The 54,156-nt window shown below is 51.3% G+C and carries 41 protein-coding genes, 1 pseudogene and 1 riboswitch (1 of these 43 cut by a window edge); of the genes and pseudogenes, 28 read left to right on the top strand and 14 right to left on the bottom strand.

Annotated features, from left to right (window positions below; translation table 11 throughout):
• The 5 genes from ACKPVM_RS07430 to ACKPVM_RS07410 all read left to right on the top strand — a co-directional run.
• Window positions 1-7,865, top strand: a 7,865-nt coding sequence (locus tag ACKPVM_RS07430) for a BapA/Bap/LapF family large adhesin (protein ID WP_409308227.1), incomplete at its 5' end; no start/stop codon positions are given.
• A gap of 169 nt (window positions 7,866-8,034) precedes the next feature.
• Complete coding sequence (locus ACKPVM_RS07425) at window positions 8,035-9,456, top strand: TolC family outer membrane protein (protein WP_409308250.1); 1,422 nt, start codon at window positions 8,035-8,037, stop codon at window positions 9,454-9,456.
• The gene (locus ACKPVM_RS07420) at window positions 9,453-11,624 is read left to right on the top strand and encodes a type I secretion system permease/ATPase (protein WP_409308226.1); all 2,172 of its coding nucleotides are present in this window, start codon (window positions 9,453-9,455) and stop codon (window positions 11,622-11,624) included. Before ACKPVM_RS07425 ends, ACKPVM_RS07420 begins: the two co-directional genes overlap by 4 nt.
• Window positions 11,614-12,810: an HlyD family type I secretion periplasmic adaptor subunit gene (locus tag ACKPVM_RS07415; RefSeq protein WP_409308224.1), complete on the top strand. Its 1,197-nt coding sequence runs from the start codon at window positions 11,614-11,616 to the stop codon at window positions 12,808-12,810. The genes ACKPVM_RS07420 and ACKPVM_RS07415 overlap by 11 nt, the downstream gene beginning before the upstream one ends.
• A gap of 81 nt (window positions 12,811-12,891) precedes the next feature.
• Window positions 12,892-13,662, top strand: coding sequence for a DedA family protein (locus tag ACKPVM_RS07410; RefSeq protein WP_409308222.1), 771 nt, complete (start codon window positions 12,892-12,894; stop codon window positions 13,660-13,662).
• Window positions 13,663-13,731: 69 nt separating this feature from the next.
• On the opposite strand, the gene ilvN (ACKPVM_RS07405) is transcribed toward ACKPVM_RS07410, so the two are convergent.
• The 6 genes from ilvN (ACKPVM_RS07405) to sgrR form a co-directional block, all read right to left on the bottom strand.
• Window positions 13,732-14,025 carry an acetolactate synthase small subunit gene (gene ilvN, locus ACKPVM_RS07405; protein ID WP_409308220.1) on the bottom strand — a complete coding sequence of 98 codons (294 nt, stop codon included), beginning with the start codon at window positions 14,023-14,025 and terminating at the stop codon, window positions 13,732-13,734.
• A gap of 4 nt (window positions 14,026-14,029) precedes the next feature.
• A complete protein-coding gene (gene ilvB, locus ACKPVM_RS07400; RefSeq protein ID WP_409308218.1) occupies window positions 14,030-15,694 on the bottom strand; it encodes an acetolactate synthase large subunit in 1,665 nt (554 codons plus the stop codon).
• Between the two features lie 336 nt (window positions 15,695-16,030).
• Window positions 16,031-16,732: a thiamine ABC transporter ATP-binding protein ThiQ gene (gene thiQ, locus ACKPVM_RS07395; protein ID WP_409308217.1), complete on the bottom strand. Its 702-nt coding sequence runs from the start codon at window positions 16,730-16,732 to the stop codon at window positions 16,031-16,033.
• Window positions 16,719-18,326: a thiamine/thiamine pyrophosphate ABC transporter permease ThiP gene (thiP, locus tag ACKPVM_RS07390; RefSeq protein ID WP_409308216.1), complete on the bottom strand. Its 1,608-nt coding sequence runs from the start codon at window positions 18,324-18,326 to the stop codon at window positions 16,719-16,721. Before thiP ends, thiQ begins: the two co-directional genes overlap by 14 nt.
• A complete protein-coding gene (gene thiB, locus ACKPVM_RS07385; protein ID WP_409308214.1) occupies window positions 18,302-19,315 on the bottom strand; it encodes a thiamine ABC transporter substrate binding subunit in 1,014 nt (337 codons plus the stop codon). The genes thiP and thiB overlap by 25 nt, the downstream gene beginning before the upstream one ends.
• A gap of 50 nt (window positions 19,316-19,365) precedes the next feature.
• A riboswitch (TPP riboswitch) is annotated at window positions 19,366-19,495 on the bottom strand.
• A 37-nt stretch (window positions 19,496-19,532) separates the two neighbouring features.
• Window positions 19,533-21,191 carry an HTH-type transcriptional regulator SgrR gene (gene sgrR / locus ACKPVM_RS07380; RefSeq protein WP_409308212.1) on the bottom strand — a complete coding sequence of 553 codons (1,659 nt, stop codon included), beginning with the start codon at window positions 21,189-21,191 and terminating at the stop codon, window positions 19,533-19,535.
• A 90-nt stretch (window positions 21,192-21,281) separates the two neighbouring features.
• Here sgrR and sgrT point away from each other — a divergent pair, with 90 nt between their 5' ends.
• Complete coding sequence (gene sgrT / locus ACKPVM_RS07375) at window positions 21,282-21,446, top strand: glucose uptake inhibitor SgrT (protein ID WP_409308211.1); 165 nt, start codon at window positions 21,282-21,284, stop codon at window positions 21,444-21,446.
• A gap of 127 nt (window positions 21,447-21,573) precedes the next feature.
• On the opposite strand, the gene ACKPVM_RS07370 is transcribed toward sgrT, so the two are convergent.
• From ACKPVM_RS07370 to leuA, 6 genes and pseudogenes are all read right to left on the bottom strand, one after another.
• Complete coding sequence (locus ACKPVM_RS07370) at window positions 21,574-22,140, bottom strand: helix-turn-helix transcriptional regulator (RefSeq protein ID WP_409308209.1); 567 nt, start codon at window positions 22,138-22,140, stop codon at window positions 21,574-21,576.
• 24 nt (window positions 22,141-22,164) lie between these two features.
• Window positions 22,165-22,384: pseudogene (locus ACKPVM_RS07365) on the bottom strand (hypothetical protein).
• A 250-nt stretch (window positions 22,385-22,634) separates the two neighbouring features.
• Entirely contained in the window at window positions 22,635-23,237 is a 603-nt protein-coding gene (leuD, locus tag ACKPVM_RS07360; protein ID WP_409308208.1) for a 3-isopropylmalate dehydratase small subunit, read from the bottom strand.
• Window positions 23,238-23,250: 13 nt separating this feature from the next.
• The gene (gene leuC / locus ACKPVM_RS07355) at window positions 23,251-24,651 is read right to left on the bottom strand and encodes a 3-isopropylmalate dehydratase large subunit (RefSeq protein WP_409308207.1); all 1,401 of its coding nucleotides are present in this window, start codon (window positions 24,649-24,651) and stop codon (window positions 23,251-23,253) included.
• Between the two features lie 3 nt (window positions 24,652-24,654).
• On the bottom strand, window positions 24,655-25,746 hold the full coding sequence (gene leuB, locus ACKPVM_RS07350; protein ID WP_409308206.1) for a 3-isopropylmalate dehydrogenase: 1,092 nt from the start codon (window positions 25,744-25,746) through the stop codon (window positions 24,655-24,657).
• The gene (gene leuA, locus ACKPVM_RS07345; RefSeq protein ID WP_409308204.1) at window positions 25,746-27,338 is read right to left on the bottom strand and encodes a 2-isopropylmalate synthase; all 1,593 of its coding nucleotides are present in this window, start codon (window positions 27,336-27,338) and stop codon (window positions 25,746-25,748) included. The genes leuB and leuA overlap by 1 nt, the downstream gene beginning before the upstream one ends.
• Before the next feature lie 429 nt (window positions 27,339-27,767).
• On the opposite strand from leuA, the gene ACKPVM_RS07340 reads away from it, so the two are divergent.
• The 4 genes from ACKPVM_RS07340 (at window position 27,768) to cra (ending at window position 33,349) form a co-directional block, all read left to right on the top strand.
• Window positions 27,768-29,573: an AMP-dependent synthetase/ligase gene (locus tag ACKPVM_RS07340; RefSeq protein ID WP_409308202.1), complete on the top strand. Its 1,806-nt coding sequence runs from the start codon at window positions 27,768-27,770 to the stop codon at window positions 29,571-29,573.
• A gap of 365 nt (window positions 29,574-29,938) precedes the next feature.
• Window positions 29,939-31,657, top strand: coding sequence for an acetolactate synthase 3 large subunit (gene ilvI / locus ACKPVM_RS07335; RefSeq protein ID WP_409308200.1), 1,719 nt, complete (start codon window positions 29,939-29,941; stop codon window positions 31,655-31,657).
• A gap of 2 nt (window positions 31,658-31,659) precedes the next feature.
• Window positions 31,660-32,151, top strand: coding sequence for an acetolactate synthase small subunit (ilvN, locus tag ACKPVM_RS07330; RefSeq protein WP_409308198.1), 492 nt, complete (start codon window positions 31,660-31,662; stop codon window positions 32,149-32,151).
• Between the two features lie 193 nt (window positions 32,152-32,344).
• On the top strand, window positions 32,345-33,349 hold the full coding sequence (gene cra, locus ACKPVM_RS07325; protein WP_409308197.1) for a catabolite repressor/activator: 1,005 nt from the start codon (window positions 32,345-32,347) through the stop codon (window positions 33,347-33,349).
• Between the two features lie 45 nt (window positions 33,350-33,394).
• Here the strand turns inward: cra and ACKPVM_RS07320 are convergent, their stop codons facing one another.
• Window positions 33,395-33,835, bottom strand: a complete 441-nt coding sequence (locus ACKPVM_RS07320) for an L-alanine exporter AlaE (protein WP_409308196.1) — start codon at window positions 33,833-33,835, stop codon at window positions 33,395-33,397.
• A gap of 923 nt (window positions 33,836-34,758) precedes the next feature.
• On the opposite strand from ACKPVM_RS07320, the gene mraZ reads away from it, so the two are divergent.
• The 16 genes from mraZ to lpxC all read left to right on the top strand — a co-directional run bounded on the left by mraZ (window position 34,759) and on the right by lpxC (window position 52,602).
• The gene (gene mraZ, locus ACKPVM_RS07315) at window positions 34,759-35,217 is read left to right on the top strand and encodes a division/cell wall cluster transcriptional repressor MraZ (RefSeq protein ID WP_409308194.1); all 459 of its coding nucleotides are present in this window, start codon (window positions 34,759-34,761) and stop codon (window positions 35,215-35,217) included.
• A 2-nt stretch (window positions 35,218-35,219) separates the two neighbouring features.
• A complete protein-coding gene (rsmH, locus tag ACKPVM_RS07310) occupies window positions 35,220-36,161 on the top strand; it encodes a 16S rRNA (cytosine(1402)-N(4))-methyltransferase RsmH (protein ID WP_409308192.1) in 942 nt (313 codons plus the stop codon).
• Entirely contained in the window at window positions 36,158-36,478 is a 321-nt protein-coding gene (gene ftsL / locus ACKPVM_RS07305) for a cell division protein FtsL (RefSeq protein ID WP_409308190.1), read from the top strand. The genes rsmH and ftsL overlap by 4 nt, the downstream gene beginning before the upstream one ends.
• Before the next feature lie 22 nt (window positions 36,479-36,500).
• Window positions 36,501-38,264 (top strand): peptidoglycan glycosyltransferase FtsI, encoded by a 1,764-nt coding sequence (locus tag ACKPVM_RS07300; protein ID WP_409308188.1) that lies wholly within the window; start codon window positions 36,501-36,503, stop codon window positions 38,262-38,264.
• Window positions 38,251-39,738 carry a UDP-N-acetylmuramoyl-L-alanyl-D-glutamate--2,6-diaminopimelate ligase gene (gene murE / locus ACKPVM_RS07295; RefSeq protein WP_409308187.1) on the top strand — a complete coding sequence of 496 codons (1,488 nt, stop codon included), beginning with the start codon at window positions 38,251-38,253 and terminating at the stop codon, window positions 39,736-39,738. Before ACKPVM_RS07300 ends, murE begins: the two co-directional genes overlap by 14 nt.
• Window positions 39,735-41,096, top strand: a complete 1,362-nt coding sequence (gene murF / locus ACKPVM_RS07290; RefSeq protein WP_409308185.1) for a UDP-N-acetylmuramoyl-tripeptide--D-alanyl-D-alanine ligase — start codon at window positions 39,735-39,737, stop codon at window positions 41,094-41,096. Before murE ends, murF begins: the two co-directional genes overlap by 4 nt.
• The gene (mraY, locus tag ACKPVM_RS07285) at window positions 41,090-42,172 is read left to right on the top strand and encodes a phospho-N-acetylmuramoyl-pentapeptide-transferase (protein ID WP_409308183.1); all 1,083 of its coding nucleotides are present in this window, start codon (window positions 41,090-41,092) and stop codon (window positions 42,170-42,172) included. The genes murF and mraY overlap by 7 nt, the downstream gene beginning before the upstream one ends.
• 3 nt (window positions 42,173-42,175) lie before the next feature.
• A complete protein-coding gene (murD, locus tag ACKPVM_RS07280; RefSeq protein ID WP_409308181.1) occupies window positions 42,176-43,492 on the top strand; it encodes a UDP-N-acetylmuramoyl-L-alanine--D-glutamate ligase in 1,317 nt (438 codons plus the stop codon).
• Complete coding sequence (gene ftsW / locus ACKPVM_RS07275; RefSeq protein ID WP_409308180.1) at window positions 43,492-44,694, top strand: cell division protein FtsW; 1,203 nt, start codon at window positions 43,492-43,494, stop codon at window positions 44,692-44,694. Before murD ends, ftsW begins: the two co-directional genes overlap by 1 nt.
• On the top strand, window positions 44,691-45,782 hold the full coding sequence (gene murG / locus ACKPVM_RS07270; RefSeq protein ID WP_409308178.1) for an undecaprenyldiphospho-muramoylpentapeptide beta-N-acetylglucosaminyltransferase: 1,092 nt from the start codon (window positions 44,691-44,693) through the stop codon (window positions 45,780-45,782). Before ftsW ends, murG begins: the two co-directional genes overlap by 4 nt.
• Window positions 45,783-45,851: 69 nt before the next feature.
• Window positions 45,852-47,312, top strand: coding sequence for a UDP-N-acetylmuramate--L-alanine ligase (murC, locus tag ACKPVM_RS07265; protein ID WP_409308177.1), 1,461 nt, complete (start codon window positions 45,852-45,854; stop codon window positions 47,310-47,312).
• A gap of 8 nt (window positions 47,313-47,320) precedes the next feature.
• A complete protein-coding gene (locus ACKPVM_RS07260; protein ID WP_409308175.1) occupies window positions 47,321-48,241 on the top strand; it encodes a D-alanine--D-alanine ligase in 921 nt (306 codons plus the stop codon).
• Between the two features lies 1 nt (window position 48,242).
• Window positions 48,243-49,109 carry a cell division protein FtsQ gene (ftsQ, locus tag ACKPVM_RS07255; RefSeq protein ID WP_409308174.1) on the top strand — a complete coding sequence of 289 codons (867 nt, stop codon included), beginning with the start codon at window positions 48,243-48,245 and terminating at the stop codon, window positions 49,107-49,109.
• The gene (ftsA, locus tag ACKPVM_RS07250) at window positions 49,106-50,362 is read left to right on the top strand and encodes a cell division protein FtsA (RefSeq protein ID WP_409308172.1); all 1,257 of its coding nucleotides are present in this window, start codon (window positions 49,106-49,108) and stop codon (window positions 50,360-50,362) included. The genes ftsQ and ftsA overlap by 4 nt, the downstream gene beginning before the upstream one ends.
• A 68-nt stretch (window positions 50,363-50,430) precedes the next feature.
• On the top strand, window positions 50,431-51,582 hold the full coding sequence (ftsZ, locus tag ACKPVM_RS07245) for a cell division protein FtsZ (RefSeq protein ID WP_409308170.1): 1,152 nt from the start codon (window positions 50,431-50,433) through the stop codon (window positions 51,580-51,582).
• Between the two features lie 102 nt (window positions 51,583-51,684).
• Window positions 51,685-52,602 (top strand): UDP-3-O-acyl-N-acetylglucosamine deacetylase, encoded by a 918-nt coding sequence (gene lpxC, locus ACKPVM_RS07240; protein ID WP_409308248.1) that lies wholly within the window; start codon window positions 51,685-51,687, stop codon window positions 52,600-52,602.
• Window positions 52,603-52,614: 12 nt separating this feature from the next.
• Here the strand turns inward: lpxC and ACKPVM_RS07235 are convergent, their stop codons facing one another.
• Complete coding sequence (locus ACKPVM_RS07235) at window positions 52,615-53,142, bottom strand: DUF721 domain-containing protein (protein ID WP_409308168.1); 528 nt, start codon at window positions 53,140-53,142, stop codon at window positions 52,615-52,617.
• A gap of 28 nt (window positions 53,143-53,170) precedes the next feature.
• Between ACKPVM_RS07235 and secM the strand changes: the two genes are divergently transcribed.
• Window positions 53,171-53,677, top strand: a complete 507-nt coding sequence (gene secM / locus ACKPVM_RS07230) for a secA translation cis-regulator SecM (RefSeq protein WP_409308166.1) — start codon at window positions 53,171-53,173, stop codon at window positions 53,675-53,677.
• Window positions 53,678-53,781: 104 nt separating this feature from the next.
• Window positions 53,782-54,156: the 5' portion of a preprotein translocase subunit SecA gene (gene secA / locus ACKPVM_RS07225; protein WP_409308164.1), read on the top strand. 2,325 nt of this gene lie beyond the right edge of the window; 375 of the gene's 2,700 nt are visible here — the first part of the coding sequence; its start codon is at window positions 53,782-53,784; its stop codon lies beyond the right edge, outside the window.

Here is a 54,156-nt window from a genome sequence, read left to right as displayed (position 1 = left end):
TTACTGCAGAGGCCCCGGATACGACCGCGCCAGCCGTACCGACCGATGTCGAGGTGGCGGAAGATGGCACTTCCGTCAGCGGTAACGCCGAACCGGGCAGCACGGTGACCCTCACTGATGCGAACGGTAATGTACTGGGCGAGGCCACGGCAGGTGAAGACGGAAGCTTTACCGTGCCGTTAAATCCAGCGTTGACCAACGGTGAAACGGTGAATGTGATCGCCACCGATCCTGCTGGCAATAGCAGCGATCCGGTCATCGCAGAGGCCCCGGATATGACCGCGCCAGCCGTACCGACCGATGTCGAGGTAGCGGAAGATGGCACCTCCGTCAGCGGTAACGCTGAGCCGGGCAGCACGGTAACGCTCACCGATGCTGATGGAAATACTCTGGGCGAAACCACGGTAGGTGAAGACGGCAGCTTTACCGTGCCGTTAAATCCGCCATTGACCAACGGGGAAACGGTGAACGTGGTGGTCACCGATCCTGCTGGAAACAGTAGCGGTCCGGTCATCGCAGAGGCACCAGATACGACAGCGCCAGCCGTACCAACGGATGTCGAGGTGGCGGAAGATGGCACCTCCGTCAGCGGTAACGCCGAGCCGGGCAGCACTGTGACCCTCACTGATGCGAACGGTAATGTACTGGGCGAGGCCACGGCAGGTGAAGACGGAAGCTTTACCGTGCCGTTAAATCCAGCGTTGACCAACGGTGAAACGGTGAATGTGATCGCCACCGATCCTGCTGGCAATAGCAGCGATCCGGTCATCGCAGAGGCCCCGGATATGACCGCGCCAGCCGTACCGACCGATGTCGAGGTAGCGGAAGATGGCACCTCCGTCAGCGGTAACGCTGAGCCGGGCAGCACGGTAACGCTCACCGATGCTGATGGAAATACTCTGGGCGAAACCACGGTAGGTGAAGACGGCAGCTTTACCGTGCCGTTAAATCCGCCGTTAACCAACGGTGAAACGGTGAACGTGGTGGTCACCGATCCGGCTGGCAATAGCAGCGATCCGGTCACCGCAGAGGCACCGGATACGACCGCACCAGCCGTACCGACCGATGTCGAGGTGGCAGAAGATGGGACGTCCGTCAGCGGTAACGCCGAACCGGGCAGCACGGTGACCCTCACCGATGCTGATGGGAATACTCTGGGTGAAACCACGGTAGGTGAGGATGGCAGCTTTACCGTGCCGTTAGATCCGCCGTTGACCAACGGTGAAACGGTGAATGTGGTGGTCACCGATCCTGCTGGCAACAGCAGCGATCCGATCACCGCGGAGGCACCCGATACAACGCCACCGGACATGCCGCATGCTTACCTGAATGAAGCGGGCACGGCGCTGAATGGGACGGCCGAACCAGGCAGTACGGTGACGGTGACGTTGCCGGACGACACCATAATTACGGCCACAGCGACAGACAACGGTACCTGGAGCATCAGTCTGCCGGACGGATTGGAAGCGGGTACACAGCTCGATGTAACGGCGACGGATGCAGCAGGAAATACTTCGCCGTCATATACGGTGACGGTACCGGATACATCAATACCCGATACCACTCCGCCGGAGGCACCGGAAGCGGTGGTCAGCGCGGATGGCCTGACGGTCAGCGGGAATGCGGAGCCGGGCAGTACGGTGAGCGTGACGCTGCCGAATGGCACGGTACTGGTCACGACACCTGATGAGTATGGGGTGTACAGCGTGACGTTACCGACAGCATTGCTGAATGGTGAAACAGTCACGGTCACGGCGACGGATGCAGCCGGTAATACGTCAGAAGTGACGAGTGCAATCGCACCGGATACGACCGCACCAGCTGTACCAACCGATGTTGAGGTAGCGGAAGATGGCACCTCCGTCAGCGGTAACGCCGAGCCGGGCAGCACGGTGACGCTTACTGATGCAGACGGTAATGCACTGGGCGAGGTCACGGTGGGTGAAGACGGCAGCTTTACCGTGCCGTTAAATCCGCCGTTGACCAACGGTGAAACGGTGAATGTGGTGGTCACCGATCCTGCTGGCAATAGCAGCGATCCGATCACCGCGGAGGCACCGGATACGACCGCGCCAGCCGTACCGACCGATGTCGAGGTGGCAGACGATGGGACGTCCGTCAGCGGTAACGCTGAACCAGGCAGCACGGTGACGCTCACCGATTCCGATGGGAATGCACTGGGCGAGGCCACGGCAGGTGAAGACGGCAGCTTTACCGTGCCGTTAGATCCGCCGTTGACCAACGGTGAAACGGTGAATGTGGTGGTCACCGATCCTGCTGGCAACAGCAGCGATCCGATCACCGCGGAGGCACCCGATACAACGCCACCGGACATGCCGCATGCTTACCTGAACGAGGCGGGTACGGCACTGAACGGAACCGCCGAGCCGGGCAGTACAATCACGGTGACGCTGCCGGACGACACCACACTCACGACTACGGCGGCAGAAAACGGTACCTGGAGCGTCACGTTGCCAGCAGTGCAGGAAGCTGGAACGCAGCTCGATGTAACGGCGACGGATGCGACAGGAAATATCTCACCGTCGTATACGGTGACGGTACCGGATACATCAATACCGGATACCACACCGCCGGAGGCACCGGAAGCGGTGGTGAGTGCAGATGGTCTGACGGTCAGCGGGGATGCGGAGCCGGGCAGTACGGTGAGCGTGACGCTGCCAAATGGTACGGTACTGATCACGACACCTGATGAGTTTGGGGTGTACAGCGTGACGTTACCGACAGCATTGCTGAATGGTGAAACAGTCACGGTCACGGCGACGGATGCAGCCGGTAATACGTCAGAAGTGACGAGTGCAATCGCACCGGATACCACGGCACCAGCCGTACCGATCGATGTCGAGGTGGCAGAAGATGGTGCTTCCGTCAGCGGTAACGCCGAACCGGGTAGCACGGTGACCCTCACCGATGCGAATGGCAATGTACTGGGTGATGCCACGGCAGGTGAGGATGGCAGCTTTAGCATATCTCTGAGCCCGGCACTCACTAACGGCGAGAACGTGACGGCGGTAGCCACCGATGCGGCAGGCAACAGCAGTACGCCAGCCACGGCGACAGCGCCTGATACGACCGCGCCAGCCGTACCGACCGATGTCGAGGTGGCGGAAGATGGCACCTCCGTCAGCGGTAACGCCGAGCCGGGTAGCACGGTGACGCTCACCGATGCAAATGGTAATGAACTGGGCGAGGCTATCGCGGGTGAAGACGGTAGCTTTACCGTGCCGTTAGATCCGCCGTTGACCAACGGGGAAACGGTGAATGCGGTTGCCACCGATGGGGCTAATAACAGCAGCGCACCAGCCACCACCAACGCCCCCGATACGACAGCACCGTTGCCTCCAACTAATCTGTCAGTTGCAGAAGGTGGGGTGTCCGTCAGCGGTAACGCCGAGCCGGGCAGTACGGTGACGCTCACCGATGCAGATGGTAATGCACTGGGCGAAGCGACTGCTGGTGAAGACGGCAGCTTTACCGTGCTGTTAGATCCGCCGTTGACCAACGGTGAAGCAGTGAATGCGGTTGCCACCGATGGGGCTAATAACAGCAGCACGCCTGCCACCACCAACGCCCCCGATACGACCGCACCAGCCGTGCCGACCGATGTCGAGGTGGCGGAAGATGGCACCTCCGTCAGCGGTAGCGCCGAACCGGGTAGCACGGTGACGCTCACCGATGCAAATGGTAATGAACTGGGCGAGGCTATCGCGGGTGAAGACGGCAGCTTTACCGTGCCGTTAGATCCGCCGTTGACCAACGGGGAAACGGTGAATGTGGTGGTCACCGATCCTGCTGGCAACAGCAGCGATCCGGTCACCGCAGAGGCCCCGGATACCACCGCACCAGCCGTACCGACCGATGTCGAGGTGACTGAAGATGGCACCTCCGTCACTGGTGACGCCGAGCCGGGCAGCACGGTAACGCTCACCGATGCTGATGGAAATACTCTGGGCGAAACCACGGTAGGTGAAGACGGCAGCTTTACCGTGCCGTTAAATCCGCCGTTAACCAACGGGGAAACGGTGAATGTGGTGGTCACCGATCCTGCTGGCAATAGCAGCGATCCGGTCACCGCAGAGGCACCCGATACAACGCCACCGGACATGCCGCATGCTTATCTGAACGAGACGGGCACGGCACTGAACGGGACCGCCGAGCCAGGCAGTACGGTGACGGTGACGTTGCCGGGTAACCCTCCCCTTATGGACACTGTGGCAGACAACGGTACCTGGAGCATCAGTCTGCCGGAAGGATTGGAAGCAGGTACACAGCTCGATGTGACGGCGACGGATGCAGCAGGAAATACTTCTCCGTCGTATACGGTAACGGTACCGGATACATCAATACCCGATACCACGGCACCGGAGGCACCGGAAGCGGTGGTCAGCGCGGATGGTCTGACGGTCAGTGGGGATGCGGAGCCGGGCAGTACGGTGAGCGTGACGCTGCCAAATGGTACGGTACTGATCACGACACCTGATGAGTTTGGGGTGTACAGCGTGACGTTACCGACAGCATTGCTGAATGGTGAAACAGTCACGGTCACGGCGACGGATGCAGCCGGTAATACGTCAGAAGTGACGAGTGCAATCGCACCGGATACCACGGCACCAGCCGTACCGATCGATGTCGAGGTGGCAGAAGATGGTGCTTCCGTCAGCGGTAACGCCGAACCGGGTAGCACGGTGACCCTCACCGATGCGAATGGCAATGTACTGGGTGATGCCACGGCAGGTGAGGATGGCAGCTTTAGCATATCTCTGAGCCCGGCACTCACTAACGGCGAGAACGTGACGGCGGTAGCCACCGATGCGGCAGGCAACAGCAGTACGCCAGCCACGGCGACGGCGCCTGATACGACCGCGCCAGCCGTACCAACCGATGTCGAGGTAGCAGACGACGGTGCTTCCGTTAGCGGTAATGCTGAGCCGGGTAGCACGGTGACGCTCACCGATGCAAATGGTAATGAATTGGGCGAGGCTATCGCGGGTGAAGACGGTAGCTTTACCGTGCCATTGTCTCCGGCACTGATCAACGGTGAAACGGTTACTGCCATTGCCACCGATCCATCAGGTAACAGCAGTGCGTCGATTACGGTCACTGCGCCAGTGATGGTTCTGGAGGCTAACGATAATGCCGTGTTACTGGATTTGGTGACGGAAGCAGAAGTGACCTCTGAGCAATACAGCGACTGGGGTGTGTTGGTCGTCGGTGCGCTGGGTAACATCATTTCGTTACTGGGAGATGATAGTGCGCAAGTCAACTTTACGGTTGATAGCGGAGCGTCGGCTGACATGGTATTGGATGCGAGTGCTACCGGTGGCGTGCTGTCTTTGCTGAGTACCATGGGGGTCATTGTTCAGCAATATGATACGACAGCCAATTCCTGGAACACCATCGTTAATACGTCGGATCCTCAGTGGGCCAGCCTGCTGACTATCGGTAGCAACAGCGTGACATTGAATCTGGAGGGGCTGGGAGAAGGGGCTTACCGTGCAATAGCCTATAACACGACATTGTTGGCGGTAGGATCTTTCACCAACATTACCGCGACGGTGACGCAAACTGGGGCTGGCGTCGTCAGCGGAGAAACCATCTTCAGCGGTAACGTGATTACCGATGTCGACTCGGAGAATGGTTCTGATGTCGCGCCAGTAGGTACGGTTGTGACGCAAGTGGAAAACGGTACGGGAGATGTTGTCGAGGTTACGCAGGATGGTACGAGTATCCAGGGGGAATATGGAACGTTGTCTATCAACCTGGACGGTAGTTACACCTATACATTAACCAACACTTCTCCTAGCGTATTGGGGCAAACCGACAGCTTTACTTACACGATCAGTGTTAGTGGTGTCACCGCCACAGCCAACCTCAATGTGTCGCTGGGTGAGGCAATTGATATCCCTGCCAGTAACGTTGTCGTGACGGATGATTCGGCCTCCATTACCTATGAAACCACTGTGGACACGATAGATAACGGAACGTCATCGCAAGGTGGCTTTACCTTAATCAACGTTGGCCTTGGTCGTGAGTTGAATGTCGGTATTTTGGACGATCTCGCCAGCCCAATTATCTTTGATGTTGAGGAAGGTACGGTTCGGACGATGACGTTGCAATCCTCCGTTGCGGGATTGTCGGCGTTTTCTGAATTTGATCTCTACATTTACAAATTTAATAACGCGACACAGCAATATGAACAGCATCGTGTGGAGGAAGGTTGGCTCAAGACGACGCTCGTGTTGGGGTCTTCTGAAGAGTTGACCTTGACACTCGAAGGCGGGCGCTATCTGTTCCTGCTAGATACGGTATCCGGCATTAGCGTGGTAACAGGCTATACGCTGGATGTTCTGGAAGACCATGTCTATACCGTAGAGACGGTGAGTGCTAACACCACAGGCAATGTGATGGACGACGACATCGCGCCGGAAGGTTCGGTTATCAGTACGGTCAATGGCGTCACGGTGGTGGCTGATGGTACCACGAGTATTAGCGGTGAATATGGTGTGCTGATGATTGATGCTCAGGGGAACTACAGCTATACGCTGAATGCTGGCCTCGGTGCGGATAGCATTACCGCCCCAGACAGTTTCGTCTATACGGTGACCGCACCAGATGGTGAATCCGATACCGGTACGCTAAATGTTGAGCTGATTCCTAGTGGGTTGACTGCCGTGGACGATAGCGTTGCGTTACCTGCGACAGCAGCAAATGAAGAAACGCCTTACATCGACAGTAATGCGGGGACGGCTTCCTGGACCACGTTGCCGGTCGTTTCTTCAAGCGGTAGCGCAGAAGGTTCGATAACCGTGGCAGACGATACCATATTGAAGGATGCCGTCATTACGTTTGATGTGGATACTGCGCTGGGCATCGGCAGTTTGAACATATCCTGGAGCCTGGTAGACGGTAGTGGGGAGGAAATCAGAACAGGAGTTGTTAACAGTAGTTCGTTAATCAATCTCCCATTTATTGGCATTGGGGCAAATATTCCATTGACTGGGTTGGAACTGGCCGCTGGTGATTACACACTTCGCTTTACGGGTTCTATCGGTGCATTAGGGATAACCGTGGGGAACGTGACGATAGCCGCTTCCGTCGCCGGGACTAGCATATTACTGGATGACTTCCTGACAGAAACTGCCGCGGTAGAAGGCAATCTCTTTGATGGCAGTGGTTCGGAAAGTAATAGCGCTGACCAACTGGTTTCTGTCGATACCGTACTCTCCATTGTGGATGCGGATAACCATGTTATCACGCTCGATCCTCGCGAGAACATTGCGACAGCCACAACCGTAGAGGGCAAATATGGCGTCCTGACGCTAGAAGTCAATGGTGACTACCGCTATGAACTGAACGCTAATGTGAACCCTGAGACTATCACCGAGAAGGAAACGTTCACTTATACGCTGACGACGGAGGGAGAGGGAACGGCCGAAGCCGTGTTGACCATCGATTTGGCGCTGCAACTGAATGGCTCTCGCTATAACGATACGGCAACCAGTTCGGCTTATGACGATACGTTTACGCTAGGTGATGGTAAGGATACCTTAATTTTCAAATTGTTAGATCCGGAAGGCGTGACCGGTGGTAACGGTAGTGATACCTGGACCGACTTCTCGCTGGCTGATGGCGATCGGATTGACGTCAGTGCGTTGTTGCAAGGCTGGGACAGCGAAAGCGGCAATCTTGGCGATTGGATTTCTGTTGATATTGTTGATGGGAACACCGTGATCGCCATTGATCGAGATGGACAAGGTTCGGCGTTTGAATCTGCTGAACTGGTCACATTGCAGTCTGTTCAGGTTACGTTGGAGGAATTACTGGAGAGTAATGCCATCACTGCCTAACGCATAACTAACGCGACATATAACGAAAGCCCACGGCGCAGCAATTTCGCTGCGTCAGTGGCGCTGCTTATTTCATCCGTTATTTATATTAGGGAAGAATATGGAAATCTGTCATCGGTCTACTTATCGTCACAATGCTTATCGTCAAAATACTTATCATCAACGTGTTATGAAGTGGGGCTTTTTTCTGGTTTTCGTTGGAGGCGTTAATGGTGCGGTGAGTGACGCACAGGCAGACATTTCACCTGTAGTGATCAGTTCTGAGCAGCTTATTTCTCGTGAATCACTTTCTCATCAGTCATTACCTTCACTGTCTGGCCCGGTAGCCCCGGCGCTTACCAGCAATGCACCTGAACGTCTCGACCTTAATACCGCCGTTGCGCGGGCCGTCTCCTGGCATCCAGACATTCGTGAAGCCATCGGACGACTGTTTGAACAGTCGGAAGCGGTCAATATTGCACGGTCGCAATATTATCCACAAATCAGCGGTGGCATTAATAACGGTATAACCAATAGTTACAGCAACAGTGGCTATAGCCCCTCTTTGGTGTTGTCGATTTCCCAGATGTTGTATGACTTCGGTAAAGTGGACAGCCAGGTTCGTGCTGCCAATGCTGGCGTGGCGCAGGAGCAGGCAAATGTTTTGGTCAGTATTGACTCTGTCGCGCATGAGACCGCTTTAGCGGTTGTTCGAGTTCAGGGTTATCAGAAATTAGTCGGTATTGCCAGCGATCAACTGGCCGCGCTTAACCGTATTAGTCAACTGGCTCGGCAACGCAGCGACGAAGGTGCCAGTTCGCTGTCTGATGTGGTGCAAACTGATGTGCGTATCGAAGGTGCCCGATCTGCATTGTTACAGTATCAGGCGAGCCTTGATCGTTGGCGCGCCACATTGGCTTCCCGCTTGGGGTGGGAACGAATTCAACAGGTCAACCATGATTTTCCCAGTAGTCTGGGGAAATCATGCGACGTGAATCAACCCGATGAACGGCTTATCCCAGCGGTATTAGCGGCTTATGCTCAGGCTAACAAAGCACAGGCTCAGCTTGATGAAGCCAATGCGCGGATGTTGCCCACGGTTTCATTGCAACCGGAAGTCAGCCACTACCTGAACGATCGTTACGCCAACAGCGAAACGCTGAATCGCACGCAATATTCCGCCTGGGTAAAAGTTGAAGTCCCGCTTTATCAAGGTGGTCGATTAACCTCTGGTCGTAATGCTGCCACGCATTCGCTTGAGGCTGCGAATGCCGCGATACAAAATGCGCGACTGGATGCTCACCAGCAACTGGCTGAGGCGAGAAATGAGTCTCAAAGTCTGGCACGAACGCTACAAATTCAGGTACGGCAACAAGATCTGGGGGAAAAGACGCGTGCACTTTATCAACAGCAATATCTGGAATTAGGCACCCGACCGTTACTGGATGTTCTGAACGCCGAACAAGAAGTCTTTCAGGCTCGTTTTACCGAGCAACAAACGTTGATGCAATTACACCAACTGCAACTCGACTGTCTGTACAGTACGGGAAAAATGCGCGCGGCGTTTGCATTGAACAATAGTACGATCCAAGCCGTGGAGATTCAGCCATGAGCCAGGTTGCTGAACAACATGATAGCGTGGCATCGGAAAACACCTCACGCACACTATTGCATTGGGCTTCTGCCGTCAGCTACATCGCCAGTTATTATCGGCTCTCTTTCTCCCCCGGCGCACTTCGGGCTAGCGCCAGATGGTTAGATCAGCACACGTTTTCATCGGCACTAAAAAATCTGGCACGATTGGCGGGAATGACTGCACGTGTTCATGGCGGTCAGGATATTTCCACATGGCATTTACCCGTGGTGATTCAACTGATGGATGGGCAAGTGGGGGTTATCGAACAGTTTGATGGTAAGGATACCGTGAGTCTGTGTCTGATGACGGACGATAATCAACTGAGTCAACGTTCGCTGAGCCAATTGTTGCCGGAGATTCAGCACATTGCGGTATTGCGTCCTGCGAGCGGGGTGAAAGACAGTCGGGCGGAGCAGTACCTGCAACGTTATCGCCCGGATTGGTTGTGGAAACTGGTCTTACGGGATATTAAACCCTATAACTACGTGATGTTGGCGTCGTTGTTAGTGAATACGCTATCGCTGTCTGGGATCCTGTTTTCAATGCAGGTTTATGACCGTGTGGTTCCCGCCCAGTCTTATCCGACACTGTATGTCCTTTCAATCGGTGTACTGATTGCCGTGATCTTCTCTTTTTTACTGCGCATCGCACGGTCACACATTATGGATATCCTCGGCAAACGGGCTGATATTCGTGTTTCCGATCGTGTCTTTGGTCATGCACTACGATTGCGTAACAGCGCCATTCCGCGCTCAACCGGGAGTTTCATTTCGCAACTGCGAGAATTGGAGCAAATCCGTGAAATGGTTACGTCGACAACGGTATCCGCCATCGTCGATCTGCCCTTTTTTATCCTGTTTTTAGTGGTGCTGGCGATTATTGCGCCATCGCTGGCATGGATCCCTCCTGTTGCCGCATTACTGATGGTCTTGCCTGGTCTATTGGTGCAAAAAAGACTGGCGTATCTGGCACGTCAAGCGACACAAGAGAATACGTTACGTAATGCAGTGTTAGTGGAGAGTATTCAAGGTCTGGAAGACATCAAACTGATGCAGGCGGAAAACCGTTTTCAACAGCAGTGGAACAATTACATCAGCATTAGCGCAGAGTCCGGCGTGCGGATCCGTAAACTGACACAATGGCTGATTAGCTGGGGGATAAGCGTACAAGGCATGGTGTACGCGTTAGTTGTGATGGTTGGCGCGCCCTTGGTGATCGATGGTGAAATGACAACCGGGGCAATTGTTGCGGCATCCTTATTATCATCGCGGATGATTATGCCAATGACGTCACTGTGCGGCGTATTGGCGCGTTGGCAACAGGTCAAGGCGGCAAAGGAAAGTTTGGATAGCATCATGCAGTTGCCAGTAGAAAGCGGCGACGATGTTGATGATGACGAGAAAGTTCACTGCGATGTGTTGTACGGGGATTATCAATTCCGTGGCGCGGCATTCCGTTACCACAGCGAAGAAAGCGTGAATGCATTGAAAATTGCGAAGCTGGATATTCGTGCTGGCGAAAGGGTTGCCGTATTAGGACGGAATGGTGCAGGAAAATCCACGTTACTTCAGGCGATGTCTGGCGGGATGGCATTGGTTGAGGGGGAATTAAGGCTGGATAATCTGAGTTTGGCGCATATTGATATGGCAGATGTGCGGCGAAATGTTGCACTGGTAACGCAAAATTCCCGCCTGTTTTTCGGAACGTTACGTGAAAATCTCACGTTGGGGGCTCCTCGGGCCAGCGATGCGGAGATCTTTGCTGCGCTGGCGGTGTGTGGCGCCGAGCATTTTGTCAAAAAATTACCGCTGGGGTTAGAGCACCCGGTTATGGAAGGGGGGATCGGTCTTTCCGGCGGGCAACGACAGTCAATTCTGCTGGCTCGTATGTTGCTGCGCGATCCCAATGTGGTTTTGCTGGATGAGCCTACGGCCTTTTTGGATGAACACACTGAACGTGAATTTATTCAGCGCCTGGGCGTATGGCTTGCCGGTCGCACGTTGATTGTCGCGACTCACCGTGTCGCGGTGCTTGAATTGATAGAACGTGTCATTGTGCTGAAAGATGGACAACTGGTTATGGATGCGCCGAAAGAGCAGGCGCTCAATAAGGGACGCTCACAGGAGGCGAATAATGAACGCTAATGTCCCTAAACTTGTGGTTGACGATCTGGACAATGATTACGCTCAGGAAAGCCAGTACGCCGGTACAAGGCGGGTCATTATCATCACCTCGCTATTGTTACTGGTCAGTGCGGTGTGGGCATGGTTCGGAACGCTGGACGAGGTGTCTACCGGTGGGGGAAAAGTGATCCCCAGCTCGCGTGAGCAGATTTTGCAATCGCTGGATGGCGGTGTTTTGGCCGAGCTCAATGTTCGTGAAGGAGATGTGGTGGAGGCTGGGCAGGTGGTGGCAAGGCTAGATCCGACGCGTTCTGAGTCCAACGTGGGAGAAAGCGTTGCCCGTTATCGAGCGTCATTAGCGGCGAGTGCTCGTCTCATGGCCGAAGTTAACGATGAATTATTGGTATTCCCCGAATTGTTAAACGATCAGTCTGAGCTAATCTCTGCCGAAACCCGCCTTTATCACAGTCGTCGTGCGCAACTTGCGGATTCGGAAAGGCAGTTAAAAGAAGCGCAAAAGCTGGTCCAAAGCGAATTAGGGATTACCGAGCGCCTGGTAAAAACGGGGGCAGCGAGCCACGTTGAAGTGCTGCGTCTGCGACGCCAGCAAGCGGATCTCGATCTGAGGCTGACGGATTTACGATCGCAATATTATGTTCAGGCGCGTCAGGAGCTGGCAAAAGCCAACGCGGAAGTTAACATGTTGCAGGAAATTATTCGGGGGCGCTCAGACTCCGTCACCCGCCTGACGGTACGCTCTCCGGTACGGGGTATTGTGAAAAACGTTCAGATCACGACGATAGGCGGTGTGATTGCGCCGAATGGTCAACTGATGGAGATTGTTCCATTAGATGATCACTTGTTGATTGAAGCGCGGTTGTCTCCACGGGATATCGCGTTCATTCATCCCGACCAGAAAGCGCTGGTGAAGATCACGGCCTACGATTATGCCATTTATGGCGGTCTGGATGGTGTGGTAGAAACCATTTCGCCGGACACCATTCAGGACGAAGTGAAACCTGAGATCTTTTACTATCGGGTCTTTATTCGCACCCAGCAGGATTATTTGCAAAACGACGCCGGACAGCAATTCTCCATCGTACCGGGAATGATTGCGACGGTTGATATTAAAACGGGTGAAAAAACCGTCATGGATTATTTAATCAAGCCTTTTAATCGGGCGAAAGAAGCGTTACGTGAACGTTAGTGATGAGATGAGAAATGGCCTGTTGACTCTCTCTACTAGGATCCAGACAATCCTATTTTTACCCACGTTGAGTGAGACTATATGGAAGCATGGCTGGATCATCTGGTTACCCAATCATTAGCCTATTCACTGATCGCTGTCATGCTGGTTGCTTTTCTGGAGTCGCTTGCACTGGTTGGCCTGTTGCTGCCGGGCACGGTGATGATGGCGACATTGGGGGCGCTGATCGGTAGCGGTCAGATGGGGCTATATCCCGCGTGGGCGGTGGGGATTGTTGGCTGTTTTATGGGGGATTGGATTTCTTATTTCATTGGACGAACGTTTAAACAACCGCTACACCAATGGACTTTCCTGAAACGCCATCAAACGTTACTCAGAAAAACTGAGCATGCTTTACACCAACATCCAATACCGACCGTGCTGATTGGGCGGTTCGTTGGGCCAACGCGTCCGCTGATCCCTATGGTGGCGGGTATGCTGGGGTTGCCGCCGCATAAGTTTGCCGTACCTAACATCATTGGATGTCTGGCATGGCCTCCTGCCTATTTTTTACCCGGCATATTGGCTGGTGTGGCGATAGATATTCCTGCTGGCGTCAATAGCGTTGGTTTTCGGTGGCTATTGCTGGTTACCGCGCTGCTGCTTTGGATTGGCGCGTGGTTAGGCTGGCGTTGGTGGCGGGGGGATAAGCGCAAAAAACGCGACTGGTTTAGCAAAAGGCTGCCGTTGAGTCGTTTACGCTGGGTTGCGCCATTAACGATGATTGCAGCAGGCGCATCGCTGACTATGTTGATCATACATCCGCTGATGCCTATTTATCGCCACCTTTTGTGGCAGGTATTACACGGATGAATGTCAATCCCCCAGAAAGCGGTGTTCATTTCTGGGGGGATTGAGCTTTCTGAATGTTGTCACCCGATACTATCGGTAAAATTCTGCGACCTGATCAAAGATACGCATTTCCTCGCCGTGACGTTGTACGTTAACGACATCTTCCAGTTTTTCAACCTGACTAATCATTTGGGGAAGCCGCTGGTCGTCTTGCACCAATAGCCAGATTCGGCTTTCAGCACCACCGGCTAATGGCATACAGAGGATACCTTCTACGTTAAAGGCGCGACGAGCAAAGAGACCGCACACGTGTGACATCACACCGGGATGATTGCGTACTGAGAGTTCCAACGTGACCTGCTTGGAAGTCGATAGGGTTGTCATGTTTTTAATCTCCAATCATATCAATGTTGGCCGCGCCCGGCGGTACCATGGGATACACTTTTTCATTCACATCTATCAAGACATGAATGAATGCCGGACCCGGTTGATTCAATGCTTCGGTCAATGCAGCTTGCGGATTGTCTGCGGCGTTCAGGTCGCAGACGGCGAAGCCAAAGCCTGCTGCGATCGCCAGAAAATTCGTCTGGTAACGATAATCTGCGGCAAAGATGCGTTTCTGAAAGAACAGATCCTGCTGCTGGTGCACCAGACCCAGAGACTGGTTATTCATCAAAATAATTTTTACATTCAGGTTTTCTTCTGCGGCGGTTGCCATCTCCTGAATGTTCATCATCAGACTGCCATCGCCAGAAAAACACACGACGGTACGATCGGGTTCGGCTAATGCGGCACCGATTGCGGCAGGCAGGCCGAAGCCCATGGTGCCTAATCCGCCAGAAGTCAGCCACTGTCTAGGCCGACGCAGCGGATAAGATTGTGCCACCCACATTTGATGTTGTCCGACATCGGTAGCGATGATGGCGTCATCCGTCAGCGCCTGAGCCGTTGCCTGGATCAGCCCGTAATGGCTCAGCGGGTCGTTGGCTCCCGGCATATTAAAGGGAAATTCTTGTTGTAAATCGCGCACTGTTTTACACCATACTTCGCGTTTCTGAGTGTCGATCAGTGGCAGTAATTGTTCCAGCGCTTCTGCAACATCGGCATTTAGGGCAACGTGAGGCTGTCGGATTTTACCCAGCTCAGCCGGATCGATATCAATATGGATCACACTGGCCTGTGGGCAGAATTGCTCTGCTTTGCCGATGGCGCGATCGTCAAAGCGAGCGCCCAATACGATTAACAAATCTGCCTGTTGTAAAATCAGATTGGTAGAACGTGCGGCATGCATTCCTAACATGCCAAGCGATAAAGGATGGTCTACGGGCATGGCACCTAATGCCATCAGCGTCATGGTGGTCGGCAGATGCGATCGTTCAGCCAGGTCGATGGCTTGTTTGTGAGCTGAGGCGCTGATAATGCCACCCCCCAAATAGAGGATTGGCCGTTGTGCCGCGTTAATCATGGCGGCAGCCTGCATGATTTTTTGTGTGTCAACGGTGGGGAAACCATCGTTTTGGCTAACTGGCGGTAAGGTATCTAATTCGATTTCGGCCGTTTGGATATCTTTAGGGATATCGATCCAGACCGGGCCGGGTCGACCTGACTGTGCAATACGAAAGGCTTCTGGAATGACGCGCGGTAACTCATTGATATCTCTTACCAGGTAGTTGTGCTTCGTCACCGGAATTGAGATGCCGTAAGTATCAACTTCCTGAAAGGCATCTGTCCCAATCATGCCAGACGGTACCTGACCGGTAATACAGACCAGTGGAATGGAATCGAGTTTGGCGTCGGCAATGGCTGTTAACAGATTGGTTGCGCCTGGACCGCTCGATGCCATACAGACGGCTGCCCGACCATTCGCCCTTGCCATGCCTTGAGCCATAAATCCCGCGCCTTGTTCATGCCGGGCGAGTATATGTCGGATGGATTGACTCTGGCCGAGTGCATCGTATAACGGCAAGGCGGCTCCACCTGGGATCCCTGCTACTGTTGTGATGCCCTGCTGTTCAAGCAGCCGGACGATCAATTGGGCGCCTGTATAACGCATATTTATATCCTTCATCAGGGCCGGTGCGTTTTCAGAGCGGGGAGGTAGAAACAAGAAACCCCGCTCGGCTAGCGCCGGCGGGGTTTGGAATCTTTCGCTTGATTCGGAACCCGTTACGGCGCGCTGCCGACGACGACCACCACGACTGCCACGCGCACGACGACGACCGCGTCAACATGCGCGGTGCTTAGTAGTGCTGAGGTGGAAGAGGAATAGTGCGTCACGGGAATCCTGTTATTAACGTTTAAGTAACCTATTCATATAAGCATAGGTCGTGAAAAAGACACAATACCTACAAGGGATAAAACCCTAAAATTTGTATCAGATCACATTTTTTCAGCGAGGGGCAATTCCCAATATCCGCGCCGCAGGCGTTGAGCCTTCCTGAAGGGCGCGAGTTGGGCCATCATAGCCAATCTTTCCATCAACGATCAGCACGGTACGCTGTGCGATGCGGACGGCGTCATCCAGATTGTGGGAGACCATGAGCAGGGTGAGTTGGCGTGTCTGACACATGCTATCGAGCAGTTCCAGCATTTCTAGTCGTAATGCGGGATCGAGCGCAGAAAACGGTTCGTCCAGCAGCAAAATCGGGCGTTGGCGAACTAGACAGCGTCCCAGTGCTGCACGTTGACGTTGCCCTCCTGAAACCTGTGAAGGGAGTCGGTTGAGTAACGCCGTTAATCCGACGTTATCCGCAATTTGTCTTAACGTCTTTTGTTGTGTGTCGTCCAGACGAAGCCCGGGGTTCAGACCTAGCGCAATGTTTTGCTCAAGGGTCAGATGAGGAAAAAGGTTATTTTCCTGAAACAGGATCGAAACGGGGCGCTTAGCCGGTGGCGTATGCAAATGTGATTCGCCATTCAGGCGCAACGAGCCACTGTCAGCCATCAGAAAACCGGCAATCAGGTTCAGCAACGTACTTTTCCCTGCCCCGCTGGGGCCGAGAATGGCGACGCGTTCGCCTGATTGAACGTGAAAATCAAAATGCATGGGAACGTGTTGATAAAGATACGTCAGCTTATCAAGTGCGATCATGGCGACCTGCCAGTTTTTCAATCAGGGTGAATAATACAAAGCAGATAAGCATCAGCAACAGGGCAGTAACGGCACCGTCCGCGCTGCGATAGGAACCCATTTGCTGATAAAGATAAAAAGGTAACGTGCGGAATTGCTCGCTGCCGAATAGGGCGATAATGCCAAAGTCGCCGATCGATAAGACACAGGCAAAGGCCAATGCTTGCGCCAGCGGTTGTTTTAGTGCAGAGAGTTCAATGATTCTCAATCGCCGCCAGCCCTGTAGATCCAATGACAAACAAAGCTGATTGTAGCGTTCAGCGACATCGTACATCGGGTTTTCCAGTACTTTAAGCGCATAGGGGATCGCCATGAGCGCATTGGTCATCACAACTAACGCGTAAGGAGAATCCGGTAATCCCACCGTATTGTTAAACAATAAAAAAAATCCGGTTGCCAGTACGATACCTGGCATCGCGAGGATCAACATACCGCTTAGATTCATCAGCTGACCGTACAACGTTTGTTGGCGCAACTTCAATTCTCTGCTGCTCCAGAGCAGCATCATCGTTAGGATGATACATAACAGCCCCGCGCTTATTGCAATGCGCAGCGACGTAAACAGGGTTTGCCATAAGACGGGTTGTTGCAATACCACAAGGAGCGACAGGTTAACGCCATCCACGATGACGGCCAGTAGCGGTGGGATGACTAAAAGTAATAACGCGCTAATTAGTAGGCTGTCACAAAGCTGACTATACCGACTGTCTTGCGGGTTACGCCACACCAACTGCTGAGTGTGACCAACAGGTAAAATACGTCCCAATCGCTGACTGAACAGCATGAGTCCGAGACAGCAAACCATCTGGATCAATGCCAGTAATGCCGCGCGTGAAGGATCGTAGTCAAAACTAAGGGCTTGATAAATGGCGAGTTCGATAGTGGTGGCTCGTGGACCGCCGCCAAGAGACAACACAGTAGCGAAACTGGCGAAACACAGCATGAAAATAAGCGCGGCGGTTGGCAGAATTTGTCTGCGCAGCGCAGGCCATTCGACGAGACAAAAGTGCTGCCAGCCGTTCATGCCCAATTGCGCGGCCAACTGGCGTTGTTCGGTTGCGATACTTTCCAGCGTTTGTAATAACAAACGAGTTGCCAGCGGCAGATTAAAGAAAACGTGCGCCAGCAGGATCCCTTGCAGACCATAAGGTGAGAATGGATAGGGAAGCCCTAAAAATGTCAGGAGTTGTGCCAGCCATCCTTGACTGCCATACACGCTGAGCAGACCAAATACGGCGACCAACACGGGAAGCACCAATGTCATGGCGCACAGTCGCATTAGCCAGCGGTGGCCGGGAAAGCGGCGTCGGTACAATGCTCTGGCAAGAAATGTGGCCGGTATGGTTGAGAATAATGCAGACAATAAAGCCTGCCAAAAGGTGAAACGAATGACATGCCACAGATAGCTGTCATGCCATAGCGTTTCCCACTGACTCTCGGGAGCCTGTAGCCAGAGCGCCCCGAAAGCCAGCGTAGCGACAGTAATGAGCAGCGCAGCAGCCAATAGTCCTGGCCATACGCTGCCTGCTGTCAATGACTGACGGCGCGTTGCCATGCCTGAATCCAGCTATTCCTTTTTTCTGCGACCTGTTGGGCGCTGTATTGCAGTGATTTTTCTGGAACGGGCAGTGCGGCAAACCCAGCGGGCAACTCGGTGGATATCACCGGATACATCCAGTTGGTCGTGGGGATCGCCTGCTGGAATGTCGGACTTAATATGAATTGCATAAACCGTTTTGCCAGTTCTGGCTGCTTGCTGGCGGCTAACTGACCTGCGACTTCAATTTGCAGGTAATGCCCCTCGCTGAAGTTGGCCGCCGCGTAATTTTCTTTTTTCTCTTCAATGATGTGATAAGCCGGAGACGTGGTGTAACTGAGGACCAGATCGGCCTCGCCTTTCAGGAACAAGCCGTAAGCTTCACTCCAGCCTTTGGTCACCGTAACGGTTTTCTTTGCCAGCTTTTGCCATGCCTCGGGGGCCTGTTCGCCATACACTTGTTGCATCCACAGCAGTAACCCCAATCCCGGCGTACTGGTGCGTGGATCCTGATAAATCACTTTCCATGGTTCGGCACTGTCGATCAGTTCATGCAAACTCTTGGGCGGATTTTTGAGTTTCTCTTTGTTATAGACGAAAGCGAAATAACCGTAATCATAGGGCACGAACGTTGCATTACTCCAACCGCCGGGCACTTTAAGCGCACGGGTATCAACACTATGTTGGGTAAACAAGCCGGTTTGTTCCGCAGCCTGCAACAGGTTATTGTCTAATCCCAGAATGATGTCCGCTTTACTGTTTTTACCTTCCATACGCAGTCGGTTCAATAACGATGCGCCATCTTCCAGCGCGACAAAATTGAGCTCACATTCACACTCTTTTTCAAAGGCGGTTTTAATGACCGGACCAGGCCCCCATTCGGACGCGAAGGAATCATAGGTATAGACGGTGAGCGCAGGTTTGGCGAAAACCGGTGCGGAAAGCAGTAATAAGCAGGGCAGGCTTTGTCTCAGCAGGATGGCTGAACGTTTTAATAATGATGTCATGAACACTTTGCACTCCTGAAAATCATAGGGTGGCAAAGGATTTTGAGTCAGCGATGAGCACTCTCAAATCCCTTCGCCGGTATTAACCGGATCAGGTTCGACGGGTGTTTTCTCAGCGAAAAAGCGTTACGCCGCGGTCTATCCTGTGGCGAAACCTGTTCCGCACCCCGTTGAGAACGAGTCATTGTAAAGGGTTCAAGGTCGCAGGGAAAGGTTCTCAGTTTTCCGGCGGCACAAACCAGGCCGATTTGAAGTCAAACCAGCCCAGCATGTTCATACGAATCCCGCGCATACTGCGCTGACCTTGCAATTGCAGCCAATGATGGAGCAAAGGATGTAACTGACCGCTGTTGACCAACTTATCGCACCACTCTGCGATAGGAAGCGCATGGGTACGCCATTGGTGCGCATCCTGATGCAGATCGTCATCCAGACAATGTTGCATCAGTGGTAGCTCATAAAGCATGGCGAATAGCGAAAATTCGAGGGGAAGGTAGCAGTTCACGCTACTGAACCAAATATCACTTTCGCTGTTTCCCTGATACCAGTCTTCGTAACTGACGGTTTGAACGTGTAGATGGACATCATGCTTTGCCAATAGTTTACGCATGATTTCACTCAATATTTGGTATTCAGGATGCGCCTGATAAAAGGTGAGTGTGACGTGCTCAAGGCCGTGGGGTTTGGGTAATGGCGTACTGGGCTGTTGATGATGCCAGCGAGGAAGTAGGCTGTAAGCCGGTGACCAGTCTCGCTGATGGGCGGCATCGGCATGGCTTAGCAGCGCAATGGGGTTAAATACCTGCCAGAGCCAACGACGAATGTCAGGATGTTTGGCTAGCGGCGAGCGTTTATCAAACATAATGAAATAACAGCCTTCTTCCATCCTGCTTTCCAACTGTTCGTGACGGGAATCATCGGACTGCACTTTGACAGAAACGGGCATTTCTTCCGGCTCATCTGGTAATACCCAGATATTGACCTCGTCAATAAGCGCTCGATAACCATAATAGTCATCAAAGGCACGTATTTTCATATGGTTGTTGTTATTGCTGACAACGGCGTAAGGCCCGGTGCCAATCGGGTGTCTGGCAAAATCGGGCAGCGTTCGCCATTCCTGAGGCAGGATCATGGCCGGCACACTGCCAAGCAGCCACGGTAACCAGTTATCGTCACTCTTTAACCGCACGTCGATGACAAAAGGCATAGGCGAGGTGACACTGTCGATATGACAAAACAGAGGGAGTTCCGCTAGCCGGGTCAGTGAGGTGATGACATCATTCATCGTGAGCTCACGTCCATGATGAAAACGGATTGACGGGCGTAGATAAAAGCGCCAACGCAAGGGTTCCAGTCTCTGCCAGTGATGTGCCAGATCGGGTTCCAGTTCCCCGTTTTCCTCATTTATATTGGTTAATCCGCTGAATATTTGTCTGGCGATATGCATTTCTGAGCGTCGTAGCGCTGAACCGGGCAGTAAATTACGCAATGGCCGGTAATACAGGATACGCAGTATATGTTTGCCTTGACGAAAGCTACGACCAAGATGGGACAAGAGCATTTGGCGTACGGTTTCTTTGTCACCGACAAGCTGAACCAGTTGATCGATACGATCTTGTTCCAATAAATCCTCTGCCCGCTGCTCTTTCAGCGCGAGACCGGTATAAATGAACGAAAGCTGTGAGCGTTTTCCTCTGCCTGCTTCTGCCTGCCAGGTTAGCCAACCCTGTCGTTGCATTGCCCCCAACAGTGAACGGATATGACGGCGCGAGCAGCTTAATATGGCCGCCAGTTCTTGCAGTGTGGTATCGGTCGATTGCCCTTGAAAGTGTTGCCACAGGCGAATGAACTGCTGTTGAAGACGGTTGGAAGACATAAAAGAGGAACTCCCGGTCTTAAAGTCATCAATTTATCTTTCCCTATATTACGCTGATACTTTTGCATAATGAAAGCGTGGAGGTGGCTGATGGCGATTTCCCAACGGTATGCATTCTATCGTGATTATTTCGTGGCATGTCGGGCAACGTGGTTACGTTGGATATCTGTTCAACAGCGAATGGCGTTATTGCAACAGGTTACCCAGTGGCAAATTGAATCCTTGTCGGAAGAGGAATACCGCCGCTGGCTCTAGCGAACGGTAACGGTAGTGAGAAAAGCATTCTGAGTAATGGTGTATTTCACCAGCCAGCGGTTTTTTCGCTGGCTTTTTTTATGATGAGCGTTGTGCTTGTCACCCTACGTGCTGCTATGACGTCACGTTAAAAATTGCTTCCAACGATTTTTGTGGCCGGTTTGACATCGCTAAGCAGAGTGGAGTAATGCTCCAGTTTGTCTTTCTGGCTGGTGTTACGTAGCTGCAATGCCAGATTGATGGTAGCCAGTTCACTGGCATGGTCAGCAATTTCCTGCGGTATTTTCTTCTGTTTCGCGAGCCAATCGGCCACTTCACTCCAGTCCCACAGCGGAGACGATCCCTTCAGTCGCTGGACGGGGGAAGGAAAATCACCGGTTCCGCGCTTGCCATCCTTAAGCAGTGCGATTGCCTGACGCGACATGGCGGATAATGCGGCGATGTCACTGAGCCCGACCCACGCCGCATCAACGGATTGAACACGGGCACCAATACCCGCTGATTCAATATCATGAATGGCGCTAATGATGGCTTCAGAAAAATAGGGGCTTTCCCGATCAAATTCTAGATAGACGGTATTACCATAAAAGCAGATGAGGGCATCGTCGCAACGGCTGGAAAAGAGAGCATTTTCCAATCCTGCGGTTGTGGATGTCACACCAGATAGCGTGAGAGAAAAATGGTAAGTAGCCATACGTGACCTCGGTAACCGGTTTTTTTATGCTTTTCTTAACATGCTCTGACAGCTATCCACTTTGCGATGGATTTGTTTCGCATGATTTTCTGGGTTTGCGGGCGTCGACCAAATGCTCATCATATGGTCAGCATGGCCGGGCATGTCACATATAAGCCGACCAAAAGCTGGGCTTCAATCTCCAACCTCGTGACAGTGCATATTCAATGGCTGCTTGAATATGCTTATTCGGGTGTTTTTTCATTGTCATCCTGAATAATGAAGTGATAATAATCTTTAGTGTTGACAGATGTCAACGATGGCGTGTCGAACTAGAGTGGAATATATCGTTTTGCAGTTTGCAATATTGATGAACAGGCTGAAATTGCGCAGCGTTTCGCAACCATTTTTAATTAAAAAGCCTCACATCATTGCTGATGTGAGGCGGTGATGCCAGGCAGAATAAAACGTATCAGGCTAACGGAATGACGATAGCCTTTGCCCGCATACTGCAATCAATGCAGGAATGCTGGCTGGTTTTTCTCATATTCTGAGATAGACGCTTCGTGTTGTAGCGTCAGGCCAATACTGTCTAAGCCGTTGATCATGCAGTGACGGCGGAAACTGTCAATTTCAAACGGGTAGTGTTTGTCCCCTGCGTGCACGACCTGATTCTCCAAATCGACAGTAAAAGTAATCCCTTCTTCGCCTTCCACTAGCTTGAACAACTCGTCTATTTCCGCGTCACTCAGCTTCACGGGCAGTAATTGGTTGTTGAAAGAATTACCGTAAAAAATATCGGCGAAGCTGGGGGCGATCACGACTTTGAAGCCGTAATCAGTCAGCGCCCACGGCGCGTGTTCACGAGACGAGCCGCAGCCGAAGTTTTCACGAGCCAGCAAGATGCTGGCACCTTTATAGCGTGGTTTGTTCAGTACGAAATCAGGATTGGGGACTTGCCCGGCTTCATCCAGAAAACGCCAGTCATTAAACAGGTGCTGACCAAAACCGGTACGCGTTACCTTTTGCAGAAACTGTTTTGGGATAATCGCATCGGTATCGACGTTAGCAGCATCCAGAGGAACCACCAGACCGATGTGTTGCGTAAATTTAGCCATGTTGGTGTCTCTCTTAATTCAGTTCACGAATATCAGCGAAATGCCCGGTCACCGCGGCGGCGGCGGCCATTGCCGGGCTGACCAGATGGGTGCGTCCGGCACGTCCCTGACGTCCTTCAAAGTTACGGTTACTGGTTGACGCACAGCGTTCGCCGGGGTTCAGGCGGTCATTGTTCATCGCCAGACACATGGAGCAACCTGGCAGACGCCATTCAAAGCCCGCTTCGATAAAGACTTTGTCCAACCCTTCCAACTCAGCCATGGTTTTGACTGGTCCGGAACCAGGTACGACAATGGCCTGAACGCCTTGAGCGACCTTACGGCCTTTGGCAATTTCAGCCGCAGCACGTAAATCTTCAATACGCGAATTGGTGCAGGAACCAATGAACACTTTGTCGATAGCCACGTCCGTCAATTTAATTCCGGGTTGCAAATCCATGTAGGCCAACGCTTTGGCAGCGGAAGCGCGCTCAACCGGATCGTTGAATGAATCAGGAAAAGGAATCAATTGATCGACTGCGATAACCTGACCTGGATTCGTTCCCCAAGTGACCTGTGGCGCAATCTGCGCGGCATCCAGTGTCACCACCGTGTCGAATGTTGCATCGGCGTCTGATTTCAGCGTGCTCCAGTAAGCCACTGCTGCATCCCAGTTGGCCGCTTTCGGTGCAAATTGACGCTCTTTCAGGTAGTTGAATGTGGTTTCATCTGGTGCGACCAAACCTGCTTTTGCGCCCATTTCAATAGCCATATTGCACAGCGTCATTCGGCCTTCCATGCTCAGCGCCTGAATGGCATCACCGCAGAATTCAACCACGTGTCCGGTACCGCCTGCACTGCCGGTTTTGCCGATAATCGCTAATACGATATCTTTTGCTGTGATACCTGGAGCGGCATTTCCCGTAACTTCAATCTTCATGGTTTTTGCGCGACCCTGTTTCAGCGTCTGCGTTGCCAGCACATGCTCAACTTCCGATGTGCCGATACCAAACGCCAGCGCACCGAACGCACCGTGCGTCGCGGTGTGGGAATCGCCGCACACAATGGTCATGCCCGGCAGGGTCATCCCCTGTTCTGGGCCGATAACATGAACAATACCTTGAAACGGATGGTTCAGGTCATACAACTGCACGCCGAATTCAGCACAGTTCTTGATCAGTTCCTGCATCTGAATACGCGCCATTTCACCGCTGGCGTTGATGTCTTTGGTTTGTGTGGAAACGTTGTGATCCATCGTTGCAAAGGTTTTATTGGGCTGGCGAACCTTGCGGCCCATTGCACGTAAACCATCGAATGCCTGTGGTGACGTCACTTCGTGTACCAAATGGCGATCGATATACAACAACGGTGTTTCATTCGGCGCTTCGTGAACCACATGCGCATCAAATAATTTTTGATATAACGTCTTACCCATGGTTTATGCCCCTTGAGCCACAAAACGAGCAATAACATCGCCCATTTCACTGGTGCCGATTGCGTGACTTTCACTGGCCAGATCGGCGGTACGATAGCCTTCTGCCAATGCCGTATTAACTGCTTTTTCGATGGCGTCCGCAGCGTCATCAATACTCAGACTGTAGCGCAGCAGCAGCGCCAGAGATAAAATCTGAGCGATAGGATTGGCAATATTCTTACCTGCGATATCTGGCGCTGACCCACCTGCTGGTTCATACAGGCCAAATCCCTGATCGTTGAGACTGGCCGAAGGCAGCATTCCCATCGAACCGGTAATCATGGCACACTCATCTGACAGAATGTCGCCGAACAGATTGGAGCACAGCATCACGTCGAACTGAGACGGATCTTTAATCAACTGCATGGTGGCATTATCGATGTACAGGTGAGACAGTTTTACATCTGGATATTCTTTAGCGATTTCGCTCACGATTTCACGCCACATAATAGAGCTTTGTAAGACGTTGGCTTTATCGATCGATGTTACGATGCCGCGACGTTTGCGAGCGGATTCAAATGCGATATGTGCGATGCGTTCGATTTCAAAACGGTGATACACCTCAGTATCGAAAGCTCGCTCATATTGGCCGCTGCCTTCGCGTCCTTTGGGTTGACCAAAATAAATACCGCCCGTCAGTTCACGCACGCACAGAATATCGAATCCTTTGGCGGCAATGTCGCTACGCAGCGGACAAAATGCTTCCAGCCCTTGATACAGGCGAGCCGGACGCAGGTTGCTGAACAGCCTGAAATGCTTACGTAACGGTAATAATGCTCCCCGTTCCGGCTGTTCCGCCGGGGGTAAATGTTCCCATTTCGGACCGCCAACTGAGCCAAACAGTACGGCGTCAGCTTGTTCGCAACCTGCAATAGTTGCCTGCGGCAACGGTGTGCCCTGACGATCGATAGCAATGCCACCAACGTCGTATTCACTGGTGGTAATCCGAAGATTAAAGCGTTGGCGTACGGCATCTAATACTTTGTGGGCTTGCGCCATTACTTCCGGGCCAATTCCGTCTCCGGGTAAGACGGCGATATGGTAGCTCTTTGTCATCACACTGTTTCCTGACTGTTTTGTTGTTTGCTGTCGTTTTGTTGTTTATCGTGCTGCAGGCGTTGAATTTCTTTTTCTACCTGTTGGGCACGCTTGATGTTGTTTAATACATTTACCATTGCCTGGGCGGAAGACTCAACGATATCCGTTGCCAGACCGACTCCGTGGAATCGACGACCTTGATAATCGGCGACGATATCAACCTGACCTAAGGCATCTCGGCCTTGTCCTTTGGCGGTCAACTGGTATTTCACCAGTGAAACCTGATAGCCGGTAATACGGTTAATCGCCTGATAGACGGCGTCGACTGGCCCGTTACCCGTGGCGGCTTCTGCCTGTGTGTCATCACCACAGTTCAGTTTGACGGATGCGGTTGCCATGACGCTTGAACCGGACTGTACGCTGAAATAGTCCAGACTATAAAAATCCTGTTCTTCCTGCTGGCTGTTGATAAACGCCAGCGCTTCCAGATCGTAATCAAAAACCTGACCTTTTTTATCAGCCAGTTTGAGGAACGCGGAATACAGATTATCCAGACTATAATCGCTGTCTTTGTAGCCCATCTCTTCCATACGGTGTTTGACTGCCGCACGTCCGGAACGGGAAGTCAGGTTCAACTGGATTTCTTTCAGACCGATAGACTCTGGCGTCATGATCTCGTAGTTTTCACGATTTTTCAGTACGCCATCCTGATGAATACCAGAGGAGTGTGCGAAGGCGTTCGCGCCTACGACCGCTTTGTTGGCAGGGATTGGCATATTGCAAATCTGACTGACTAATTGGCTGGTACGATAAATTTCCTGATGATTGATGCTGGTCTGTACGTTCAAAATGTCGTGGCGGGTTTTTATTGCCATGATCACTTCTTCCAGCGAGCAGTTACCGGCACGTTCGCCGATGCCGTTCAACGTCCCTTCTACTTGGCGGGCCCCAGCATGAACAGCAGCCATCGCGTTGCCGACCGCCAGACCCAGATCGTCGTGCGTGTGAACAGAGATGATGGCTTTGTCGATATTGGGGACGCGTTCGTACAGCGAGGCGATGATATTGCCGAATTCGTGAGGCATGGTGTAACCGACAGTATCGGGGATGTTGATCGTCCGGGCACCCGCATTGATCGCAGCTTCTACCACACGGCTCAGATCAGCAATGGGTGTCCGTCCCGCATCTTCACAGGAAAACTCGACATCATCAGTATATCGGCGGGCGTGTTTGATCATATAAACGGCGCGTTCGATAACTTCATCCAGTGTGCTACGCAGTTTGGTCGCGATATGCATTGGTGACGTGGCGATAAACGTATGAATGCGGAATGCATCTGCAACACGCAGCGCTTCGGCAGCCACGTCGATGTCTTTTTCTACACAGCGGGTCAGCCCGCAGACCCGACTATTTTTAATATTGCGGGCGATAGTCTGTACAGATTCAAAGTCACCAGGTGAGGACACCGGGAAGCCCACTTCCATCACGTCTACTCCCATGCGTTCCAGCGCCAGTGCGATCTGAAGTTTTTCTTTTACACTCAGACTGGCCTGCAGCGCCTGTTCACCGTCACGTAATGTGGTATCAAAAATAATGACTTGCTGGCTCATCGGTTTAGTTCCTTGTCATGTTTGCTTGGCGCCGCTCGGGATGATATGTAAAAAAAAACCCGCGCATCGGCGCGGGTTTTTTATGAGGTGGCGTGAAATCAGTTCTGAACCTCGCCCACCGGCATACCGCGCAAAGTAGATGCGTCTAGTAGTAGGCCTAGTAGGAAAGCGAAGTTAAACATGGTTTCTCGTTACCTGAAATTCAATATGCTCTTATTGGTACTTTATTTCTGTGGGTATGTCAATCACTCATTTGATGTGACAGGGGTCAAGTAAGCTATCAATTGCGGGTTCTTTATGTCTGAAAGATCGTTGCGGTTTTTAATCATCACGGTAGACTGCAGCCAAAATAATATACAACTGTACGCTGAAATCTTTTTTTCAGGCGTTTTTATCTATCCATTTTTCACAGAACGATAGTTTTTACAAATGAATAATCCTTTACAGCCCTATCATGTGGTACGCCGGGTACAACATCAAATTGCGCATTGTTCAGGGCGCATTGCGTTGCGTGAATGGACGCCAACCGAAGAGAAACAACTGACCTGGGCACAGGCTGGATGGCGCATTCGGCGAATCGCGAGTGCGCTGTTGGCATTAGGGCTGGATGTGCAGGAAAGAGTCGCTATTTTTGCTTATAACTCACTTGACTGGGCACTGGCTGATTTATCTTTGCTGCACCTGCGAGCGATCAGCGTACCCATCTATGCCACTAATACTGCATCACAGGCCGCTTTCATTATTAATGATGCGGATATTCGCACTATTTTTGTGGGCAATCAGGCACAGTTTGACGCGTTGCTGACATTACGCGACGCGTGTCCGCAACTGCGCAATATTATTGTCATGGATGAAGGTGTGAATTTACGCGGCTGTGACATTGCCATTTCGTTGAATGAATTTGAATCTCAGGCGGTGGAAGAGTTCTGGCAAGGGGAATGGCAGCAACGTATTGATCGCTGTGAATTAAGTGATCTGTTTACGCTGATTTATACCTCTGGCACCACGGGTGAACCTAAGGGTGTGATGCTGGATTATACGAATATGGCGATGCAGCTTAAGCTGCACGAGCAACGTTTGAACGTCTCTGAAGCTGACAGATCACTATGCTTCCTGCCGTTATCGCATGTGTTCGAACGCGCCTGGAGCTTTTTCATCATGCATAGCGGTGCGCAGAATGTGTATCTCCGTGATACCAATTGGGTGCGGGATGCTATGCAGGCCGTTAAGCCGACAACGATGTGCGCGGTCCCTCGTTTCTATGAAAAAGTGTATAGCGCCGTGCATGAGAAAGTTGCTCAGGCTTCCTGGTTTCGTCGACACCTGTTCCACTGGGCTCTTTCCCAAGGGCAAGCCGTTAGTCAGAAACAACGTTCGGGAAAACGCCTCGGCATATTGGCAGGCATAAAACATCGTTATGCCGATCGCCTTGTGCTTGGCAAATTACGTCAAACGTTAGGCGGGCAGATACGTTTCATGCCTGCCGCGGGCGCACGGTTGGATGACAACATTATCCAGTTCTTTCTATCCATGGGGATTCGTATTGTATACGGCTATGGGATGACAGAAACCTGTGCGACGGTTTCCTGCTGGGAAGAGCAGCATTACCGGTTAGGGTCGATCGGTACGCCTTTGCCGGAAATAGAGGTTCGTATCGGCGCGGATAATGAGATTCAGGTGCGTGGCGCGACGGTGATGCGTGGTTATTTCCACCGTCCTCAGGAGACCGCCGAGGTGTTCACTGATGATGGCTGGCTTAAAACGGGTGATGCTGGTGAACTTGATACGGAAGGCAATCTGTTCATTACTGAGCGTCTGAAAGACCTCATGAAGACGTCAGGCGGTAAATACATTGCGCCTCAATATCTGGAAGGCACGCTGGGGCAGGATCGTTTTATCGATCAGGTTGCGATCATTGCGGATACGCGTAAGTACGTTTCCGCCTTGATTGTTCCATGTTTTGAAGCGGTGGAAGAGTATGCCCGTTCCATTAATCTGAAGTATCAGGATCGGCTGGAATTACTGAGACACAGCCATATCATTGAATTGTTCGAGCAACGTCTGCGTGAGATGCAAAAAGAGCTTTCTCGTGTTGAACAAGTAAAAAGGTTCACGTTGTTGCCTGTCCCATTTTCGATGGAAGAGGGCGAGCTTACACCAACGCTGAAACTGCGCCGCAAGGTGATTAATCAGCGTTACCAGTTGGAAATTGATGCGATGTATGCGGAGTCCTGAGTATTCATCGTGTGACGTTAAAGTGCGGAGCGTAAAACGTCGCTCCGCACTTTAATATGTGATGTTTTGCTATTAAGATTTCACTCTGCTATTTGCTGTCTTTGCGACAAAATTTTCAGGCCTTAAGACCACCCATTAGCGTTTTATCTCAATTATTCTTCTTTCTGCGATTCATTTCCTTGTTTTTCCCTTTCTGCGGCGAAGCGTTGCTGTTTGCTTGCACCGGAATCTAGCGTTATTGTAATTGGTTATATTTAAAGCCCCATTTAATTAAAAATGTTATGCAATCAGACGTAGTCTGTACCAGACTGATTTCAAGGGGCATACAGAAGCGAATCCGTTTTCTGAACAAAAGAGGCAAACCCATGGAGATGTTGTCAGGCGCCGAGATGGTGGTCCGATCGTTGATCGATCAGGGCGTAAAACATGTGTTCGGCTATCCCGGTGGCGCGGTGCTGGATATTTATGATGCTTTGCATACGGTTGGTGGTATTGAACATATTTTAGTTCGCCATGAACAAGGTGCTGTGCATATGGCCGACGGCTATGCGCGTGCTACGGGCGAGGTTGGCGTGGTGCTAGTCACGTCCGGACCTGGTGCAACTAACGCCATCACCGGTATTGCGACCGCTTACATGGATTCAATCCCTCTGGTGGTATTGTCAGGGCAGGTGGCGACATCGCTGATTGGTTATGATGCCTTTCAGGAATGCGACATGGTGGGGATTTCTCGTCCTATCGTGAAGCACAGTTTTTTGGTTAAACATGCTGAAGATGTCCCTACGGTTCTGAAAAAAGCCTTTTATCTGGCATCCAGCGGGCGTCCTGGCCCGGTAGTGGTGGATTTGCCGAAAGATGTGATGAATCCGGCTAACAAACTGCCTTACGTTTATCCTGACCATGTCAGTATGCGTTCCTATAACCCAACGGTTCAGGGACATAAAGGGCAGATCAGACGTGCGTTGCAAACGTTATTGGCGGCTGAAAAGCCGGTGATCTACAGCGGCGGTGGCGTGATCAATTCAGGTTGTCATGAGGAACTGCTAGCCTTTGCTGAAAAGCTGAATCTGCCCGTGACATGTTCATTGATGGGGCTGGGGGGTTTCCCCGGCACGCACCGCCAGTGTCTTGGTATGTTAGGTATGCACGGCACTTACGAAGCCAACATGGCGATGCATCATTCTGATGTGATTTTTGCTGTCGGTGTGCGCTTCGACGATCGCACAACGAATAATTTGGCGAAATATTGCCCGAATGCGACGGTGCTGCATATTGATATCGATCCCGCATCCATATCAAAAACGGTCGATGCGGATATTCCCATCGTGGGGGATGCCAAGCAAGTGCTAAGCCTCATGCTTGAATTGCTGGCACAGGATGAAGCCTCGCAGCAGTTCGATGCGTTGCGTGATTGGTGGCAGAACATTGAGCAATGGCGTGGCCGTCATTGCCTGAAATACAGTTCGGAAGGTGACAGCATCAAGCCTCAGGCAGTGATTGAAACACTGCATCGCTTAACATCAGGCAAGGCTTATATCGCTTCCGATGTCGGGCAACACCAGATGTTTGCTGCACTCTACTACCCCTTTGATTTACCGCGCCGCTGGGTGAACTCTGGTGGGTTAGGTACGATGGGTTTCGGCTTGCCTGCGGCATTAGGGATCAAGCTTGCGTTGCCGGAAGAAACGGTTATCTGCGTGACGGGTGACGGTAGCATCCAGATGAACATTCAGGAGCTGTCTACTGCGTTGCAGTATGATTTGCCGATTGTGGTCGTCAATCTGAACAACCGTTTTCTTGGTATGGTCAAACAGTGGCAGGACATGATTTATTCTGGTCGTCACTCAAGTTCCTATATGGAATCATTACCGGACTTCGTGAAACTAGCGGAAGCTTACGGTCATATTGGCATTTCCATTACCACTCCGGATGAACTGGAAGGTAAGTTGGCTCAGGCGCTGGCGCAGAAAAACCGACTGGTGTTTGTCGATGTTACGATTGACAGTAGTGAGCATGTATACCCTATGCAAATCCGTGGTGGTGCGATGGATGAAATGTGGCTTAGCAAAACGGAGAGGACCTGATAATGCGTCGGATTTTATCAGTATTGCTGGAAAATGAATCAGGTGCATTGTCACGCGTTATTGGTCTGTTCTCACAGCGTGGTTACAATATTGAAAGTCTAACGGTTGCACCGACCGACGATCCAACACTATCGCGTATGACGATTCAGACCGTTGGTGACGAAAAAGTGCTCGAGCAAATCGAGAAACAACTTCATAAGTTGGTAGATGTACTGCGGGTGAGTGAATTGATTCAAGGGTCCCATGTTGAACGGGAAATCATGCTCGTTAAATTACAGGCCACAGGATATGCACGTGAAGAGGTCAAACGCTGCGCTGATATTTTTCGCGGGCAAATCGTTGATGTGACGTCTTCGTTGTACACCGTCCAATTGGCTGGTACCAGTGATAAGTTGGATGCTTTTTTGAATGCCGTACGTGAAGTAGCAGAAATCGTGGAAGTGGCACGTTCGGGAATTGTCGGTGTCGCTCGCGGTGATAAGATCATGCGTTAAACGTATTTTCACTGCTTTTTCTTTTCAGAGGCTCGATAATACTGTTATCGGGCCTCTTCATTTTTTACGGCGATGCCTTATATGTGATAAAAGCGGTTGCCGTACAGCAACTTCTGCTGTTAGATCTACGCCATATCCATGATGAACCTATGGTCATCGCTATTTTATTTATCCGGCTTACTAAGGGGTTAACGTGAAACTGGATGAAATCGCACGTCTTGCGGGCGTTTCACGCACTACCGCCAGCTATGTGATTAACGGGAAAGCTAAACAATATCGCGTCAGCGATAAGACCGTTGAGAAAGTCATGGCCGTGGTGAGAAAGTACAATTATCATCCTAATGCCGTCGCCGCCGGGTTACGGGCCGGACGTACGCGTTCTATTGGTCTTGTTATTCCGGATCTGGAAAATACCAGCTATACGCGAATTGCCAATTATCTGGAGCGTCAGGCCCGACAACGTGGTTATCAACTGTTGATTGCCTGTTCGGAAGATCAACCTGATAACGAAATGCGTTGTGTCGAGCATCTGCTGCAACGTCAGGTTGATGCCATTATTGTCTCCACCGCATTGCCACCGGAGCATCCCTTTTATCAACGTTGGGCGAACGACAGTTTGCCTATTATTGCATTGGATCGGGCGTTGGACCGCGAGCATTTCACCAGCGTGGTGGGTGCCGATCTGGAAGATGCCGAGATGTTGGCTCAGGAATTAAGGAAAATCCCGGCAGAGTCAGTGTTGTATCTTGGCGCGTTACCGGAACTTTCTGTTAGTTTCCTTCGTGAACAAGGGTTTCGTCAGGCCTGGGCTGATGATCCGCGTACAGTTGATTATCTTTATGCTAACAGCTATGAACGAGTGGCTGCGGCGACAGTATTTGCTGATTATCTTAAAGACCATCCGATGCCGAAGGCGCTTTTCACCACCTCTTTCCCGTTGTTGCAAGGCGTGATGGATGTGACGCTGAAGCAAAGCGGTCGTTTGCCAAATAATCTGGCTATAGCAACGTTTGGCGATAATGAATTACTGGATTATCTGGAATGCCCGGTGCTTTCCGTTGCTCAGCGTCATCGTGAAGTCGCCGAGCGGGTGTTGGAATTGGTGTTGGCGAGTCTGGATGAACCGAAAAAACCCAAGCCGGGATTAAATCGTATCCGGCGTAATCTCTATCGCCGGGGTTCCCTCAGCCGATACTAAGCATCGTATTTTTACTTCGCCATACCTTTTCTGTGTATGGCATTTTTATCCAGAAACCGCCACCCGAAAAAGCCGGCGACAATATTCCAGAAAATAGCCGTACAAGATGCCCATAACCATAGAGATCACGGCATTGCTGGTCACTGCTGTCAGAATTTGCGACGAATCGGCACCGATCGTCAGCAGGATAGCAACATAGACTGGAGACTGAAAACTGACATAGGCGAACAAGTCGGCCAGATTACGCACGATAAAGTGATCTGAACCGTGATGTCTGGCGAAGCGGAGGATTCGATCGCGGTAGAGTCCATAAGGCCAGGCAATCAATATGTTGACAGGGATAGACAAGAGCCGTGAAGACAGCGATTGATCAAAACTCATACCCGACAGAACGATCTCGATCGCCATACCCGTGATAAAGCAGTACACCACTAACGCAAAGGTATCTGCTGTTGCACTACGTAATCTTGATGTTGGGGAAAACATACTTGTTCACTCCGAATTGAAGCCTGTACCCGTCATACTGCAACTCGAATTCTTAAGGGCATAAGATAAGTATCAGTTATGTTATCTATAAAGGAATATTGTTTTGCATTGTTATCTTTGAGTAGTTTACATCACTGCATAATGATTAAATAAGTAGCTATAAATATTTATTTTTAATCCTATCGTCATTTTTTTCGCTACTTTATGTTTGGTTTGTTATTTTTTGGCGTATTTATTACGCTGATTTTTATGAAAAATATTATTTTTCAATTGGTTGTGTTGTGGCAGTGTTGAAGTGAATTTGACGTAAATAGCATTAAAGAAAGGAAGGAATTACCTGCAAGGAAATGATCATTATGTTCGACGATCTTTTTGGGGGATAGAAGAATGGAGAGAGTGTGAACTATTTATTCTGTGTTCATCAAAATAGATTTTTCTTTTTTGTTGTCCGATTCCTGCGATTAAAAATGTAAATTAAAGCAAATTGGCTGATTAATAAAGAATCGACGATACCAATGTCAGAAATGTGACGTTGAGCAAGTACTGGCAACCGCGGTATAATTGTCCGTGCTAAGTGAAAGCCTTGTGACGCAAGGCGTTAGGCGGTCTAAGACTATTCTGGAAACATTTATATTTGGTATCATCCTGTGACAAGAAAAATAATCAGCCAGCGAAGAATGGTGGCTATATCCTCGCGCAATTTGATTTGCTCAACCAATTTCTCTTAAATTTTCATGACGTTAATCTTTATTAATTCTCTGCCGTTATTCTTTTTGCCTTTATGACAACTCAATATCATGCAGAAATAATTCCAAAGCACGCCCGCTCTGGCTTGACAAGGTTTTAATACCCTCCGTACACTCTTCAATGTGGGAATTTGTGGGGTAAAGTGGTGAAAAAGGTGATGAAGGGGTAATTCAGGCATGTTTCGAGGGGCTACGCTGGTTAACCTCGACAGCAAGGGGCGGCTTGCCGTACCAACCCGTTACCGGGATACGCTGAATGAGGAATCGCAGGGTCAAATGGTTTGCACCATTGATCTCCATCAGCCGTGCCTGCTGCTTTACCCTTTGCCTGAATGGGAAATTATTGAACAGAAGCTTTCTCGTTTGTCGAGCATGAACCCGGCCGAACGGCGCGTTCAGCGTTTGTTGCTCGGGCACGCGAGTGAGTGCCAGATGGATAGTGCCGGGCGTTTGTTGCTAGCAAACACGCTACGACAGCACGCTGGTCTGAAAAAAGAAGTGATGCTGGTTGGGCAATTCAACAAGTTTGAATTGTGGGATGAACAGACCTGGTATCAACAAGTCAAGGAAGATATAGACGCTGAACAGTCGGCTCAGGAACCGTTGTCTGATCGATTGCAGGACTTATCACTATAGACATGCCGGATAATTATAAACATACCACCGTACTGCTTGATGAGGCTGTTAACGGTCTGAATATTCGCAGCAACGGGATCTATATAGACGGGACGTTTGGCCGCGGTGGTCATTCTCGCCTGATTCTTTCCCAGCTTGGGCCGGAAGGGCGTCTGCTGGCGATTGATCGTGATCCTCAGGCTATTGAAGCGGCTAACGCGATCAACGATCCGCGTTTTTCTATTATTCATGGCCCTTTTTCCGCACTTGCTGAATACATTGCAGATCGCGATCTGACAGGGCGTATTGATGGTGTGTTACTGGATCTGGGCGTTTCCTCTCCGCAGCTTGACGATCCAGAGCGTGGTTTCTCATTTATGCGTGATGGGCCTCTGGATATGCGGATGGACCCCACTCGTGGGATGTCGGCGGCGGAATGGCTTATGGGTGCAGAGGCCGATGATATTGCCTGGGTATTAAAAACGTTTGGTGAGGAGCGTTTTGCCAAACGTATTGCTCGCGCCATTGTTGAGCGTAATCGTACAGAGCCGATGACGCGGACAAAAACGTTAGCTGAATTGATTGCTGCCGCTAGCCCGATTCGTGAAAAACATAAACATCCGGCAACGCGGAGTTTTCAGGCTATCAGGATTTATATCAACAGTGAGTTGGAAGAAATTGAACAGGCTTTGAATGGGGCATTGAGCGTTCTGGCACCATTTGGCCGTTTATCTGTCATTAGTTTCCACTCTCTGGAGGACCGGCTTGTTAAGCGCTTTATTCGTCATCAAAGCCGTGGTCCGCAAGTTCCGCCTGGAATGCCGTTGACCGAAGCGCAACTGCGTAGTCAGGGGGGGCAAACGTTAAAAGCCGTGGGGAAAATGATGCCTTCTGAGCAGGAAGTTGCAGAAAACCCTCGTGCGCGCAGTTCTGTTTTACGGTTCGCGGAGAAATTACCGGCATGATAGGTAATGAACGCCATGGGCTGGTGGGGGTCATCGGTGAGGATTTACTTCGCCATGCCAAGTTGCCCATTTTGCTGATGGTTGCCGTTCTCGTCTCGGCCGTATTTGTGGTGACGACAGCGCACAAAACGCGCTTGTTGACGGCGGAACGTGAACAATTGTTGCTGGAACGAGACGCGCTGGATATCGAGTGGCGCAACCTGATTCTGGAAGAAAATTCGTTAGGGGATCATAGCCGCGTAGAGCGGATCGCGACGGAAAAACTGCGGATGGGGCACGTTGATCCGTCACAAGAAAATATTGTGGTTAAGCAATGAACGAATAGGCGCCCAATAAAGCATGAAAGCAGCCCGTACAGGAAAGTTAAAACGCCCAGAAGATCAAGCCAGCTTTGTCAGCTGGCGTTTTGCGTTGCTTTGTAGCTGTATCCTGCTGGCGATGGTGGGGTTGATGGTGCGCGCTGCTTATCTTCAGGTGATTAATCCTGAACAACTGGTGCGTGAAGGCGATATGCGTTCTTTACGTGTACAGGAAGTGCCGACATCACGCGGTATGATTAGCGATCGTGCCGGGAGACCTCTGGCTGTGAGCGTGCCGGTTAATGCCGTGTGGGCCGATCCGAAAGTCTTGAATGAGCAGGGCGGTATCACGCTGGATACGCGGTGGAAAGCGCTTTCCGATGCGCTGGAAATTCCTCTTGATCAAATGGCCGCCAAGATTAATGCCAATCCTAAAGGACGTTTTATTTATCTTGCCCGTCAGGTAAACCCCGCTATCGGCGAATATATTCACAAACTCAAACTACCCGGCATTAACCTGCGGCAGGAATCTCGCCGTTATTATCCTTCCGGACAGGTTACTTCTCATCTTATTGGTTTTACCAATATTGATGGCGAAGGTATCGAAGGTGTGGAAAAAAGTTTTGATCGCTGGCTTACCGGAAAACCGGGTGAAAGAACGGTCCGTAAGGATCGTTTTGGGCGAGTGATAGAGGATATTTCATCGGTAGACAGCCAGGCTGCCCATAATCTGGCGTTGAGTATTGATGAACGCCTACAGGCACTGGTTTATCGTGAGTTAAATAACGCGGTGGCGTTTAACAAAGCGGAATCGGGTACCGCAGTACTGGTTGATGTGAATACGGGTGAAGTGTTGGCGATGGCGAATAGCCCGTCTTACAATCCCAATAATCTGGCAGATACGCCTAAAGACGTGATGCGTAATCGTGCCATTACCGACATTTTCGAGCCGGGTTCTACTGTCAAGCCGATGGTCGTCATGACCGCGTTGCAGCGTAACGTCATAAAAGAAAATAGCGTGCTAAATACACTACCGTATTACGTCAATGGCCATGAGATCAAAGACGTTGCACGTTATAGCGAACTGACCCTTACCGGGGTTTTACAGAAATCGAGTAACGTCGGTGTATCAAAGCTGGCGTTGGCGATGCCGTCCTCTGCGTTAGTTGATACTTACTCTCGTTTTGGATTGGGAAAAGCGACCAATTTGGGGTTGGTCGGAGAAAGCAGTGGCTTATATCCTCAAAAACAACGGTGGTCTGACATAGAGAGGGCCACTTTTTCTTTCGGCTATGGGCTAATGGTAACACCGTTACAGTTAGCGCGAGTCTACGCCACCATAGGCAGCTTTGGCGTTTATCGCCCGCTGTCGATTACCCGAGTTGATCCCCCTGTGGCTGGCGAGCGGGTTTTTCCTGAAGCGCTGGTTCGCACCGTCGTCCATATGATGGAAAGCGTCGCGTTGCCAGGCGGGGGCGGCACGAAAGCCGCGATAAAAGGTTATCGGATTGCCATAAAAACGGGGACGGCCAAAAAGGTAGGGCCTGACGGCAAGTATATCAACAAATACATTGCCTATACCGCAGGTGTCGCACCTGCCAGTAATCCAAGGTTTGCCTTGGTTGTTGTTATCAATGACCCACAGGCAGGGAAATATTACGGTGGCGCAGTTTCGGCCCCGATATTTGGTGCCATCATGGGAGGGGTTTTACGTACGATGAACGTAGAACCTGATGCGTTGCCCTCCGATGACAAAAATGAGTTCGTAATTAACAGAGAAGAGGGTTCAGGTGGCAGATCGTAATTTGCGCGATTTATTAGCGCCGTGGGTGCAAGACACTCCGGCGTGTGTGCTGCGGGAAATGATATTAGACAGCCGCGTTGCGGCTGCCGGGGATCTGTTTGTGGCGGTTGTTGGCCATCAGGCAGATGGGCGGCGTTATATCCCTCAGGCAATCGCGCAAGGTGTGGCAGCAGTTGTTGCTGAAGCTGAAGGCGAAGCCAGCGATGGCACCATTCGTGAAATGCATGGTGTGCCAGTCGTTTATCTGAGCAATCTTAGTCAACGTCTTTCCGCGCTGGCTGGTCGTTTCTATCGGCAACCTGCGGAGCAGTTGCAACTGATCGGGGTAACGGGGACGAACGGCAAGACCACGACGACACAACTGTTGGCGCAGTGGAGCCAGGCTCTGGGTGCAACCAGCGCCGTCATGGGCACGGTGGGGAACGGTTTGTTGGGACGTGTGGTGCCAACAGCAAATACCACTGGGTCGGCCGTGGACGTGCAGCAGGTACTCAGTCAACTCGTTGATCAAGGTGCCACCGTTACGGCGATGGAAGTGTCTTCTCATGGTTTGGTCCAGCATCGGGTGGCCGCTTTACCGTTTGCTGCCGCGGTTTTCACTAACTTAAGCCGAGATCACCTTGATTACCATGGTGATATGGAAAGCTATGAAGCGGCTAAATGGTCGTTGTTCTCTGAGCATCATGTGGGGCAGGCCATTATCAATGCGGATGACGAAGTTGGACGCCGCTGGCTGAGCAAACTGCCTGATGCCGTTGCGGTGACAATGGAAAGTAACCTTGTTCCAGGCTGCCGCGGACGCTGGCTAAAAGCAACATCAGTCGATTATCACGATAACGGCGCGACTATCCGCTTTGATTCAAGCTGGGGACCCGGTGAAATTCAGAGCAAGTTAATGGGAGTGTTCAATGTCAGTAACATGCTGTTGGCGCTGGCGACCTTGCTCTCGCTTGGCTACCCGCTCAGCCAATTAATGGTCGCTGGTTCACATTTGCAGCCAGTGTGTGGTCGGATGGAAGTGTTCCATGCTGAAGGTAAACCGACGGTTGTTGTCGATTATGCACATACGCCGGATGCCTTGGAAAAGGCGCTTGAGGCTGCACGCCTGCATTGTCAGGGACAACTGTGGTGTGTATTTGGCTGCGGTGGGGATCGTGATAAAGGTAAGCGCCCACTTATGGGTGGCATCGCTGAACAATTAGCCGATCGTGTGATTGTCACCGACGACAATCCGCGTAGCGAAGAACCTCAGGCTATTGTGGCGGATATTTTAACCGGATTACTGGATGCCGGTCGTGCTCAGGTAATTTCCGGCCGTGCTGAAGCGGTAACCAGTGCCATCATGCAGGCAAAAGAAAATGATGTGGTGCTGGTCGCGGGCAAAGGGCATGAAGACTACCAACTGATCGGCAATCGTCGTCTGGATTATTCGGACCGCATCACCGTCGCTCGTTTGCTGGGGGTGATCGTATGATTCGAGTGTCCCTACAGCAACTTACTTCTGTACTCAGTGCTCAATTGATAGGTGAGAGCATTGATATTGACGATGTGTCGACGGATACCCGTAAATTGTCTCATGGTTGCCTGTTTGTTGCGTTAAAAGGCGAGAAGTTTGATGCCCACGATTATGCGTTAGACGCAGTGAAAAACGGTGCGTCGGCTCTGCTGGTCAGTAAGCGCTTACAAGTAGAGGTTCCCCAGTTATTGGTGAAGGACACGCGTTTGGCCTTAGGAAAACTTGGGGCTTGGGTCAGAGAACAGTCGGCGGCTCGCGTCGTGGCATTAACCGGCTCTTCCGGTAAGACATCCGTTAAGGAAATGACGGCGGCTATTTTGCGGCAATGTGGAAATGTGCTCTATACCGCCGGTAACTTCAATAATGATATTGGCGTGCCGTTGACATTGCTGCGTCTGACGTCAGCGCATCAATTTGCAGTCATTGAATTAGGTGCGAACCATATTGGTGAGATTGCTTATACCGTCGATCTGGTGCGTCCGGAGAGTGCATTGGTTAATAACCTTGCGGCCGCACATCTGGAAGGATTTGGTTCTCTGGCGGGTGTGGCGCAGGCAAAAGGCGAAATTTTTTCCGGCCTTCCTGCTGATGGCGTGGCGATTATTAATACCGATAGCCATGATTTTCCGCATTGGCAAACCGCGCTGAATCATAAAACGGTGTGGCGTTTTTCGCCTCAGGCCGCTTGTGATGTCGATTTTTTTGCCAGCGATGTTGAGTCGCTACCTCAGGGGACGCGATTCAACTTACATACCCCGTTTGGACAAACCGTTGTTACGTTGCCATTACCGGGACGTCACAACGTGGCGAATGCGCTGGCCGCCACTGCCTTGGCGATGTCTGTTGGCGCGACACTTGAGGCTGTGAGTCATGGTCTGGCGCAGCTTGAGGCGGTGCCTGGTCGTTTGTTCCCGATTATTCTGGCGGACGGCAAATTGGTGCTGGATGACAGCTACAACGCGAATGTTGGATCGATGACGGCGGCGGCCCAGGTACTTTCTGATATGCCCGGTTACCGAGTGATGGTGGTCGGTGATATGGGTGAGTTGGGTAATGATGCCGCCGAATGTCATCGCCAGGTCGGTGAAGCGATACGTGTCGCTGGGGTCGATAAAGTGTTAAGCGTAGGGACATTGAGTGAATTGATTAGCCGGGCTAGCGGTGATGGTGAACATTTTCAGGACAAACCTGCGTTGACGGCTCGTCTTAACAGATTGGTGGCTGAGCACCAGACCATCAGTGTATTGATAAAAGGCTCCCGCAGTTCCGCGATGGAGCAGGTAGTTCAAGCATTACAGGAGCATGCAAAATGTTAGTGTGGCTGGCCGAGCATTTGGCCAAACTTTATACCGGCTTTAACGTCTTTTCCTATTTGACGTTCCGCGCCATTGTCAGCCTGCTGACCGCATTGGTTATTTCCCTCTGGATGGGGCCTCATCTAATCGCTTGGCTACAGCGTTTGCAAATTGGTCAGGTTGTTCGTAATGAGGGGCCGGAGTCGCATTTTAGCAAACGCGGTACACCGACGATGGGTGGCGTGATGATTCTGGCCTCCATCGTTATTTCGGTATTGATGTGGGCCAATCTTGGGAACCCCTATGTTTGGTGTGTGCTGTTCGTCCTGATGGGGTATGGCGCGGTCGGTTTTGTTGATGACTATCGCAAAGTTGTGCGTAAAGACACGAAAGGACTGATCGCTCGCTGGAAATATTTCTGGCAGTCGGTAATCGCGCTGATCGTTGCCTTTGTCATGTATTCGATCGGTAAAGATACGCCAGCCACACAGCTTGTGGTGCCGTTTTTCAAGGACGTGATGCCGCAACTGGGGTTGCTTTATATCGCATTGGCTTATTTTGTCATTGTCGGTACCAGTAATGCCGTGAATCTGACCGATGGTTTGGATGGCCTGGCTATTATGCCAACGGTTTTTGTTGCTGCGGGGTTTGCCTTGGTTGCCTGGGCGACTGGGAACATGAATTTTGCGGGTTACCTACATATTCCGTATATCCGCCATGCCAGTGAATTAGTCATTGTGTGCACCGCGATCGTGGGGGCCGGGCTGGGCTTTCTGTGGTTTAACACGTATCCGGCACAGGTCTTTATGGGGGATGTCGGTTCTCTGGCACTAGGCGGAGCGTTAGGCATTATTGCCGTCCTGTTACGTCAGGAGTTTTTACTGGTAATCATGGGTGGCGTATTCGTTGTCGAAACGCTGTCGGTCATTTTGCAGGTAGGGTCCTTTAAACTGCGTGGCCAGCGAATTTTTCGCATGGCGCCTATTCATCATCACTATGAGCTTAAAGGGTGGCCGGAACCGCGTGTGATTGTGCGTTTCTGGATTATTTCGTTGATGCTGGTGCTTATTGGCCTCGCAACACTGAAGGTACGGTAAAAGATGGTGGACTATCAGGGTAAAAAAGTGGTCATTATCGGGTTAGGGCTGACTGGGCTCTCCTGTGTTGATTTTTTCCTCGCACGCGGCGTTACGCCACGCGTGGTGGATACCCGTATCAGTCCACCCGGTCTGGATAAGTTGCCGTCGGAGGTGGAGCGTCATCTTGGTGGGCTAAATGAAGACTGGCTGATGAACGCCGATCTGATTGTGGCGAGCCCAGGCATTGCATTGGCAACCCCCATTCTGAATGAAGCGGCAGATGCCGGTATTGAGATTGTTGGTGATATCGAACTGTTTTGTCGTGAGGCTCAGGTACCGATTGTGGCGATTACTGGTTCTAATGGTAAGAGTACGGTGACAACGCTGGTCGGAGAAATGGCGCGTGCCGCTGGGTGGCAGATCGGTGTCGGCGGTAATATCGGTTTACCTGCATTGGAATTATTGCGGCAAGAATGTCAGCTTTATGTGCTTGAATTATCGAGCTTTCAGTTAGAGACAACCTATAGCCTACAGGCTGCTGCCGCGACGATCTTGAATGTTACGGAAGATCATACCAATCGCTATCCTTTGGGGTTACAGCAGTATCGAGCGGCGAAGTTGCGTATTTATGAAAATGCGAATGTGTGCGTAGTGAATGCGGATGATGCGCTGACCATGCCCGTACGAGGCGCAGATGCTCGCTGTCGGAGTTTTGGCGTAGATGTCGGTGATTATCATTTGAACCATCAACAGGGTGAAACCTGGTTGCGTGTCAAAGGTGAACGCATCTTGAATACCAGTGAGATCAAACTGGTGGGGCTGCATAACTATACTAACGCCTTGGCAGCTCTGGCGTTGGCGGATGCGGTTGGTATTCCCCGGACGCCAGCTTTGACGGCGTTGACGACATTTACCGGGTTGCCTCACCGTTTTCAACTCGTGTGGGAGCGCAATGGTGTGCGTTGGATAAATGACTCCAAGGCAACCAATGTTGGCAGTACGGAGGCCGCACTTAGTGGCCTACAGGTCAAAGGAACATTACATCTTCTCTTGGGTGGTGACGGTAAGTCTGCTGATTTTTCGCCGCTGCTGCGTTATTTCCAGTGCGATAATATTTGCTTGTATTGCTTTGGTCGCGATGGCGCGCAATTAGCGGAATTGCGTCCTGATATTGCTGAACAAACCGATACGATGGAGCAATCGATGAGGTTGATTGCTGTGCGCGTGAAACCGGGCGACCTTGTGCTGTTGTCGCCCGCCTGTGCCAGCCTCGATCAATTTCGCAGTTTCGAACATCGGGGTGATGAGTTTGCAAAACTGGCGGAGGAACTAGGCTGATGCGGTTTTTCGGGCTGGCATTGATCGAGCGTCTAAAAAGCTGGGTTATGGGAACGCGTGAAAGCGACAAGCTGAGCATCGTTCTTTATGACCGCACGCTGGTATGGCTGACGCTGGGGCTAGCCGTAACGGGGTTTGTCATGGTGACATCAGCATCAATGCCTGTCGGACAGCGTCTTGCCAGCGATCCCTTTTTATTCGCCAAACGTGATGCATTGTATCTGGGGTTGGCGTTTGCGTTATCGCTGATAACGCTGCGTGTCCCAATGGAAATTTGGCAGCGTTACAGCCCTGTGCTGTTGTTAGCATCATTGGTCATGCTGTTGATTGTTCTTGCGGTTGGCAGTTCGGTAAACGGTGCATCACGCTGGATTTCTCTGGGGCCATTGCGTATTCAACCTGCAGAATTATCCAAATTGGCGCTGTTTTGCTACATCTCCAGTTATATGGTGCGCAAGGTCGAAGAGGTTCGTAACAACTTCTGGGGTTTCTGTAAACCGATGGGCGTCATGGTGGTGTTAGCGGTGCTGTTATTGGCGCAACCCGATCTGGGTACGGTGGTTGTTCTGTTTGTTACCACGTTGGCAATGCTGTTTTTAGCTGGCGCGAAGTTGTGGCAGTTTTTGGCTATTATCGGCAGCGGGATTTTTGCCGTCGGCCTATTGATTGTGGCTGAGCCTTATCGTATGCGGCGTGTGACATCCTTTTTGAACCCGTGGGATGACGCCTTCGGGAGCGGTTACCAATTGACCCAGTCTTTGATGGCGTTTGGGCGCGGTGAACTGTGGGGACAAGGATTGGGAAACTCGGTGCAGAAGCTGGAGTATCTACCTGAAGCGCACACCGACTTCATATTCTCCATTTTAGGAGAGGAGCTCGGCTATATCGGTGTGGTTTTAGCGCTGTTAATGATATTCTTCGTCGCTTTTCGTGCGATGTCCATTGGGCGTCGGGCTTTGGAAATTGATCAGCGTTTCTCTGGGTTCTTGGCCTGCTCTATTGGTATCTGGTTCAGTTTTCAAACATTGGTCAATGTCGGCGCGGCGGCCGGTATGTTGCCTACAAAAGGGCTGACATTGCCGTTAATCAGTTATGGTGGTTCCAGCCTGCTGATTATGTCGACGGCCATCGTTTTATTGTTACGTATTGATTTTGAAACGCGGCTGACAAAAGCGCAGGCGTTTACGAGGAGTGCCCGATGAGTGGCGTAGGCAAGCGTTTGATGGTGATGGCTGGCGGTACTGGGGGGCATGTTTTCCCTGGGCTGGCGGTTGCACATCATCTGATGGCGCAGGGCTGGCAGGTACGCTGGCTGGGAACGGCGGATCGTATGGAGGCGGATCTGGTTCCTCAACATGGTATTGAGATCGATTTTATCCGTATTTCCGGTCTGCGAGGAAAAGGGCTTTGGGCGCAGTTGAGCGCACCGTTACGCATTTTCCGTGCTGTTCGTCAGGCTAAGGCCATTATGCGTGAGTACCAGCCTGACGTTGTGTTAGGGATGGGGGGATATGTTTCCGGTCCCGGTGGTTTGGCGGCATGGCTGTGTGGTATCCCGGTTGTGTTGCATGAGCAGAATGGTATTGCCGGGCTGACTAACCGTTGGCTGTCACGCATTGCTAAAAAAGTATTACAGGCCTTTCCTGGTGCATTTCCGAATGCGGATGTCGTAGGAAACCCGGTGAGAACCGATGTGCTGGCATTGCCATCTCCCGAACAACGTTTGGCTGGCCGAATTGGCCCGGTTCGCGTATTGGTCGTTGGAGGAAGCCAGGGGGCGAGGGTGCTTAACCAGACGTTGCCTGGTGTCGCAGCCAAATTGGGCGACAGCGTCACGATTTGGCATCAGGTGGGGAAAGGCGCTCAGCCGGAGGTTGAACGGGCTTACCAACAGGCTGGGCAATCGCAGCACAACATTACGGAATTTATTGATGATATGGCTGCCGCTTACGCTTGGGCCGATGTCGTGGTATGCCGCTCTGGCGCGTTAACCGTCAGTGAAATTGCAGCCGCGGGATTACCGGCACTCTTTGTGCCATTTCAGCACAAAGACAGGCAGCAATACTGGAACGCTTTACCGCTGGAAAAAGTGGGTGCAGCAAAAATTATTGAACAACCGCAGTTTAACGTTGATGCAGTGAGCACCACGTTGGCGGGGTGGGATCGTGCGACATTGATGACAATGGCACAACAGGCTCGATCCGTTGCGATTCCGGATGCCACCGAGCGTGTGGCGGCGGAAGTGAGTGCAGCAGCAAGTAATCGAACTACCCGTGTTGTTCACGGGTAGTGGTTCATTTATTCGGAATTATCGGGTGATCGCATTGCCCGGACTGAAACAAGGTAGCGATAGAAAAAAGTGAATACTCAACAACTGGCGAAACTACGTTCAATCGTGCCCGAGATGCACCGCGTCCGGCACATTCACTTTGTTGGCATCGGTGGTGCCGGCATGGGTGGGATCGCCGAAGTGTTGGCCAATGAAGGTTATGAAATCAGCGGTTCTGATTTAGCACCTAATGCGGTAACGCAGCAGTTGTCTGAACTGGGGGCCCATATCTATTTCCACCATCGTGCCGAGAATGTCCTGAATGCCAGCGTGGTGGTGGTTTCCACGGCAATTTCTGCGGATAACCCAGAAATTATTGCTGCGCATGATGCCCGCATCCCGGTGATTCGTCGGGCTGAAATGCTGGCGGAATTAATGCGTTTTCGCCACGGTATTGCGATTGCCGGTACGCACGGGAAGACGACGACAACGGCAATGGTCACCAGCATTTATGCTGAGGCTGGGTTGGATCCAACGTTTGTAAACGGTGGCTTGGTTAAAGCGGCTGGGACGCATGCTCGATTAGGATCGAGTCGCTATCTGATCGCGGAAGCGGATGAAAGCGATGCGTCTTTCCTGCATTTGCAACCGATGGTCGCGATAGTGACAAATATTGAAGCTGACCACATGGATACCTATCAGGGCGATTTTGAAAATCTGAAGCAAACGTTCATCAACTTTCTCCATAATTTGCCGTTTTATGGTCAGGCCGTGATGTGCATTGATGACCCAGTGATTCGGGAACTCCTGCCTCGGGTGGGACGTCATATCACGACTTATGGATTTAGTGATGATGCGGATATTCGTGTTTCTGGCTATCAACAGATCGGCGCTCAGGGGCACTTCACGCTGGAGCGTTTGGATAGGCCGGTATTGGAAGTCACATTGAATGCCCCTGGCCGTCACAATGCATTGAATGCGGCGGCGGCGGTCGCGGTTGCGACGGACGAAGGCATTGATGACGAGGCTATTCTTCGCGCACTGGAACGCTTTCAGGGTACGGGACGTCGATTTGATTTTCTGGGTGAATATGCGCTTGAAACGGTAAATGGACAAAGCGGTAGCGCCATGTTGGTCGATGATTATGGTCATCATCCAACGGAAGTTGATGCGACAATTAAAGCGGCAAGAGCTGGCTGGCCGGATAAGCGTCTGGTGATGATTTTTCAGCCGCACCGCTATACACGAACTCGCGATTTGTATGACGATTTTGCGCACGTGTTATCGCAAGTCGATGTGTTGTTGATGCTGGATGTTTATCCCGCAGGCGAGTCGCCGATCCCTGGCGCGGATAGCCGGTCGTTGTGCCGGACGATACGAGGTCGGGGTAAGATAGATCCCATTTTGGTGACTGACGTGGATACCCTGCCTGAATTGTTGTCACAGGCGGTGCGGGGTAACGATCTGATATTGGTTCAAGGCGCTGGCAATATTGGCAAATTGGCACGCAAACTGGCTGACTCCCGGTTGCAGCCACAGATAAGTGAGTGAGAAACATCATGACTGAGAAGGTTGCTGTATTGCTTGGTGGAACCTCTGCCGAACGTGAAGTGTCGTTACTTTCAGGCCAAGCGGTGCTGGATGGACTGAAAGAAGCAGGGATTAATGCTCACGCTGTCGATACGCGTGATTTCCCGGTAACGCATTTAAAGGATGAGGGTTTCACCAAAGCGTTTATTGCCTTGCATGGTCGTGGTGGTGAAGATGGCACATTACAGGGTGTGTTGGAATTTTTGCAGTTGCCCTATACCGGAAGCGGTGTGATGGCTTCCGCGTTGACCATGGATAAACTGCGTACCAAGCTGGTGTGGGCTGCATCTGGTTTACCCGTTTCACCGTATATCGCATTGAATCGTCAGCAATTTGCTGCGATTAGCGAAGGTGAGCTGTTGGCTAAGTTAGCGCATCTGGGACTGCCTTTGATCGTGAAACCGAGTCGTGAAGGTTCCAGCGTCGGCATGAGCAAGGTGAATCAGGCTGGTGACCTGCATGCGGCGATGACTGAAGCATTTCGCCATGACGATGATGTGCTGGTAGAGAAATGGTTGAGCGGTCCAGAATATACCGTCGCGATTCTGGGTGATGAGGTACTGCCTGCTATCCGTATTCAGGCAGCCGGTACATTTTATGACTATGAAGCTAAATACCTGTCGGATGACACCCAATATTTTTGTCCAAGCGGTTTGTCGGCTGAGAAAGAACAGGAATTGGCGAGCTTATCAATGGCGGCGTATCGGGCGCTCGATTGCAGAGGTTGGGGGCGCGTTGACCTGATGATGGATAGCGATGGCGCATTCTATCTGCTGGAGGTGAATACCTCTCCGGGGATGACCAATCATAGTCTGGTGCCGATGGCGGCTCGCCAGCATGGTTTGAGTTTCTCGCAATTGGTGGCAAGGGTATTGGAGTTGGCTGGCTGATATGTCGCAGGCAGCGCTGAATACACGCGGTAGGGAGCCGGAGTCTAAGGGAACGCGTCGCAGCAATGGTGGGCAGTTAGCTGGAATGTTGTTCCTGCTGATGGTGGTGGGAACGATCGTCTGGGGGGGCTGGATGGTTGTCGAGTGGATGAAGGATGCCAGTCGTTTACCGCTGTCTCGTATGGTTGTAACCGGCGATCGACAATACACCACCAATGACGATATTCGTCAGGCGATTTTAGCATTGGGCGCACCGGGGACGTTTATGACGCAGGATGTAAACGTTATCCAGCAGCAAATCGAACGGCTGCCTTGGATCAAACAGGCCAGTGTACGTAAACAGTGGCCGGATGAATTAAAGATTCATCTGGTTGAATATGTTCCGGTTGCGCGTTGGAATGACCTATTGATGGTCGATGCTGAAGGAAATGCTTTCAGCGTTCCAGCCGAGCGGGTCGGAAATCGCAAAATGCCATTACTGTACGGCCCTGAAGGAGGGGAAACTGACGTGCTGGAAGGGTATCGGGCAATGAACCAGGTGCTATCTGCAAGAAAGTTTTCGCTAAAAATGGTGGCGATGAGTGCGCGTCATTCGTGGCAGTTGGGGTTGGATGATGATATTCGCCTTGAATTGGGACGAGACGATCGTGAGCGGCGATTAGCCCGTTTTATTGAGCTTTATCCGTTGTTGCAACGACAGGCGCAGGGCGAGAATAAGCGTATTAGCTATGTTGATCTGCGTTATGACTCGGGAGCCGCTGTGGGTTGGGCTCCGGCCTTGTTTGATGAGCAAAACGTTGGTCAGAAACAAGACATTGATCGGCAACAGAACAGTAATCAGAAACAGGCACAGGCTAAACAACAATGATCAAGTCGACGGACAGAAAACTGGTAGTAGGGCTGGAGATCGGTACAGCAAAAGTGGCTGCGCTGGTGGGGGAGGTTCTGCCCGATGGCATGGTCAATATTATTGGCGTAGGCAGTTGCCCGTCCCGTGGTATGGATAAGGGCGGTGTTAACGATCTTGAGTCTGTCGTCAAATGTGTACAACGTGCCATAGATCAGGCTGAATTAATGGCCGATTGTCAGATTTCTTCTGTCTATCTGGCACTATCGGGCAAACACATCAGTTGCCAGAATGAAATAGGGATGGTGCCTATTTCTGAGGAAGAGGTCACGCAGGAAGACGTAGAAAGTGTCGTGCATACCGCCAAGTCCGTGCGTGTCCGTGACGAACATCGAGTGCTTCATGTGATTCCGCAGGAATATGCCATCGATTATCAGGAAGGGATTAAAAACCCTGTGGGGTTATCGGGTGTGCGGATGCAGGCGAAAGTCCACCTGATCACCTGCCATAACGATATGGCGAAGAATATTGTCAAAGCGGTAGAACGCTGTGGTTTGAAAGTCGATCAGCTTATTTTTGCCGGGTTAGCGTCCAGCTATGCCGTGTTGACGGAAGATGAGCGCGAATTGGGCGTCTGCGTGGTAGATATTGGCGGTGGAACCATGGATATCGCCGTTTATACCGGCGGGGCTTTGCGACATACCAAAGTGATTCCTTATGCTGGCAACGTCGTGACCAGTGATATCGCTTATGCGTTTGGTACTCCGCCAACTGACGCTGAAGCCATTAAGGTGCGGCATGGCTGTGCTTTGGGGGCCATTGTTGGCAAAGATGAAAACGTCGAGGTTCCCAGTGTCGGGGGACGTCCACCGCGTAGCTTACAACGGCAAACGTTGGCTGAAGTGATTGAACCCCGTTATACCGAACTGTTGAATTTGGTAAACGATGAACTTTTACAATTGCAGGAGCAGTTACGTCAACAAGGTGTGAAGCATCACCTCGCCGCAGGTATTGTCCTGACGGGAGGCGCGGCACAGATTGACGGATTGGCGGCTTGCGCACAGCGTGTGTTCCATACACAGGTGCGTATTGGACAGCCACTCAATATAACAGGTCTGACAGATTACGCGCAGGAGCCCTACTATTCTACAGCGGTAGGGTTACTGCATTACGGCAAAGAGTCTCACCTTGGCAGTGAGCACGAAGTCGAAAAACGCGCCTCGGTAAGCAACTGGTTCAAACGAATCAATAGCTGGTTGAGGAAAGAATTTTAATTTTATCAAAGAGATCACCTGGCACAGTTTATGATCTCGCAGTTACAGGCACAAAACGGAGAGAAACTATGTTTGAACCAATGGAATTAACGAATGACGCGGTGATTAAAGTCATCGGCGTCGGTGGCGGCGGTGGCAACGCCGTCGAGCACATGGTGCGTGAACGTATTGAAGGCGTTGAGTTTTTCGCAGTCAATACGGATGCGCAGGCATTGCGTAAAACGGCGGTAGGACAAACGATTCAGATTGGTAGCGGCATCACCAAAGGTTTGGGAGCAGGCGCTAATCCTGAAGTAGGTCGGAATTCCGCAGAAGAAGATCGTGAAGCATTGCGTGCTGCGCTCGAAGGGGCAGACATGGTGTTTATCGCTGCCGGTATGGGCGGCGGCACGGGAACAGGGGCTGCGCCAGTCGTGGCGGAAGTGGCTAAAGACCTGGGTATTCTGACCGTTGCCGTTGTTACCAAACCCTTCAACTTTGAAGGCAAGAAACGCATGGCGTTTGCTGAGCAAGGTATCGCCGAGCTATCCAAGCATGTCGATTCTTTGATCACGATTCCAAACGATAAGCTATTGAAAGTTTTAGGGCGTGGCATTTCTCTTCTGGATGCGTTTGGCGCGGCGAATGACGTACTGAAAGGCGCGGTTCAGGGGATTGCTGAACTGATCACTCGTCCTGGCCTGATGAACGTCGACTTTGCGGACGTGCGTACTGTGATGTCTGAAATGGGCTATGCCATGATGGGGTCCGGCGTGGCGCGTGGCGAAGATCGTGCAGAAGAAGCTGCTGAAATGGCGATTTCCAGCCCGCTGTTGGAAGATATTGATCTGTCTGGAGCGCGTGGTGTCCTGGTTAACATTACGGCCGGTTTCGACCTGCGTCTGGATGAGTTTGAGACGGTGGGTAACACCATCCGTGCTTTTGCTTCGGACAATGCCACTGTGGTTATCGGGACGTCTCTTGATCCAGAGATGAATGACGAACTGCGAGTCACGGTGGTGGCGACGGGTATCGGCATGGATAAACGCCCAGAAATTACGCTGGTCACGAACAAACAGGCCAGCCAGCCAGTGATGGATCATCGTTACCAGCAGCATGGCATGACGCCCCTGACTCAGGAAAAACCGGTTGCGAAAGTGGTCAACGACCAGAATCCGCAAACCAATAAAGAGCCAGACTATCTGGATATTCCGGCGTTTCTGCGTAAGCAGGCAGATTAAAGCTGCCGCATAACGTTGGAATCTCCGCTCTTTGTGCTAAACTGTCCCGCCGAAGCTGGTGTATGCTAGTTCGGTAGGTTCAGTAACATGCGAGATAAAATGATGATCAAACAACGTACATTAAAACGTATTGTTCAGGCGACAGGGGTCGGTTTACATACCGGCAAGAAAGTCACCCTGACTATGCGTCCTGCACCGGCAAATACCGGGGTCATCTATCGTCGCACTGACTTGAATCCCCCGGTTGATTTTCCGGCTGATGCAAAATCCGTGCGTGATACCATGCTCTGTACTTGCCTGGTTAATGAGCATGACGTGCGTATTTCCACGGTGGAGCATCTTAACGCTGCGCTTGCAGGGTTGGGAATTGACAATATTGTCATTGAAGTTGATGCACCGGAAATTCCAATCATGGATGGCAGTGCCAGCCCCTTTGTTTACCTGTTGTTAGATGCGGGTATTGAAGAGCTGAAGAGTGCTAAAAAATTCGTGCGTATCAAACAGCCAGTGCGTGTGGAAGATGGTGACAAATGGGCAGAGTTGACGCCGTTTAACGGTTTTAGCCTTGATTTCACTATCGATTTCAACCATCCGGCTATTGATGCAGGTTCCCAGCGTTATCGTCTGGACTTCTCTGCTGATGCGTTCGTGCGCCAGATTAGTCGTGCACGCACCTTTGGCTTTATGCGTGATATTGAATACTTGCAGTCTCGTGGGTTGTGCCTGGGCGGCAGTTTCGATTGCGCAATAGTCGTAGATGATTACCGGGTGTTGAACGAAGACGGTTTACGTTTTGAAGATGAGTTTGTTCGCCATAAAATGTTGGACGCCATTGGCGACTTGTTTATGTGCGGTCATAACATCATTGGTGCGTTTACTGCGTTTAAATCCGGCCATGCTCTGAACAATAAGCTGTTACAAGCTGTTTTGGCTAAGCAGGAAGCGTGGGAATATGTGACCTTTGAAGACGACGCTGAAATGCCGTTGGCGTTCAAAGCGCCTTCAACAGTGTTGGCATAACGTTTAGCATAGTCACTTCTTATTACGACTGGTTTTACTGGTACTCTCTCCGGCCAGCGAAGCCAGTCGTTCTAATATCTTGCTGAGTTTTTCCGGGCTGTGGTCAGCCAATTCCCTCAATGTTTCCGCGCTTTGTTGACTCAACTGACGTAACGGTTTGCTTTCGCTTTCGTTGCTCAAAGGTTTGTCGTTATTTTTCAGCGTTTCATACCCTTTTGCGGCGAGCGATGGATTAATCCTGATGTCGATTGAAGCTAATGATGGTAATATTTGGGCGCGTAATGCAGAGAGCAAAGCGGGCTGTTCATAGCGTAGTCGCATCAACCAGTTTGCGTTGGCGGTTTCCAGAATTAACAGTCCTTGGCGATAATTTGCTACGCGGCACCACGGATGTAGCGGTGCTGGAAGTAATCCGCGTACCGCGCGGTTAAGTTTTAATAACGCGATAGCCCGTTGCTGCACATCATGCAGTGGACCCGTGCTCGTACCTGACGCGCTATCAAATAATGACTCTAGTGATTGTGGGCGACTATCACGCATAAATCAGGCTCCGACGGACGTTAAACTTGTGATTGGTATTCTAAATCGTTGGCGACAATTTGGCAGACGTTATTTCTGGCCGCATCTTTTGTTAGGGATGGTCGCGGCGAGTCTCGGTTTGCCTGCAAGTCTGAATGAAGCGCAAGATGTTGCTTCGTTGCCGAATTCCACATCAAGTGTTAGCCGCCAAAATAGTGTATCGCTCAACCTTACCGATCTGGTGGCTCTGAAAGAAGCGCACCGTCGTTCGTCATTTGGTGTGGATTATTGGCACCAGCATGCCATTCGTACCGTTATTCGTCACTTGTCTTTTGCGCTGACGACACCGCAACAAATCCATTCCCAGCAGAATGATGAGCTTCAGCCTCACTCGCTGATGCTAATTGATACACTCAATGCACTGTTAACGCGTGAAGAAAAACGCCCATTCACCGTAAACCCAATAGGGCCTATTTCCTTTCCTTCCTCAACGTTCCACCAGCCAGGGCTCTGGCTTGCTCAAACACAAGGCATTCGTGCTGGCCCGACTTTATAAGCTGAAAACGTTATTATTAATAATTAACAGCTGTTGGGTTTTTTCCCAGCAATCTTAAGTTTTGCCGCCGCTGGAAAAGTGGCGTTTGTGAGATCGAAATTATTATGGCCTTGAATATTCTAACTAAAATCTTTGGTAGTCGTAACGATCGTACTTTGCGCCGTATGCGCAAGAATGTAGACGTGATTAATCGCCTTGAACCTGAAATGGAAAAACTTTCGGATGAGGAACTGAAAGCGAAAACGCTTGAGTTTCGTGCCCGTCTGGAAAAAGGCGAAACATTAGAAAACTTATTACCGGAAGCATTTGCCGTGGTTCGCGAATCCAGTAAGCGCGTCTTTGGCATGCGTCACTTTGACGTACAGCTTATCGGCGGTATGGTGTTGAACGAACGCTGTATTGCAGAAATGCGTACGGGTGAAGGGAAAACGCTGACTGCAACGCTGCCTGCTTATCTCAATGCGCTGACGGGGCGTGGC

Source organism: Pectobacterium hainanensis, from assembly GCF_046237015.1.
Lineage (GTDB): Bacteria > Pseudomonadota > Gammaproteobacteria > Enterobacterales > Enterobacteriaceae > JBJYIN01.
The sequence above is the reverse complement of the archived record's forward strand: the minus strand, read 5'-3'. Positions and strand labels throughout refer to the sequence as shown.

Bases quoted from the DNA above. Each gene is read 5' to 3' on its own strand.
- leuA (WP_409308204.1), bottom strand. From the start codon at position 27,338: ATGAGCCAGCAAGTCATTATTTTTGATACCACATTACGTGACGGTGAA.
- thiB (WP_409308214.1), bottom strand. From the start codon at position 19,315: ATGACATCATTATTAAAACGTTCAGCCATCCTGCTGAGACAAAGCCTG.
- ACKPVM_RS07370 (WP_409308209.1), bottom strand. From the start codon at position 22,140: ATGGCTACTTACCATTTTTCTCTCACGCTATCTGGTGTGACATCCACA.
- ACKPVM_RS07235 (WP_409308168.1), bottom strand. From the start codon at position 53,142: ATGCGTGATAGTCGCCCACAATCACTAGAGTCATTATTTGATAGCGCG.
- leuD (WP_409308208.1), bottom strand. From the start codon at position 23,237: ATGGCTAAATTTACGCAACACATCGGTCTGGTGGTTCCTCTGGATGCT.
- ftsL (WP_409308190.1), top strand. From the start codon at position 36,158: ATGATAGGTAATGAACGCCATGGGCTGGTGGGGGTCATCGGTGAGGAT.
- ACKPVM_RS07415 (WP_409308224.1), top strand. From the start codon at position 11,614: ATGAACGCTAATGTCCCTAAACTTGTGGTTGACGATCTGGACAATGAT.
- ilvI (WP_409308200.1), top strand. From the start codon at position 29,939: ATGGAGATGTTGTCAGGCGCCGAGATGGTGGTCCGATCGTTGATCGAT.
- ilvN (WP_409308220.1), bottom strand. From the start codon at position 14,025: ATGACAACCCTATCGACTTCCAAGCAGGTCACGTTGGAACTCTCAGTA.
- leuB (WP_409308206.1), bottom strand. From the start codon at position 25,746: ATGACAAAGAGCTACCATATCGCCGTCTTACCCGGAGACGGAATTGGC.
- ACKPVM_RS07410 (WP_409308222.1), top strand. From the start codon at position 12,892: ATGGAAGCATGGCTGGATCATCTGGTTACCCAATCATTAGCCTATTCA.
- ACKPVM_RS07320 (WP_409308196.1), bottom strand. From the start codon at position 33,835: ATGTTTTCCCCAACATCAAGATTACGTAGTGCAACAGCAGATACCTTT.
- ACKPVM_RS07300 (WP_409308188.1), top strand. From the start codon at position 36,501: ATGAAAGCAGCCCGTACAGGAAAGTTAAAACGCCCAGAAGATCAAGCC.
- sgrT (WP_409308211.1), top strand. From the start codon at position 21,282: ATGGCGATTTCCCAACGGTATGCATTCTATCGTGATTATTTCGTGGCA.
- murD (WP_409308181.1), top strand. From the start codon at position 42,176: ATGGTGGACTATCAGGGTAAAAAAGTGGTCATTATCGGGTTAGGGCTG.
- murF (WP_409308185.1), top strand. From the start codon at position 39,735: ATGATTCGAGTGTCCCTACAGCAACTTACTTCTGTACTCAGTGCTCAA.
- ACKPVM_RS07340 (WP_409308202.1), top strand. From the start codon at position 27,768: ATGAATAATCCTTTACAGCCCTATCATGTGGTACGCCGGGTACAACAT.
- ACKPVM_RS07260 (WP_409308175.1), top strand. From the start codon at position 47,321: ATGACTGAGAAGGTTGCTGTATTGCTTGGTGGAACCTCTGCCGAACGT.
- ftsZ (WP_409308170.1), top strand. From the start codon at position 50,431: ATGTTTGAACCAATGGAATTAACGAATGACGCGGTGATTAAAGTCATC.
- ftsW (WP_409308180.1), top strand. From the start codon at position 43,492: ATGCGGTTTTTCGGGCTGGCATTGATCGAGCGTCTAAAAAGCTGGGTT.
- mraZ (WP_409308194.1), top strand. From the start codon at position 34,759: ATGTTTCGAGGGGCTACGCTGGTTAACCTCGACAGCAAGGGGCGGCTT.
- leuC (WP_409308207.1), bottom strand. From the start codon at position 24,651: ATGGGTAAGACGTTATATCAAAAATTATTTGATGCGCATGTGGTTCAC.
- ilvN (WP_409308198.1), top strand. From the start codon at position 31,660: ATGCGTCGGATTTTATCAGTATTGCTGGAAAATGAATCAGGTGCATTG.
- thiQ (WP_409308217.1), bottom strand. From the start codon at position 16,732: ATGATCGCACTTGATAAGCTGACGTATCTTTATCAACACGTTCCCATG.
- murG (WP_409308178.1), top strand. From the start codon at position 44,691: ATGAGTGGCGTAGGCAAGCGTTTGATGGTGATGGCTGGCGGTACTGGG.
- ACKPVM_RS07420 (WP_409308226.1), top strand. From the start codon at position 9,453: ATGAGCCAGGTTGCTGAACAACATGATAGCGTGGCATCGGAAAACACC.
- mraY (WP_409308183.1), top strand. From the start codon at position 41,090: ATGTTAGTGTGGCTGGCCGAGCATTTGGCCAAACTTTATACCGGCTTT.
- lpxC (WP_409308248.1), top strand. From the start codon at position 51,685: ATGATCAAACAACGTACATTAAAACGTATTGTTCAGGCGACAGGGGTC.
- ilvB (WP_409308218.1), bottom strand. From the start codon at position 15,694: ATGCGTTATACAGGCGCCCAATTGATCGTCCGGCTGCTTGAACAGCAG.
- ACKPVM_RS07425 (WP_409308250.1), top strand. From the start codon at position 8,035: ATGAAGTGGGGCTTTTTTCTGGTTTTCGTTGGAGGCGTTAATGGTGCG.
- rsmH (WP_409308192.1), top strand. From the start codon at position 35,220: ATGCCGGATAATTATAAACATACCACCGTACTGCTTGATGAGGCTGTT.
- ftsQ (WP_409308174.1), top strand. From the start codon at position 48,243: ATGTCGCAGGCAGCGCTGAATACACGCGGTAGGGAGCCGGAGTCTAAG.
- thiP (WP_409308216.1), bottom strand. From the start codon at position 18,326: ATGGCAACGCGCCGTCAGTCATTGACAGCAGGCAGCGTATGGCCAGGA.
- sgrR (WP_409308212.1), bottom strand. From the start codon at position 21,191: ATGTCTTCCAACCGTCTTCAACAGCAGTTCATTCGCCTGTGGCAACAC.
- ftsA (WP_409308172.1), top strand. From the start codon at position 49,106: ATGATCAAGTCGACGGACAGAAAACTGGTAGTAGGGCTGGAGATCGGT.